We start from the raw sequence: 57,671 nt of genomic DNA, 5'->3' as shown, positions 1-57,671 counted from the left end.
GTTACCACCATATCTTCAGAGCGATCGAACACGAGCATCACCGATTTCTTGACGGCATTTGCCGCAACCGCGACATGACACGCCATCATCGAAGGAAATTCTTCTTTGCCGCCAAAACCTCCGCCGGTAGGGCTTTGAACCACTCTGACTTCATCATCCCCGCAGGCTAAAGCGCTTATCAACGCATTTTTTATATAATAAAGGCATTGCATCGAGCCTTGGACGATAATTTCATCTTCCTTATAGATACCTAGCATTCCTTGCGGCTCAAGGTAGACATGCTCCTGATAACCCGTTGAATATTCTTCTTCAATGATTTTGTGGGCTCCCTGCTCGATCGTTCTAATCGCCTCTAAGTTTTCTCCAAATTCATAGCTTGCCATTGTAACCCCGGGTGCTGATTTTTGTTGGATGGCATCATCCAAAGTGTAAATTGCCTGATGTTCTTCAAATTCAATCTTCACTTCATTTAGCAAACGGTATAGGATATCCAGCTCTTTTCCAACGAGCATAAGAATCGGTTCCCCAATATAATTAACCCACTCATTGGCAAAAATGGGCTGATCTTCTTGGATGATTTTCACAACATTTGGACCAGGGATCTGCTCTGCCCCAACTGCTTCATACCCTTCAGGAAAGTTTGGCAATTGAATGGATTTGATTTTTCCATAAGCAATGGGAGAACGAACCAAAACGCCATAAACCATGTTTTCCACTTTCACATCACTAATATAAGCCAACTGGCCCGACACTTTACCACTATGGTCCTTTTTGGGCACTGCGGTGCTTATGTCTTTGAGACTCATTACATACAACAACACCCTTCGACTCATTATTTATTAATAGAAACCTCTTCCTACAATTTTATAAATAAGAATGATATTTTATGATTCATTTTTGCCCCCATTACGTTGTATAAGCCATTTTAGTTTTAAAATAATCCATGGCTGCTTGGTAATCCTCCGGCGTATCGACATCCATTAAAACACCCGGATCATCTACATTCAGATAATTCTTATCGAAATTGGAGAGGACCATCCGTAAATTGCTTGTTGGATCGGTTTCAAGAATTTTCTGTTTCACATCACTTGATAATTTAATAGGGTGACCACCTTTATAATTAAAGCTGGGAATAACTACATCCCCTTTGTGTTTTGCAATTAGCTGAACGGTCTCTTTTTTAACAAGCGGACAATCTCCCGGAGTTAGTAAGACGGTTTGGGCATTTACTTCAGAGCAGCCCTTTTGGATGGAACTAAACATTCCTTGGTTAAAGTTTTCATTATAAACAAACTTCATCTCGAATGAATAGGTATTTCTACTGCTGATTTTTGCTATTTCCGCTTGGATGATTTCCGCCTGAAACCCCGCAACGATGATAGCCCTGCTGATTAATCCTTCAAATTTAGAAATCGTTTGCTCCAATACGGTCATATGCCCTAGTGGCAGAGTCATTTTATAGGCATTCGCCCGGCTGGAATATCCAGCTGCTAGGATGATAGCTTCTATATTGGTCACCTCCTTCGAGAAATTTTAGAGTACTTTCAGATTTTTTTTGCGATATTTGCGATTTTTAATAGTATATTTGCGATTTTAAGCGATTTATTTGCGAAACTCCCCTTTTATTTGCGAACCCAAATCAGTTGAACGAGTCCCCCAAATTTATTTGCGATTTTTAAAAATATATTTGCGATTTTGAGTGATTTATTTGCGAAACTTCCCTTTTTATTTGCGAATCTAAATCTGGATAACGAGTCCCCAAATTTATTTGCGATTTTTAATAATATATTTGCGATTTTAAGTGATTTATTTGCGAAACTCCCCTTTTTATTTGCGAATCTTTAAAAGGATCACTTAAAGTAAACAGTGATCCTTCGAATCGATGTATGATTAAATACTTGCGTCTGCCGAATGATCCGATTTGAGATCTTCTAATATATCATTATTCATTTGTTCTTCCCTCTTATTTAAAAATAGGTTAAGCACAATAGCGGTAAAACTCCCTATTACTATCCCGTTTTGGAAAAGTAAACGCAATCCCTCGGGCAATTTAGCAAATGCATCAGGGATAACAGCGGCTCCCAACCCAATTCCTACCGAAATCGCTATAATCAGCAGATTTTCATTTCTTTGGAAATCAACACGGGAAAGCATTTTGATACCAGAAGAAATAACCATACCAAACATCGCAATCATTGCTCCCCCAAGAACAGGATTTGGGATGATCATTGTAAGCGCTGCCACTTTTGGCACCAATCCTAATATCATCAGAATCACACCAGCGGCAATGACGACATTGCGTGTTTTTATTCTCGTAAGGGCAACCAACCCCACATTTTGGGAAAATGTCGTATATGGAAAAGCGTTAAAGATTCCTCCTATAAAACTAGCCAAACCTTCTGCCCGCAATCCTTTTTTGATGTCAGACGATTCCAGTTTCTTCTCGCAGACATCCCCCAATGCCAAAAATACACCTGTTGACTCAATCATGCTTACGATGGCGACGAGAATCATCGTTAAGATAGCGGTTATATGGAAAGTGGGAATCCCGAAGTAAAACGGCTGCACCATATGAAACCAGGAAGCCTGGCTAACTGATGATAAATTCACCATTCCCATCCCCATCGCAACCAGAGTGCCTAAGATCATGGAAATTAGAACAGAAACAGCTCTCATGTAGCCTGAAAGGTAGCGGTTAATAACGATAATGAGGACTAGTGTCAATGCCGCCAGTAATAAATTTCTTATGTTCCCAAAATCCGGTGCCCCTACTCCTCCTGCAACGTTGTTCATCGCTACAGGAATGAGTGATATCCCAATGATTGTTACAACAGATCCTGTTACGACAGGCGGAAAATACCTCATTACTCTACTCATGAATTGAGCAAGTATCATGACAATGATTCCGGAGACGATGATAGCACCATAAATAGCTGTTATGCCCTGAAGTTTTCCAATCGCAATCATCGGTCCAACTGCCGTAAAAGTACACCCTAATATAACTGGAAGCTTAATTCCAAAGTACTTTCCTCCGACTACTTGAAGTAATGAGGCAATTCCGCAGGTGAACAAATCGATGGAAATAAGGAAAGACAATTGCTCCGGTGTCATGCCTACCGCAGGTCCAACAATAAGGGGAACGATAACGGCCCCAGCATACATGGCCAAAACATGCTGAAGACCTAAAGTCCCTATTTTCCATGAAGCTAACTTTTCCATTATTATGCCTCCCTTGGTAAAGACTTTTTGAGCAGAAACAATTTTCAGGACATATGGTCATACTCTTAAAATCTTTCCTATTGCTGTGCCCCCCTTTCAAAAGATTTTCTAATAATTATTTCTTTAAATTATATTTCTGATAATAATAGTTATACCGTTCTACAACATTAAGATTAACAATGAGCATTTAACTAAAATAAGGAACCTATCAAATATTTGTTACTCAACTACACCGTGTCCAATCAAATGAACATCTGCGGAAACCTTAAATTTGGCATTTTTATATTCCGTATTCCACCTTTTAAAATCAAAACTTCGTGTCCTAGACTTTGCAAAGTGGCCAAAGCCGACTGGGTCAATGCCCTTTCTTTGAAAATCCTCAATTAACATTTTGCATTCCCGAGCGATTTGTTTCGCTAATTGCTTCTCAACTTTTCGTATCTCGCCTTCCTTAAGCATCCTTTCCTGGTGTTCGGTGAGATCTCCCTTCAATTTAATCTTGATCGAGAATGTATAGGGGTCCCTTCTTATCAGCCTCATTTTTTTCTTTAACCCAATACTTTTGACAGTAGATTCACCATGAGCCTCCTTTACTTTAACTACCCCCAATATGTGATTGTCAACAAGGAGTTTGAAGTAAAACATTTTATTCTCATGGAGAATATCGACAACCTTTTCATCTTTAAAAAGGGCTAATCCAGTTATAGTCACTAAATTATGATTACTCTTCTTAAGCATTGGTAAATATGGATCCTGCCCTCTTTTGTAAAAATTTGCCAAAAAACGATGGAGATTGGTTATAGGCAAATTTTGTTGATTCATATTATGTTCTAGTAACTGTGTCAGGTATTGGGAGTTCCCGCGGTCACCATATCTTCCTTTAAAAATATCAATCGCTTTCCCATCTACTACAGCCAACTGAACCCTTGCTCCCACACTTGGATCCCGTAAAAAGACGTCTAGAGTTTTAATTAGTCCCTCACGTGCGACATCCTCGCCAAAAAGGGCAATATCAAGACTTCCACTGACAATTGGCTGTGATGCCTTTTTCTGCATTTCAGCTACCAAATCCCGGATAACATTTCCTTTGGAGACAAACGTAAAATTCCCAAATGACTTGTCTGGCTTAAACACGGGGATCATGATACTTCCAAGGAACTGGTTACCACTTTTATCAATCCCGATCCCTGTGGCAATATTTACATCATCAATCACTTTTCTATCCACGCATCCAGGCAGGATTGTCATGCAAAACAATAGCGTAACGATAAAGTGGCTCTTTTTCACTTCGCTTTCACCTTCTTTTTAATCAGTAGTGAAAAATATAGCAGCGGTGTGTAAACATAAGCTAAGGCAAAGCCAACAAGTGCCGTATAGTCAAAAAGAACGTTCAGTCTTTCTCTAGTAGAAATGAACACCACAATAATCAGACATGCCAACGCAATAAAAATAACCGATTTTTTTTGACTAATATGAAAAATGCGTTTAGTCACTCTGCTGGCTACCCATAAGGAAAGGGCAATATTGGGGAGTATAAGCAAGGCCCAATTGGCAATTCCCAAATACTCAAACCTTTCGAGAATCGGAAGCCGGACAATTTTCCACATTTCCAATGTTGCCCAAATCGATTTTTCAAGCAGACCAAGAGGAAAATAGGCAAAGGTAATAACTGCTAAGGCAGCATAAATAAAGGTGGTTGCCAAAAGCCCGATATGAACAAATTTTTTTGATTGCTCAGGTTTCTTAATGAAAGGATAAAAAAACAATAAAATGCCATACCCAAGGTAACTCAGTGACATATGGTAGCCGCTTTTTACTAGTTGAATAAAGGAATGATCAAATATTGGCAATAGATTGGTAAAATCCCCATACTGTAAGGCAAATCCGAAAGAAAAAAGTAAATAAAAAGGTATAACTAGTCCAAAAAAGGAGATTCCGGCTACTGTCCGAAAGCCTCCGTATACGATATAGATTCCTAAAAGTAAATATACAGCTGCGAACCAAAACGAGCTTAAACTTTGAAACATCCAAGTACGAATAATTTCAAACAGGCCGCCAAGAACCGCTGCACAAGTAACTGTATAATAAAAAATAAAGATGCTATTTATACTGTTGCCGATTATTTTTCCAAATAAGTAAACATTGGCATCCAACACATCCCCATTCACAGTCTCACAAATCTTATACATAATCCACACGATGATGTGGATGGTTAATCCTGCCCCAATAGCCGATATCCAGGCATCAGTGCCAGCATCTTTGGCAATAATGCGCTGAAAACCGAGAACTCCTATTCCAATCTGCATCGAAACGATGACATAGGCGGCCATAAATGGTGATATTTGGAGTCTCTCCTGGACGGGTCCCTGAATCATTACTCCTCTTCCTTCCTTATTCATCAATATCCTTCTTTTTATTGGCCTTCTCCTTGCTGAACCGGGTGGAGTCTTTGGTCCTTAGAAACTGCGGACGTTTCGCCTGACTTTTGAAAGGCAGACGGAATAAAGCATCTTTAAAATCCTTCACTCTTAGCGGAAAGACTGGCTCCATAAAGGGGAAACCCAGCGATGTAAGCCGCAGCAAATGTGTAAGCAAAAAACAAAAAGCAATCGTAATCCCTACTAACCCCCATATTTCAGCCATGATCAGAAACGGAAAACGCAGAATCCGGATGGTATTGCTCATTTGATAGACAGGTGTGGTAAAGGAAGCTAGTGCAGCAAGGGCAATTAAAATTAACAGAACATTACTTGTAAGCCCGGCTTCCACTGATGCTGTCCCCAAGACAATACCGCCTACGATACCGATTGTCTGGCCGACCTTGGTTGGAAGCCTTGCCCCTGCTTCCCTAAGAAGTTCAATCGTTACTTCTAAAAACAATACCTCAAGAATGGGCGGGAAAGGGACAACACGCCTTGAGGTAACTAACGTAATTAATAAGTCTTTTGGAATCATTTGATAATGGTAAGTCACCACTGCCACATAAAGAGGTGTAACCATAATCGAGAAGATAACGGAAAACAAACGTATTAATCGAATAAAGGTTGCAAGAATCCAGTTAAGAAAATAATCTTCGAAAGAGTTAAAGAACTCTGTCAAAGAGGTTGGCCCAATCAAAGCATGCGGCGAGCCATCAACTAAAATAATCACTTTCCCCTCAGCCAAACTGGAGGTCACTCGGTCAGGCCTTTCTGTATCAAGCAGCTGTGGGAAAGGGGAATTCCCATTATCTGAAATAATCTGAGTAAAATAGGAACTGTCAGCGATTTCATCCTTTTCAAGATCGCTAATCCGCTGTTTGACAGTATTGATGATTTCCTTATTCGTAATCCCTTTGATATACAGGACACATACCTTTGTTAACGATAATTTTCCAACTATAAATTGTTCCACGATGAGTTCCTTAATTGGCAAACGCTTTCGGATCATATTTATGTTTTGGTCAATGGCTTCTACAAAGGCTTCTTTAGGACCTACAACACTAAATTCAATCTCTGGTGCTGAAACCGACCGGACAACTTGTTTGGGGGAGGAGATGAAGGCAAACTCCTTTTCCCCTTCTAAGGTAAGCATGACAAAACCTTTCATCAACATTTTCGGGATATCATTAGAGCTGTTCGATAGTTCTACATCTGCTATAGGAAGGAGCTTTTTAACATCGGCAATTGTGTAAAACTCACCCTCGAGTAGAGGGGGAACAGCATTATTATCCATCACCTTTTCTTCAACAAGAGTAGAAAAGTACGTGAGCGTAAATTTCTTTCCCGACTTTTGATTAAAGTAATAGCTCTTTTGATAATCCTTTGAATTAGTAAGTTCCTTTTCCCAGTCTTCGGTTTGGTCCTTGCTATATTCACGTTTTTCCAGGCTGCTTTGGTGGTCTTTTTGGTTAGTTGGTGTATTTTTTTTGTTAATAATGTGTTTAATTGATTTAAAAAGATTAGCCATATTAGCACCATTTGGAAGGTTTTTCTCTTATATTTTCCGTAATTGGCTAGAATATCCTTTATTAACTGAAAAACAACATTTTATATTCCTTGTTTTTCACGGGTCGATTCCTCCAGGGTCATCCCTTCCAAAACAATCGGATTGAAACAGAAGTCTGTACGAAAACAAAAAAGATTTATTGTAAAAAAAATAGCTGTCAACATTGTCGACAGCCTAAACTAGCTAATACCCACTTTTTTATTAAAATTTAGATTGATAGTTTTCGATTTTACATATGCATGGCTTTACAATATTTTGTTTACTTTTTGTTTTTTCGGTTCTCAAACCGTTTGATGGCATCTTCGAATGTTCCACTTAAGACACACAACACCTGCGATCTGTTCTCGACTTGAAGACTAGCCTCCAGGTCGTGTTCAAGAGTTGTGTTTAATATTTCTTTTGTCATTTTCAAACCAAGTGCCGATTTTTCCAACATCAAATTAGCAATTTCAAAGGCGGCAGGAAGAACCTCACCCTCTCCAGTTAGCCGGGATACTAGACCGATTTGCAGTGCTTCTTCAGCTAAAACTTCTCGCCCTGTTAACAGCAGTTCTGAGGCCCGTGACATTCCAACCAAACGGGGTAAAAAATAGCTGGCACCCAATTCACCACCGGAAAGACCCACGTTCACGAAGGATGCGATAAACCTGGTATTTGGACCGGCTATTCTCACATCGGAAGCTAAAGCAAAGCACATCCCACCGCCTGCTGCCACCCCGTTTACCGCAGCTATAACCGGTTGCGGAATTTGTCTAAACCTAACAATTAAATCGGACAACCTTTTTTGTGAATCAAAAATCTGAGGTGCTCTTTCTTTTATGTTACCTTCAAATTGCCGCTGTTCTTTTAAATCAGTCCCTGAACAAAATGCCTTCCCCGCACCCGTAAGCACCAAAACCCTATAGTCCGTGTCGTACTTTAAACTGTCCAACACAGTTGCCACTTCATCCATGAGCTGATACGAAATGGCATTGTATCTTTCGGGCCTGTTAAAGGTCAATAAACCTATTTCCCCCTTCTTCTCCCATGTAATCGTCTCAAAACGTGCTGTTTCATTTATCATTACCTGTACACCCCTTATTCTAATAGTATTACATATTCATATACTCTTTTACTTTTGAAACAATTTTTGGCATGTGTAACATTGTGATTCATCGGGCACATAATTACATAGAGTTAAAACCACCATCAATCCTTAAATCAATCCCATTATTTGAGTAAGGATATCAGAAAATTCATATCTAGTAGGATTGGGAGGTTTCAAAATACTTCAAGTAGAATATACATAATTTTCTGATAATAGGCAAGTAAAAGTTATTTACTGGTTCAGCTATGTCCAAATGCGGATTAAAAAATAGATGCTGAACTTGCTTGTCAAAAATAAGAATAATGGAACAGTCTGTTTATCATTTGGTATGGGGGTACCTTTTTCCTATAACAAAGATATAGGGGCTTTTCTGCCGATTATCTGCATAGAATGTAGACAAGTATAAGTGACCTTAACCAGGAGGGAGATACCTAATGAATTTTATTAAAGACATTAAGGACGTGAAATTTAGCTTTTTGGAAAAACCGCCGGCGTCGTCTATGTCTTATGCCTTTGTTTATGTTAATAACGACAATGAACACTTTGCAGTTAAAAATGGAGAGCGTTTGACACGCAGTGAATTACGGATTGGCAAATATAAAAGAGTTTATACCGTCAATATGCAGCAGCAAACCTTCACCTACAATGAGGAAGTTCCCTCGGCCACAAGAGGAAGAAGCTTTTCTGTCAATTTATCTATCGATATTGCCGTTGAACACCCCGAATTGTTAGTTCAACAAAATGCCGGGGAAATTGGCGACATTTTTCACAACAATCTGCCCTTCTGGGTGGAATCGGAAGCAAGATTTTATCCTATTGAAGAGGAACTGAGTTTTGCCCGGCATATTGAAGAATTTTTTCAAACATCAAGATTGGTGAAGGTGTTACGAGAGGCTGGGATTGTGGTGCGAAATGTTCGTGTTTTGACCCGGCAAGGTATTCGGGACCAGCACCATGATGAGGCGATTGCCGATTTAGACCGGAACGCAGAACTATCTGCCTATCAAGAGGCTCTCGACTTAGAGGAAGCTCGCCGGATTTCGGCCTCCATTAAAGAAGCCCTTCAAGCGGGTGATTTTATCACGGCAGGGAAGCTTGGAGAAAAAAATGAAATGGCAAAACGGTTAGTGGAATCTGAGTTTAGCCAAAATCGATCCTTTAAATATGAGGTAAACAAACAACTTTTAAACTTGATCAACGATCACTCTATTGACCAGTTTGAGGCAGAACAAAGATTGTCCAAGCTAAAAAAACTGTTCCCCTATCTCCCTGTTAATCTGGAAAACAGCAATAGAAAAAACCAGATTGATAGTCCAAGGAAAGAACTTCAATCCTATCTAAATAAAGGAGATTAGCGATTGTGGAATCCATTTTAAAACAGCTGTTTTGGATTTGGTCACCTATTTCTGCCCTGCCGGAATGGTTGCGTATTTTTTTGGTTCTCTTTGTTCTACTGCAGCTTGTAAGGCTGATGTTGTTGTACTTTGTTCCGCCTGTTTTAAACCTGTTGGCCCATTTGTTGAAAAAAATGCTGTATTTCATTTCTTATCCAATTATGACATTCGTCTGCACGATGCAAAGAAGACGGAGAGAAGCAGGAGAAGCTGGCATACCTGTTTGGATTGAGTTTATTGAAGGAATGTTTGCCTTGCTCGAAGGTTTTTTCAACAAAATCATTCAGCTTTTCATGAAACGGAAAAGGAATAGGACAAGGTTGAAAAGATGGACCTTCTACTCTGCCACCACATTAGTAATTTTGCTGACAGCAGCAATCATCAGCAATCCAAATAAGTGGTATACAGAAAAATGGAAGAAAGCTGAAGCTTGGTTAAACCAAGAACCTGTACACGTACAAACAACCGTGGCTTCCCCTGTTCAAAAAGAATTTATTTTAAATAAGCAATATAAAGACGGCGGAAATATTAGAGAAGCTCCCACACTAACCGCACCACGTCTTTACACGATTACAAACGGAGAAATCATCCACTTTTTGAATGAAGAACAAGTAGATTCAAAAGGAATTAAGTGGTTAAAGGTTGAAACCACAAACGGAGTCGAAGGCTGGATTTCGGCCTTGATTGTCAGGGAAAAATAGTAAATTCGATCCTTTGTCCAATTCATAAAACAACCCAAATAAGGAGAGTAGACTCCAATAGGAATACTTCGCTCTCCTTATTTAAAGCTCTCTCCAATTTTATCAATTATTTTTTGTACATAAGGAATAATGAAACTCCTAGTAAAATAGCAGCAACACCTCTTTGCCAATCAAAAGGAATTTGTTTTCCTCCAAAAAGACCGAAATGATCAATTACTCCACTTATTAATACTTGGCCTAATATTACAGATACAATTGTTGTAGCTACTCCAATTTTCGGTACAGCTAATACCATAATAAGCACATATATAGCTCCTAACAATCCGCCTGTTAATTGCCATTTTGGAACTGAGAAAACGTTTAATAGGTTCCCCTTACCTAGAAAAATAGTACACACTAATAAGATTAATGTACCAATAGCAAACGAAACAAACGCACCCTCAATTACCCCTATTTTCTTTCCTAAACCTCCATTAATTCCCGCTTGAGTACCTATAGATATACCTGCTATAACAGCGAGAAGGGTCATAATCCAATTCATAATGAGCCTCCATGTTTTTTAAATTATTCAAGAACTAAGAAAACACCTCATTTTATCTATTCGACTACAAGAAATTATAACAGAAAAAGGACGTGCAGCATTGGCCGCAAATCCACCTTTCCAAAAAAGTTATATAAGTGTTTTGGCCATTATAAAGTCCGTTTGTTCTTCATCCCCCATATAAAAAGAGTGCGCCCCCGTTTGAACAAACCCCATTTTTTTATAAAAAGCAATCGCATTTTCATTCTTTTCCCATACACCTAGCCAGATTTTCTTTTTATTACGTTCCATGGCAATTTCCAGCGCTTTATTTAGCAGGTCTTTACCAAGCCCATGTTTTTGGAATTCTTTCTTTATGTAAATCCTTTCAACTTCAAGCGATTCCTCACCCATTTCTTCGGACTGAGCATCATTGATATTGACCTTTAAATATCCTGCTACGTCATTATTAAAATAAATGAAAAAGAATTGCGATGAAAGATTAGATAATTCTATTTCTAATTGATTTAAATTAAATGCCCTTTCCAAATAGGCAATCATATTTTCGGGTGAATTCTGATTCTTAAATGTCTCATTAAATGTTTCATAACTAATTTCTTGAAGGGTGTGTAAATCTTCAAGGGTGCATTTTTTTATATTTATAGTCATTTTTATATTTCGCTCCTTTAATAAAATCTCTTGTTTCCCTTTTTGACAAATTCCCAGTCTTTTTCTACATTTTTTCTTACTCTTTGAAGAAGATTGAAAATGGTTTCTACGTCACTTTCGGAAAACCCCTCTAATGCAACGGTGTTGGAATAATCATTTTCACGTCTTATAAAAGGATAAACATTTTTCCCTTTCTCTGTTGGAAAGAGTTTTTTAACTTTTTTGTTATGTTGATCGTCTTTCTTTTCTATAAAACCATTCATCTCAAGTTTTTTTATCGCACGAGCTGCTGTTGTTCGATCTACTTTTATCATCTCAGATAACTTTTCTTGAATGATTCCTGGATTTTCACATATTCGGACCACGTACAAATATTGCCCTTTTGTAAGGTCATATTCTTTAAATTCGATATTACTTATCGAATCTAACGCCCTTGCAATCATACCGATTTCACGAAGAATTTCCTTCATTATTAACTCCTTTACACATATTTTTGTTGCAAATGCAATAAAAATGATATAGATTAAATTTAACTTATCTTTGTTGCATTTGCAACAAAATTTCTTTGTAAAAGGACTGAAAAAAATGTATACAAAAAGAATAACGGTTGATGAAGATTTAAGGGCAGCTTTTGCTATTCGGAAACAAGTATTTGTAAAAGAACAAGGCGTTCCATTAGAAGATGAATTTGATCAATTTGATACACTTGAGGGAACTTGCGAACACGTATTAGTTCATTACAATGAACAACCCGTCGGAACGGGAAGGATAAGGTTTATTAATGGAGTAGGTAAAATGGAGAGAATCTGCATCCTGGAACCTTACCGTAAATTTGGCCTTGGAAAAATCATAATAAAAGCGTTAGAAGAAATCGCTGAAGAACGGGGAGCCTCACAGGTTAAATTACATGGACAAACGCAGGCCGAAGGATTTTATAAAAAACTAGGGTTCAGGACTTCATCAGAAATCTTTATGGAAGATGGAATCCCACATATTCTTATGCTCAAAGAATTATTTACTACAAAATGATAATGAGCCCGAATAAAGTGAGATATGTTTTTTATGTATTAGGAATTTTAATCTTAACCCTTGGTATTTCTTTCACAATACAATCAGACCTTGGAACTTCACCATTTGATGCACTTTTGGTAGGACTGTCCAAAAATGTGGGGCTTACTGTAGGAAGTTGGGAAATCATAATAGCTTTCATATTGATAGGTTGCAATTCTTTTTTAACAAGACAAAGACCAGAGGTTTTGGGGTTGATAACAGCATTGATAACGGGTATTGGTATTGATATGTGGCTTTTTCTATTGCACAATTTGTTAACACCTGAACTATGGTACAGCAAAGTGGTTTGTTTTGGACTTGGCTTAGTGGTGATTGGATTAGGAACAGCAACCTATTTACACACAAATTTTGCCCCGATTCCAGTTGACCGGTTAACCTTAATCATCCAAGAATTAACTAGAACAAATCTATTTTTTTCGAGAACATTGATTTACCTTGTATTCTTGATCATGGCAGTGATTTTTAATGGACCCATTGGCGTTGGAACTTTATTAACCGTTAGTTTTGGGGGACTAATCCTTAATTACTTTATGCCAATTACTGAAAAAGTATTGAACCGCATATTGACACGTGCTAGTACATCACCAAATTATGATAAAGATTGTAAAATGAGGGTCAGTCCCCCGCCAGATTAACGGATAAAAGTAACTAGGGACTGACCCACTAGCCCTATCCTCTTACCTCACACCGTATTCTTCCCCCGCTATTTCAGAAGCAAGGTATTTCTCCACAAACCGCAAAAAAATCTTCGCGCACGGTGATAGATATCGTCCCTCACAGTAAAAGACAGAAACCCAGCGTGAAAGAGGAGGTTCCAAAGGTAAAATAGAAATGGATGGTCCCGGGGACTCCGCCATTAAACGCGGGAGAACGGAAACTCCTAGTCCCTCAGCCACCAGAGTTCGTGGAGAAGCGCACTCGTATGCAATTAGTGGCTCAAAACCCTCTCTAAGGCAAGCCGCAATTAGTTGTGAACGGATTCCGGACCCCTCTTTAAAGGATACAAATGATTCTTCTCTAAGCTCATTAATGGAAATGGTTTTTTTCTTTTCGAGCGGATGTCCGTTGGCGACTGCCAAAACCAATTCATCTTGATATAGTGGTTTGGAGCAAATCCCCTTTAGCGTAACTAAATTTAGTAAATGCGGTGAGTATGTAACATCCAAGCCGTGGGCCAAGGCGAGCTCTAATTCTCCCTTTTTCAGAGCATCTAGCAGCGGTTCAGTTGTATTCTCCCTGATAAACACTTTAATCCCAGGGTACTCTTTCCCAAACTCTACGAGCAACTTTGGCAGCCTAGTTTGTACAAGGGATTCTAGCGCTCCTACCATAATGGTGCCGTGCGGGTCGTTAATAACCTCTTTAACTAAGTCTTTTGCCTTTTGCGCTTCAGCTAAAGTCTTTTCAGCACCAATAAAGAATTGCTCCCCTGCCTCTGTTAATGCTACTCCACGCCCAGTTCGTTTAAAGAGCTTCACGCCCAGTTCTTGTTCCAAATTACCTATCTGTTGTGAAAGAGCCGGTTGAGCGATTTTTAGTCGTTCGGCTGCTCTTGTAAAATTATTTAGTCTCGCCACTTCGATGAAGTAAGTTAACTGTCTTAGCTCCATTAATCCCAAAACCACCTTATGATATAAGAAATTCTTATACCTACAATAATACAAATATATTTTTCTTATCAATTATACCGTATTATAATTTTTTCTATAGAGAAGGGGAAACAGGAGGGTATGGGATTGGCTAGAAAACAAACATTACTCGCTTCCTTTAGCGAAAAACAAAGAAGTATTGAACATGAATAACAACAAACAACCTTATTATGGTTGGTATATTGTTTTATCTGCGACCATTATTGTTTTGCTTTCGAATGGAATGCGGATGGGAATTGGCCCTTTTATTAAACCAGTTATGGATGATTTAGATCTGTCTCGAACGGAGCTTTCGATCATTGTTGCAATTGGGATGATTGTTTATGGGATCGGAATGCCAATCGCGGGACTTCTTTTGAAAACTTTAAGTACGCGTTTTATGATTTTATCGGGATTAACGATTGTTTGTTTATCAATCGTGTGGACGGTCAACAGCAAAGAGCTTGTTTCTTTTCTGCTTTCATTTGGTGTCTTTCTATCACTTGGGCTTTCCTTTTTAAGCAATGTCTCATTATCCCCTATTGTCAGTAAATGGTTTGTTAGGCAAAGAGGAAAAGCACTTTTTTATCTCGCAACAGGTGGAATGGCCGGTATTGCCGTTATGACCCCTCTAGAAACGTGGCTAATCCACCTTGTAGGGTGGCAGGACACTCTTCTTATATTTGCAGGCGTATTCATCTGTATCACTGTTCCTTCTGCCATTTTTATTATGCGAGAGAATGTACCAGAAGGGGCTGACATGGTAGGACCTGTCGGCAGTCTAGAAAAACAAGAACTACCAGAAATTAATGTGAGAGATGCTGTAAAGACAAATGTTTATTGGAAAATCGTTCTTGGCTTATTCGCTTGTGGGTTTGGAATGAATCTATTAGGTTCTCATGGGGTACCTATGTTAATGGATCATCATTTTGAGCCAATGGTTGCTTCTTTTGGTGTTGGATTAATTGGGATTGTTGCCATGTTCAGTACATTTGTCTTAGGTCACATCGCAGATCGTTTCCCTAGAAAAAACATTTTATTTTTAGTTTATTTTGTCCGCGGCCTTGGGTTTTTAGGTTTAGTTTTGGCAGCAACGAATTGGCAACTCTTTATTGTAGCATTTAGCGGCGGATTAGTGTGGTCGGGGTCTGTTGCTATGTCTACAGCTATTTTAGGTGATCTTTATGGAACACGTTTACTAGGCATCTTAAATGGATGGGCATACTTCGGACATCAAATAGGAGCTGCCTTGGGTTCGTTTCTTGGCGGCTGGTTGTATGATGCTTTTGGCACTCATTTATATTCCTTTATTACTGCTGCCGCACTTGCGATTATTGCTAGCTTAACGTCCCTTACATTGCCAAAACAACTATCATTCAAGAAGCAAATAAAGCTAATTGAACAGCATACTCTCGTAAAATAATATAATTGGGCGAACAATTGCCCATAATTGCTAAGTACAGTAGAAAGGAAGCAGAAAACCATTCTTCTGCTTCCTCCATGCTTATCCCCGTAAAACGTGTTTCAGGACTTTTCCACTCGCATTGCGTGGTAATGTATCGAGAAAGTCTAGTTCCACGGGCAGTTTGTATTTAGCCAGTTTTGTTTTGCAATAGGTGAGGACGTCTTCTTCTGTAAGTGTCCTTCCTTCTTTAGGGACCACAAACGCTTTTGGGACTTCACCGTATATAGGATGCGGGACGCCGACTACCGCAGCCTCCAAGATTTCCGGTATTTGATATAGGACTTCTTCGACTTCAACGGGATAGACGTTTTCGCCGCCCCGGTTAATCATATCCTTTTTCCGGTCGACGATATATAACAGGCCATCCTGGTCAAATCGGCCTAAATCTCCGCTGTATAACCAGCCATTTTTTAATGCCTGCCGAGTAGCTTCTTCATTCTTCAAGTAACCCTTCATCACAAGCGGCCCTTTAACAACGATTTCCCCTACTTCTCCGGTTGGTACTGGCTCGCCAAACTCATCAACCACCTGTACCTCAAGCCCTGGCAAAGGTTCACCGACAGAACCGACTTTGTCCAGTGCATAATGGTCCTTTAAGGTTGTAGCTCCAGGTGAATTTTCTGTCTGGCCATATAAGTTTTGTACTTTTACATCAGGATAGCGTTCCTTTACCGTACGGACCAGCTCATATGGCATAGGAGCCGCCCCGTACGTGAACAAACGGAGCCTAGATAAATCAGTTTCTGCCATTTTAGGAGTATTTAATAGAATACTATAGATGGCCGGGACTCCAAAGAAAATGGTCACCTTTTCTTTTTCCATTGTCCTCAAGGTTTGTTCCGGTGAAAAAGCCTCCTCAATTACCACTGTACCGCCCTTATAAATAGTAGGAACAGTAAAACAATGACTCGCAGCACAGTGGAACAGCGGGGTCACGATATGCATGCGGTCAGCTGCGGTTATTTCCATTACATCTGACCAAATTTGAGCAGCCGCACGGACATTTCCGGCTGATAACATAACCCCTTTGGGCTTGCCAGTCGTTCCGGATGTGTAAAAAACAACCGCTGTATCATCCTCATCAACCTTCACAGGCTGAAAAGGGATTTTGTCGTCTGCTAATACTGCTAGTAATGAATCCTCGCCGCCAACTGCTAAACGGTCTTCAAACTGCTCTAAGGAAATCTGATTCAGTTGGGCTTCATACCTTACATCATAAATGATCGCTTTCGCTTCAGAATGGCTGAAAATATACTCCACTTCCGGTGCAGTTAATTTGGTATTGACGGGCATGACCGAAAATCCGCCCAGCTGGCAGGCATAATAACAGATTACAAAATAATCAGAGTTGGGCAGATAGACCGCAATGATGTCATCCTTTTGGTAGCCCTTCTCCTGGAAATACCCTGCTAAATTTTTCGCCTGCTGGTATAATTGGCCGTAGGTCATCTCCCTGCCCTGATAAGCAGTAATCACCTTCTCCGGCTGCAGCTTTACATGTTCTTCTAATTGTTCTGAGACAAACATTTAATACAACCCCACTTCTCTATTAAGAATTTTCGGAATAAACTAAATAATTCTCTATACTTTCTAAAATTCCTCTAAATTCTACAAATTCCCGCACTTTTCTGCTGAATCTCAGAACCCACTCCGTTCCTGTCACATTAGAATAAGAATAAAAAGCTGTTTTCGTAAATTAACGGGTTCACTTTTAGATTCAAAAAGGGTAAAAACAGGTCAATTAACTGACCCCTTCGCAATATTATCTCCCCCTAAATTCCCAAGGCAATTCATGTATGAGTTTGACGTCTGAAATTAGTTTAATAGAGCATTTTTGCGTAACCAATGGAAGCTATTGCCGACCGTAATTGGGGAACAAGCGGCAAAACCACCCCAAAAAGGTCCCTTTTCAATTACCTTTTTGGGCTGATTACCATATATTTGGATATACTTTCCGATTTGGAGTGGTTACTTTCCATTTGGTGCAGTTACTTTCCATTTTTACAATTTTACTTACACTTTCTGGCCAAATACTTTCCAAAATAACTGAATTACTTTCCAAACTATTTTACAGGCGGGAATTCACACCAAAAAGCCAGGCGGAGAGCCTGGCTTAGGTAACATAAAGATCTTAATAATACCTTTTTAAAAATTTACTCGCTGAATTTGGGGTTTTACTCGTCAACTTTTCACTTTTACTCGCCTAATTTCATGATTTACTCGCCCAAATCAAGATTTTACTCGCCAACCCTCAACTCAAGAGCAGTTTTTAAATTCGAAAAGCAACATTCATTTAGAAAAGAGCCAAATAAAAAGCTGACCCAAAAGTGTCGTTATTCAACGACCCTTTGAGTCAGCCTCTTTACCTATATGATGAAAGATAAGAATCGCAGTAATTTATCCGCGTCTTCCACCTCTACCACCCTGTTTTGCAGTACTGTTACGTTTTAGGGTAGACAAATTTTCTTCACTAGTCTTTAAAAATTTAGCCATTTTATCTTCAAAACTTTCCTTTGGTTTGAAATTACCTTTTGAACGAAAGTCTTTGGAACGATTATCCCCTCTACCACCCGGACGTGATGGGCGTTGAGAATAAGAAGAGCTTTGTCCTTCGGGTCTATCAACCGCCTTTTTAATGGACAAGGAAGTTTTCCCGTCTTTCATACTAATTACTTTTACTTCAACTTGGTCGCCTATTTTAAGATGGTCATTTACATCTTTAACATAGCTATCCGCTACTTCACTGATATGCACAAGACCTGTTGATCCATCCGGTAATTCCACAAAAGCTCCGAAATTAGTAATGCCTGTTACTTTACCTTGTACTTTGCTGCCAATTTCTACTGACATATTAATGGTTTTCCCCCTCAAGAATGTTAAAAACACTTAATTATAACAAATTAAACGAAATGAAACAATTGATATTGATTTCTTGGTTAATATTCTACTAATTATAAATGGTTTAAAAGTATTTTTCAATATCTCATCTTACCTAGCTGCTTCAGTTCCCTGATAAATTCGATATGCTGGAACAATTGTGTCGGAAACAATTTCTTTTCCTTTTTCACGAATGAAGTCCAATTTATAATAGGCATCGAATCTTCGGCTGATTTCCGTTTTCACCAGTTCTGGCGGAGTGACGACGATGAATTGGAACTTCAGTTTTTCGGCGACTGAGAAAATCGGGTCGAGGACATGTGCTGACGCGGCTTGTCCGAACGGATTATCACAGACTAACGGAACCCAGCTTTGGTCTGACTCATTTTTAACTGACAATAACATCATCATCATAACCATTCGGGCAGACAGCTTTTGTCCTCCACTGCCATCTGATTTCGTCTTTGATCCCTGATTAATCGTCTGCCATGTTGAATAATGCTCTCTTTGCGGTTTTCCGTACATAAAGGCATTATCTGTTCGCATGTTATAGACGAGAAGCTCCGGGTATCGATTTCGTAGTGATACAAACAATATCTGCTCATCACTAATGAGTTGTTTGATTTCTTGGTCTACAGCAAGATTATTGTGATCAATCGTATCAAATTGTTTGGTAATTTTGTTGATGGCGGCGACAAAATGCTGCTTCAGCAGCGGCTCGATATCTTCGGGCTTTTTAGGTAAAATGTCTTCTTTCAGCTGCACTAGCGGGAAGGATCCTCGTTCATTTTTCAGCTTCATTTTTGCAATCATCGAACGAATCGCCTCTGAAATACTCATCACCTTCATGCTGGCCCGGCTGGCCCAGAAGTTTTGAGCCTTTTCTGCCCGTTCTTTGTCACGTTCTAATTGTTCCAAACCACCTTGTGAGAAGCGCTTCATATTTTTAACAATGCTTTGTATATGCGAATAATGCCTTGTATCCATATGGTCTAATGTTGTTAATACTTCATTTTTAAAACGAATCTCCCAATCCTTTCCTTCAATCGTCTGCTTTACATTACGTAAGGATTGTTCGATTTTCGCATGCTTCTCTTTGCCTTCTTCCTGAATTGCTTGATGTTTTTCACACCAGGATATGATACATGCTTTCCCTTGACTCCTGACTTTTTCTATATCTATATCAGTAAAGGCTGCCGCTTCCTCCTTAAGGACCACGGATAATGTTAACAAATCCCCTTCATAACCCGCAATGTTGGAGTCTATTTCTTTTTGGCGCTTTTCAGCCTGCTTTACTTCCTCTAGCGTTTGTTTCATTTGGTCTTGTATTTCTACACCCTTTACTTCTAAATCAAGCTCTTCCCATTCTTCAGGCGGCTTTTCATGTTTGGCCACTTTCTTTCCTGACTTATCACGCTGAACAATTGCATGCTTTAAAGAAGTTTCTGCGACGGTTACAGCCGTTCCTTGTTCCCGTTCTTCTTTTTCCGCCGTCTTCGCTTCCTTTTGGGCTGTTTGCAGCATATTTTCTAATATGCTTATAGGTTCATCTGGTTCCGGAGCGTCTTTCCACTCCTTATTATAGGTATCCAGTTTTTTCTCTAATTTATTTTGCTGCTTTTGTTCTGTTTCTTTTTTTGCTTGAATAACCAGCAATTCTCTTGCTTGTTCTTCTTTTGATTTTTGGAGCTGTTTTAACTCTTCAATACTGCCATTTAGCTCCTCTAATAAATGAGCTGACAACCGGGGGATGTCTTCACACTGCTCTACTTTTTCATCAGGAGGAAATAAAGCTGTTTCAATAAAGACGCCGATCTCTTTAATCGTTTGCTCGGTTGTAACCTTCCATTCTAAATACGTTTGATGCCACTTGGTTTGCAGGTCAATGATGTGTTGGTGCTCTTTTCCTATTTCCTGCTGCGCTAAACTCGTGGCTTCCTTTTGTTTCTCTTTCTCTAACTTCAAACGTTTATTTTCTTGATGAATTAGCTTTTCATGATCATATTCCGCTAATGTTTCTACATCTTTTGTCAGCTTTTCGATTTTTTCTTTTGCCGTCTCAATCTGTTCTTTTAGCTGGAGCTGTAATTCTTTTTCTTTTTGCTGCTGTGTTGTGATTTCCTGTAATTTCGTCTTCATAGAATGAACAGTATACTGTTCCTGATTAAGCTCTCTCTCGATATCCACTGCAAGCTCGTGTGATAAAAATCGATCCATTTCTTTTAAAATACGGCGCAAAGAAGTTTCTGTTTTTTCAATTTCTATAAGTGTTTCTTTCTTTTCTTCTATTTGCTTAGCAATACTAATTTTCCAGTTGGTAAATTGATTTTTATCCGTTAATAGCTCTTTCTCTGTTCCGTTAATTATCACAAAGGTTGGCTGGTGATTTTCACTGTTCATTTCCTCACGCAAAAATATCGGAACTGGACTTTTGAACATTCTTCCGGAAAGAATCTGCTGATTAATTTTTTGCCATTGCTGCCCGCTAACGACTAACCCATATGGAAGGAGCGGATAAGTTTCAAGGTAATTCGCAAGCTCTTCTTTACTTAAGGATTGGAGAAATTGCGTTCCATAAAACACATCGATGCCAGTTTTTTCATCAATCCATTCTTTTAATTCTTTCACATCTTTATTCGGAATCCAGAAGTGCTCATCATTTAAGGAATGGTCGAGTTGAATTTCCCAAAGATCTTTTTTTATGTGTTCACCTTGTTCCCTATTATTGCCGAGTTTGTCTTCAATCTGGATGACATATTTCGAAAGAAGCGCATGAGTTAGTGGTGCCGCGACATCATCTAACAATCCACGAAGACGATCCAACAGTTTTACTTCTTTTTGTGTTTGCTCTTCATTTGCTTGCTTTAGTTTTTCACATTTTTCTTCCGAAAACTGAATCGATTGGACAAGCGTACCATGTATAGTGGCTAATTCGTTTTGCGCTTCACTAGATTCTTTATCTTTTGCTTGCAGCTCTTCTATCGAAACCTTTTTGTTGTCAATTTGTTTAGAAAGAAACTCGATAAAGCCCTTTAAATCATAGGTTATCCGGTCACCAAATTCTTTAATGAGGTTTTCTTCCTTAGACTCAAATGTATGCATCTGCGTATATAAGAGATCAATTTCCGTACTAAGCCGGGCAATCTCACTAGTCTTTAGTTTCTCTTGCTGCGACAGATCGTTCCCTTTTTTCTGCAAGAACTTTTGATAGCCCAGATACTCCCTAACAGCTTCTTTAATGGATAGATAGGACTGATCCCATTGCTTTCCTGCTTCTTTTTTGATTTCATCCATTCTTTGATTGACTTGCTCTAGGCCGCTATTTTGTTCTAATGTCGCAATCTGCTGTGAAAGAGCGCGTATACTTTGCTCATTTTCACTCCATTCCTTTAATAATACCTGAAAGGCTAGCTGTTCTTTTCGTTCTTGTTTCTCCTGAACCATTGCTTGTAAGGAAGTATGTTTATTTCTTTCTTCTCCTAATTTCTTCTCCCAATCCAGTACCTCTCGGTGAGCTTTTGCATATTCTAGATTGTCTTTTTGATAGCGTAAATCAGCTTGCCTTATCGTTAATTTTTCAATGTTTTCCTTTAAAACAAGCAGCATTTTCTCTTCCGAATGCTTTAAATGTTCTAAAGCACCTAACAGTTGTCTTCCTTCTTTTATACTTGCTTGCACAATGTCTTTATGTTCGGCACCTTTAGCCAAGTTCTCTTCAAAAGGGACAATGTCTTCTAAAAATTCCTTATGTGCTTGCTCTCTTTTTAGAAGAATAGGCAAATCCTTCGCGATACTTGCCTGACTCTTGAAAATTTCAACAAGATCGTTCTTTTGCTCTTCTGTCCGGTGCAACACTTGACTAACCGTAGGAATGATTCGTTTTTGGAATAGGGAATGATCATCCTCGGCCCCCTCAAAGTATTTGCCGACGCCGCCTTCATCCTTGTTAATGTCCTTCATAATATCCCAATCTTTACGGTTAATTCCGTAGGTATCAAGAATGCGATAGTGTTTCTTTATATCCCGGTAAACATCATAGCCATTCCATTTTAAATAGTCCTTCAGGCTTTCGGTTTCAGCAACCTCATCATTTTCAAATAATGGAATATGCTCTAGCGATACCTCTTCCTTCCGTTCAAATTCTCTTGTGTAAAACGTAATATTAGGGACGATCTTCGCTTCCTGTTCCAAGGTTTTACGATCAATGCCACTTTCTTCATTCATCGAAATCCGCTGTTCGGCTGAGAACATTCCTCCCGTTACCAGATGCCTGCGGTCTGAGCCGTCCAATTCCCATTGGATGAGAACATGAAAGGTATAAGGAATAAATTGCTCTTTATTATTAAAAAAGAACTGCTGATAATAACGATTGTTTTGTTTTCCCCAAGAGGTTCCGGGTTTAAGAATTTGGAAGATGGTTTGCAGAAATACCCCTTTCCCGCCACCATTCATCATGGCAATAAGGCCATTTGTGGATGTCTCGCCATTATGAAAGTGAAAGGTGGTATCTTTGTATTGCTTTTGCATGCCATCATACTTCAGGCCTACAATTCTAATTCGATGGATTTTCGGCATGCTCCCCCTCCTCCGTAGTCATTAAATTTTTGAATAATTCATACCGATCATAATCGTGATAAAGGTATTCAATTCGCTCAAACAGCTCTTGTTTCGGGATTGCCTTTGGAATATCATCCCGGTCCAGAATGACGATCAGTCCCTCCGTCTCTAATAAACGCATGCTGCTTGCAATTAAACCGATTCTAGTTCGTCTATTGCCTTTTTTAGCCCCATAATCATCCGTTTCAACCTCCATGTATTTCCAGGTTGTCACAACATCCTTCATATCAATTCTTTCCTCTTCTCCGAAGGCAGGTTTCGCTTTAAGAATGCTATCCCATTTCATGATCAGATCGTTGACAAGACGCTCTAATGCGTAATAGCTGATTCCTTCCCGCTTCGTACGGATTTTAGCAGCCTGATTGCTGTCAATCGCCGCCAAAAAAGCCATGATGACAATACTAACAAGATGAAAGTGCTTTTTCGATTCGATTTGCTTATGCTTGTCCTTCAAATGCGTAAAATTCGTAGCAAAGATTGAGCCAGTGGGCTGGGCAACCAAATGGATCCGTTTCGGCGATTCAATAATATATGTACCTGATTCGTCTGCTAATAAAAGAACGGTCTGTCTCACTTCAGGATCAAAATACGTCTCGAAATGTTCGCTATTTTCGTCAATTACTTTTTCTTTTAATAGAGTAAAATAGACAGCTGATGCTTTTTTAATGGATTCTGCATTCATCTTTTTTCCTCCAGTACACATATCTTAAACGGGGTAATTTTCGTTTGATACCAAAGAAAAGACTCCGCTCGATGATCAAACATGGTAAAGATTTTTAAGCCCTCAAACACTTGAAATTGTGGATATTCCTGCATTAATTTATAAAGAAGAATTTCCCGCTCGTCACTTAATGTTTCTTCTTTCCGATGCAGCACTTGAACCTTCAACGGCTTTTTATCAAACATCATCCATAAATCAATCGATTCCGATTCTTCAAACCATAAATCCTGTACTTCTAATGGAAGCGTGGATAAGTCAGCTAATGAAAACTCTCCGTATGTTTGTAAATGCTGAAAAACATAACTCCATGCCTTAACAACGGACTCCCAGTTCGTCACTCGCAATCGAGTAATGCTTTCTTCTGACTCCTCTTCGATTACAGCATCCGTTAGTTGTTTTTCATCAAATTCTTGTTCACCCCAGATCCAATCAAGCGGCAGAATAAATTCATTCTTCGGTGAAAATAAGGGAGAAAGGACTCTTTCGATAGTCTCGAAACTTTTGATTCCTTCCTTCATTAACCAATTTTCATAAAACTGTTCGCGAAATGAAACCAGACTTGTTTCCCAAAACAAGGAAGGGTTCTCCGCCTTTAATTTCATTTCATAAGAGATATTTTGAATGACTAGCTTGGCAAACCGGTCATGTAACTGCCTTGTATGGCCAATTTTTTCTTGGAGGAGAAACAATTCTTTTTGGATAGGATGGTCCTCTTCATTTCTTCGTTTCGATTTCTCTATCATCCTAGTAATGGTCCGGAAGTGATTTTTTTCTTCCTCAAATTGCTTTTCAATTTCAACCCGATTGTCGGCCCTTTGCCATTCCTCTTCCATAAGCAAGATTTTAGGATTATTGATCATTTCCTTTTGAAAAGTGAATTCCTTTGCCATTAAGCGATTTACGCGTGAAATGAGGTGATCGAGGTTTCGGGTAGCTTTTCGAAAATTACCGTTCTTAATTAGCTGCATACTATAGAGTTGTTCGATCGTGATGGAGAATTCTTCAGCCATTTCCCTGCTCATAAAAATCATTTCCTGAGAGACATCAGTAAGTTTATAAACAATCGATCCGCCCAACTCTAAATTCGTATATATTTCATCCATCGTGACATAACGGAAGACCTGTGTTTCCCATGATTGTTTTATTTCATCGTAATATAAAGCTTCAAACGGTTGGCTATACTCTTCTTTTCCCTGATATAATAGCCCGCTTGTAATCCGGTCAATTTGCTTATCGTCTGCCAGCAGCATCATTTGCTTAATAGAATCCTCTACCATATACTTGATATCTGATTTGCGTCTATGATCATCATCATTTAATTCCCGGTAAAAGATGGTCAGGAGCACTTGCATGAGAATCGTTTGGACATAAGGCTTCAGTTCCCCTACTTCCATTCCCCTGCCAAGCTCAAACAGTGGATTTAATCGTTGCATTCGCTGGGCAAAACCTTCCCATGATTCGTTCAAGTCCATCTCCTCCATGTTTCAATCGTTAATACTTCTTGTGGAATTCGCTTATTTTCCTGCCATAATTGCTGTAATAATGCTTGCTCCTCATCTGTAAACCATTGAAAAAATAAATCTCGGTATTTGAGGTTTTGCGTTTGCCCTATTTTCTGGTCATTTTTTTGTTCTAGACATTCTAGCATTTTTCGATAAATTTTTAAGGCAGGCTGAATGCTGTAATCCGGGTATTTTTCGATCAGCCTGATGAGGATACCATACCCTGCCGCATCAAGATCGCCTGCGTAGTAGAAAAGATAGGATTTTGGCGGAAACATTCGAAAGAAAAAGGAAAAACTCTGTTCAATTTTCGTGCCTTCCCCGTAAATAATGAGCTCTGGCTCATAATCGAGTTGATTCGCTTCCAATAATTTAATAGAAGTATGAAAGAACGATAGATTTTCGACGATGAGTACTCTCTGAATATCTTTTATTTCTTTCCCTTGTTTCATCCAAAATACAAAAGGCTCCCCATACTTCACCATTTTAAGTTGGTCCTCAGATATTCCGATTCTCGTTAAAAAGCCTTTTCCATCAGGAAATTGATCACTATCCAATAAGAATTTTTCATGGCCAAAGAGCTCCAGGCTTCTTTCTTCGAATGATACGATTTCCCGTTCCTGGCTGGACCTTAGAAAACTATATACATTCTTGATTCGCTGCCACTCTTCTTTCGTCTGCCATTCGGGATGACGCTCATAATAGGAAAAATCAAACCGATCACTCAATTTCATCATCTCGAGACGATCCCATTTGTCGGCTTGAACTTTTATATTGACCCAGTAATATAAGGCAAGAGCAGGTGTTTTACCATTGTATTGATTATTTTGAATCGGGATTAGCTGTCCCTCCGCCTGCAATGTTTCGATTGCGCGATAGAACAGCGAATAGCCGTCCATTTCAAAATAATCATCCACTAGCTTGCGCAACTGAAATTCTAAATCGTTACTATTGATTTTCTTTTTTTGCTTAGGGTGTTGGATATCGCTAATAAAACCTCTTACCCTTGTTTCAATAATGTCGATTGTACTCACCTACTTACATCTTCTTGGGGTCATGAAGAGACTCCGATTACTTTTTTGGACATCCTTTAATTATAAACTAGTTGCGTGATTGTTCGTAAATGAAATTTTTCTAAAATAATAGATTGAATAAACAAAAAAACGCATCAGTGAAAAATTTACCGAAAAATAGTGCCTGCCCCCCGGCGCTGTAATGCTTTAAATGTCGGGGGTCAGGCACTAGAATTCAGTGTATAATTATTTTAGGGCTTTACTAACTTTTAGCTTCTTCCCTTTTATGGTTGTATTCTCCATGGCTTGTAAAACGAGAGAGCCTTTTCCATTCAGAATATCAACATAGGACATTTGATCCTGGATTGTAATAATCCCAATATCATCAGCAGTTACTCCAGGGATTTTCGCAATCGTACCAACAAAATCTACCGCACGAAGCTTCTTCTTTTTTCCACCGCTAAAATATAGTTTCATGATATCTTGGTTAATTCTGGCGGTTTTATTATTTCTTACGACTCGTCGGCCGCTGATTTTTTCCTCGAAAGCAGCTTTTTTATCAGCAACTTCGTGTGGCTTAGGTGCATCCATTATTGGAATTTCAAAGCCAATATACCGTTCAATAGCTTTAACATATTTTTCTTCATAAGGTGTCACAAACGTAATCGCTTTTCCTTCATTTCCTGCGCGGCCGGTTCGGCCAGTCCGGTGGACATAACTCTCTTTTTCCATTGGAACATCATAGTTGATAACAAGTGTCACATTATCAATATCAATCCCTCGTGCTGCTACGTCGGTGGCAACCAAATAACGGAAATTCCCCATTTTGAAACCATCCATTACAGCAAACCGATCTTGTTGTTCTAATCCGCCATGGAGTCTTTCACAAGAATAATTGGATCCTTCCAATTCAGTATAGACCATATCCACATGTTCTTTAGTTCGGCAAAAAATAAGACAGCTATCTGGATTTTCAACGACAGTGACGGCCTTTAGGAGTGGAATTTTTTCATTTTCCGTCACTTCAATTAAACGATGTTCTATTGTATCTGCCGTGACACCGGTAGCCTCAATCTCGATACTAATAGGATTTTCCATATACTTATGGCAGAGGTTTTCAACATCCTTAGGTAATGTTGCCGAAAATACCATTGTTACTCTGTTTAAAGGGAGTTCATTGATAATTGATTCTACTTCATCGATAAAACCCATATTAAGCATTTCATCAGCTTCATCAATAATTAGATACTTTATTTTATCAAGAATCAGAGTTTCTCTTTCAATATGATCGATAACACGACCTGGAGTACCAACAACTACATGGTTTTTTTGTTTCAATTCTTCTTTTTGTTTCGTAAAAGGTTCTTTTCCGTAAACAGCCATTGCTTTGATCCGTTTAAACCTTCCAATATTCGTAATGTCATCGCGAACTTGAACAGCCAGTTCTCTGGTTGGTGTAAGGATTAAGACCTGTGGCATTTTTTCTTCCCATTCAATCAGTTCGCAAATAGGAATTCCAAAGGACGCAGTCTTACCGCTTCCTGTTTGAGATTTTACAACAAGATCTTGATTTGCCAATGCTAACGGAATGACTTTACTCTGAACCTCTGTCGGAGCTTCATATTTTAATACCTCTAAAGATCTTCTTATTTCATCGCTTAAATTATAATCCTCAAATCTTGTTTCACTCATTTACTAACCTCGTTTTTATGTATTATCCGGCTTATCTATAGGATTCTCTCGAACAAAAATCATATGCATAATCTGAATAATAGTCATTATACTTGAAAGCTATGTGTAATTAAAGCAGGGATTTCTCGGATTCCTTAGTAAAGACTCTTACTCTTACTCTTACTCTTACTCTTACTCCTGCTCTTCCCCACCAAATCGAAGCTTCAATAGAAAACCATACATAAGGAGGAAAATCATAATTCCCAAAGTTTGAAAGGTTCCAACCATGGTCTTAATCGAGAAACTTCCTCTTAATTTATCCCTATATGTAACAATATAATTTCCATCGGCGGAGTTCGCCACGACTAAAAGGATCCAGCTGAGGACTATTAAGATAGCACCCAGTCCAATAAAAACAGGATGTAATTTACTTTTATCCAAATAGATTAAGAGATTAGCTATTAGGAATCCGAGGACTGCTGCAGCAACATAAAACCACCATAAGGATTCAGCACCAACTTTAACTAACAAAACCATATACTGAATCGTAAATCCTAAACTCATTAAAAAAATAGGAACACTATAGAAACAGGATATCATGAATTCCTTTTTGTTCCCTTTTACTATTGATATTAAAGCGACAATGACGCTAGGAATTCCTATGACCCAATGTATCAATGCCATACCATATACTGGGTTCGCATAGCTTTCCTTTAAGGGGAGCTCCACGACTCCATGAAAAGTTTCCCCATCTAAATGACCCACCATCATATACCATCCTAAACACAATAAGACGAAAAAACAGCCTAATAGCTTTAGTGCTGTGCCGAACGTACTCGGTTCCTTCTTCCTTGCTTTACGTTTTTGTTTCTTTCTACTCAATCGTACACCAACTTTTTTCTGAATATCTTTTAAACAAAAGATAACATAAAAAACGAGACCAAAATAAGCTATTTTTATCTATCAAAGCCCACGCTTGCGCTTGACTCGGTTGAATGTAAAAAAACGAGAATGACACTGTTTGGGCAACGGCAATAAAAAAAGACCGAGTACCCTCTGGTCTATGTACAACAGGAATTCTTCAGAATCCTTGGTATTATTGAGTTGGCGGGACTGCGTGGGAATCGAACCCACCAGACCTGGCACGCAGGTCTCAAGCAGTTTTGAAGTTTGCTGTCACCTGTTTTTCTAGTAACCTGTTGTTTCAGGAAATGTTGTTATATCAAGCTTTTTTACCTTCTGATGTTTTCTAGTGATTCCTAATTTTAAAATTATGGGCACCAAGCTCGGCACCTATAAATTTAAAAAGGCTAATTTTGTATTAGCCTTTTCTTTATTATTACTTAATCTTTTTAAGAGGAAATTTTGCTCCCCAATTTTTGTATTTCAATCCAACTATACTATTCCATCGATTCTCTTTATTATAGGAAGGCGAATATCTTTTAATCAACGCATATTCTAGCAATTTAGTTTCTCTTTCATTTTTTCCAGGATAAATAGTAATAGATTCAATTAAGTCTTTAAACACACTAGCACTTAAATGAACTGATAAACGGTTTAAAATTTGTCCACTCCCAACATAGAGGCATTCACTCTCTTTACCCCATAGTACATAAACACCTTTTTGCTTCCGAGTAATTTTTTTATACCCACATAATCATTGATCACAGCCATATTATCTTCCTCCTTCTTTTGTTTGTAATATTATACTAGTATTCTTAGGAAAATTTGAAATTAATAAAAAATTGGATTTACCACCCTAAATTAAATGAATTCCTACCATATCTATTAATGGTATAATTATCCTATTAGAGGTGTTTGAATTTATGGAAAGGGGAAAAAAATAAGGAAAAGAATACCCCCAAAACCGGAATGGAGAGGTGGGACTACAGAAGATAATCTTGAATGGTTAGATTGGCTTGCTTACAGAGCCGAGGAATATATAATTGAAAAGCAAAGACACAGTGGTAAAGGGAAAATCTTCTTGAAATTAATGATAACAGAAATAATTTATTCAACTGCCGATGAAACATATTATGTTACTCAACGTCGATCTAAATACTTTTCCATATATAATTCTGAGTCTGTAGAAGAAACCAGAAAATTATTAACAAGAGATGGATGGAATTATGCTGGGAAATTAGAAAAATGGGATTTTTCATTATTCGATACCTGGGAACGTGAGAATGAGCTAATTGCACTTTGGGAAGAGAAATTAAATAGTAGATACTATGAATAACTTACTGTTTAAGAGAAAATATATTAATTTAATAGACAAAATGGAATATTGTATATTTTTTATTCAAAAAACAATTCTTTTTTCTTATTCATATTGGAAAGTATAATGTTATCAATTTTTAAATTATGGAGAAAGAGAGCGTGAAATATATGGAGTTGAGAAAGAAAAATCCTGAGATTGGTAAATCTTTATTACCTTTTATTAAACCGTCTTCTAGCTACTATGTCTGGGAATTGGATAGGATAGAAGAATGGTATACATCCCGGCCTGGAGTTTATGTGTTTTGGGATTGGGAAACTGCACAGAGAAATGATTTCAATGATAGGTTTAAAGTGGATTACCTACAATTACCCTTATATATTGGCAAGACTGATAATCTAGCGAATCGTATCATTAAACATATTAAAGGCGAAACTCATACTAAGGCATTTGCTCCCTATTTTTATTATGTAGATATTTATGATTTCCAAGAGATTGTTGATAATTGCGATGCTGGTGTTAAGGAACGTGGAATAGAATATGCTAGGCTTAATACTACAATAAAAAATAATCAATTAACACCTATAGCATTAACTGACCTTTACGAAATTTATTATATAATGAGAAGAATTCCTATATTTAATAAGGATGCAAATCGGTTTGCTTCCGAGAATTTACACGAAATCCTTCTTAAAAAAAATCGTCAACTTTATTTGCACAGAAGGTTTTGGTCACAATATGAAGCTACTAATGTTCAAAAAAAAATCAGAATAAACATTGGTTCACCTGATTCAGTTGAAAACTTTTTTATAAATAACAAAATTAATTTAGAATTTTGGTCAAAACCAAATGATTTTGCTAAAAAACTTTCAGCAAAATGGTCTATAAAAGACAAGTCTAAGAGGAAGTATTTAATTAGCTACATAAAACAATATAAAAAAGAAAAACAATTTCCTAAACAACTAATAACAAAAGGAAAAGGAAATACTTTTAGTATTTCATTGGAATCTATATTATTTTATGATTTTATTGAGCCGAAGGACAAATTCGAAAATGAGTATAAGTTATACATAAGTAAGTAATAGAACCTTATCTACATACGACTTAGAAAAAAATGAAGTATATCCAAACATTATGCAGCTACAACGTCGAACTTCCCTTACGCAAGAAAAAGAGGATTTCCGTTCAGAAGAAGAATATATTGCTCAAATCATCCAATGGTTGAAGAAACAAAAACAGGCTTAAACGTCTGTTTTTTTTAATATTTTTCAAAAAAGTTATTAGATGTATTATATAATTTGGCCAGTACTGTATAACTTCGCAAAACTTGTAAGCGATTTAATCAACTTTAGTAGAAAAGGTTGGTATCAGTTCTTTAAATTTAAAACAAAATTGGATTATCCAAGTCTAATATTTCGGATTATCTGATAAGGAAAGTCAATTTAAGGAAGGAAGAAAGGAATCTCAAGGCTCTGTGACAGACAATGAGGTATATAAACTATAAAAATTAAGGAGTATGACCTTCATAAACAAATCGCAACACAATTCAAATTACAGAAAGGAATTTAAATATACTTTAAAACGTAATATAACAAAGTTTCATTAAGGTCCAAAAACGGTACACTGAATACGGAACACAAGTAGAAACAACTTATAACTTTAAGGGAGTGATGTGTAGATAAATTTAAGTAACAAACTGCTGGCAGCGTATAAAAAAAGTTCCTCAAGAAATCCCGGAAGAGGTACGAGGACACGGTAAAAAGCAGCAAGCAATACAGATAAAAAAACTCATTGGAGGAGTATTAATGTTAATTTTATCATTTAAGCAAATGTAGGGTGTCTAAATAGTCGTCTATAGTCGTAGTGTTGATTTTTTGGGTTAACAGCCCGCTGTACCGAGGCTTAACTCCGGAGGTTGGAGAAAGCGATACACAAGGTCTCTAAATAATAGTGTAGCGGTCTAACGTTGCTTATGAGCGATGTGAACTTGGGAAACCAAGAGATGGGCAAGGTGTAATGGAGGCACTGGCTCGCGTGGGTATAACCTGCGTCCGTAACTATGTGAATGCCGATGAAAGGGAATGTTCTAATGAGATATGGATTACGATCTATATTTGATTAGAGCGTATCTGAACATTTGTAAGATACGTTCGCTTAGTCAAAGCACTAGACTTTGGGTTATACGCTTAGGCCACGGATGTTCTGGAACTTATTATTTTTTGAGATTGGTTTCGGCTGAATGCTGAAAGCATCGAGAAAAATGATGAATGGAAGAGCAGCTGTGCTGTGTGCAGTTTCTCTCAAGGGATTGATTGAGGAAATTGAATCAACGATGCGATGTATCGCAGAGATGATGAAATTTACGAAAACAAGACCTTAGAGGGAAACTGCACAAAATACATTGATTTTTGCTGCAAAAATTTCTACCACTAACCCAGATCTCCATCGCTTACTGACTGTTAATGCAGGATCGGAAGACGAAAGCGAAACATTTCGTCCTTCCGGACGGCATTTACAGTCAGTTAGCGTACCGCGATTTTGGATTTCGGCCCATTTTTAAGGAAAGGATGTGAAAAAAATGGGAAGAGGAAAAAGAAACATAAAGCAACCCCCTCTATTAAAAAACAAAATTCAAAACCAAAAGTGAAAAAGACAATTTTGGATATTGCATTAGAAAATGTAGAATCTGTATTTCGTGAAGCTGAGAAAGCTGGACTTGCTGTAAAAAAGGCAAAAATGCGTAAAAGCACATATGACTCGTATCAAAAATCAATGATTACAATGCTGGATGATCTGGCCAAAATGAAAGGTCCGGATTTCAAAAGATTATTACCAAGATATATGAACGGGAAACCTGGAATAAATACTTTGAACACTTAATTGATCGCTACGAACGTGGAACGCTCTCGGCAGGACAAATCCAACGCAGGGTGCACGCATTGGAAGCTTTTCGGCATTTCATCAATAACACCGATGTTTGTGGAAAAAGAATAAAGACTTACGTAGATGGAAAAGAAGTATGGATAAAAGAAAAGAAAATAAGAGTTGGAAATAAAGAAGGAAGATTGGAATACTTGAAGTTTAATGGTGTGGTTCGTAGTAAAGATGAAATTACAGCTGCTAAACCCACTCAATCAGAGATTGATTTAGTTCAGTTTCATATGAATACTTCAACAAAAAATGGCCAAATTTCATTAATCATCAGTCAATTACAAAATGAGTGTGGTGGAAGAATCAAATCGTTATTCAAATTAGAGGTTAGAGACGTTAATTTCGATAAAAAAACCATCACATTTCGTAATTACAAAAATAATTTCACTCGGACGGTTCCAATGACGAAAGAAGCTGAGAGAATCCTTTCTAATGCCTGTGCCGGTAAAAAGTCGGGCTCCCCTGTTTTTACTCTTCAATATAAAAATGGTGACGATATGACCATCAAAGATTCCGTCAAAACAGTACAACGATACACAATCAATGCAGCTAAAGCAGCTGGAATCAACAGAGAAGACCGCCGTTTCACTACTCACTCCAACAGAAAATTCTACGCCCAAGAACTTTATAATCAAACTCGTTATATGAGTAAATCTCAGTTAAAAAAAGCTATTGGTGATTATGTAAGACTCCAAGGATCAAATCAAGATATCATTGTTGAACGAATGAAGAAAGAATTGGACCGGATCAACACCTATAGGAAGATGAATGGATTAAAAAAAAAGCCGTTTTCTCACGAACAAATTAGAAGACTATATGTTTCTCTTAACCTCGGGCATTCCCGCATAGATGTAGTAGGTCGACACTATATAATCGTTGATAAACCACGTCCAACAAATAAAAAATAGGCTTATTTCGAACATATTTATAGAGGAGATAAACTCTCAAAATTTACAACCTTTCAGAACAATCAGTTGGAGCGACTTAATAGATGGTGTCCACAGAACAAAAAGCATATGCGTTTTGTTGTTGTATTCCCGTTATTACAGGAGGATTGTATCCACTAACATTTTTTGAGTCTTGTTTAATAAAATAGGTTACAATGATTGATGACTAAAAAACAACCAGAAGCATTCTGGTTGTTTTTAAGCAAAATACATTTGTTTTTCAGTTCAATTTACAAATCCAACTTAAAATAATTGATAATCTTTGCAAAATTGGACAGTTCTCACACTATATTCTCCATATACATTTACAAAACGTTTTGCATTATTTAAGTTCACATCTGTTAAATTTATATTACGCTTTTCTATTTTTGAAATTAGTAATTCTAAAAAATATTTTAAAGTATCACTGCTACTATAACCATTTCGTATTTCATAAAATACCGGTAAGAAAGGTTCTAAATTCAAATTATCTTGTAATATATTTAAGACTTTGAAAGTACCTTGTATTTTATAAACACATTCATCTATATTTCTAAAATTTTCAATACAAATGTTAATATAGTCAGGATTTTCTATTAAAAACTCCACAATGTACCCTGTTAATTGATGCATTAGAATCAGTTCTTGATCAACTGAAAATTTATCAGACTCAAATGAATCTAATAATCCGATGAAATTAGACTTGTTCTTATCAGATTTAACTTTATGATAAACTAAATTTAATAAGTCCTTTCGGATAATATTTAGAAATGCTAATGGGGAATTGTACTTTATGCCGAAGTCAAAGGGATGTAACAGGTTTGATGTTATCATTAATATTTTATTTAATTCCTCTATATTGAAAATTGAAGCATCCATATTTACATATAAGTCTTTAATAATATCAACCCAGAATATATATTCATCATCATATAATGTTGTTTCTGATAACAATGTATATAAATTCCTTAAATCTATATCAGAAGTAATATGCAATACTGTTGTTGACCTTTGGAAAAGAGGTATCCAATTTTTATTTATTTGATTGGAAAAAGCAGAAGACCAAATTATTGGTAAAGTATTATTGGGTACATTGTAAAAGAATACAATTGTTTCCCCAATATCCCCAAAACCCAAATGTTTACTCTCTCCCCTAAACTTGTATAGGTTTCTCCCATATTTTTCATTGAAATTTATAAACTCATCATCATCATCGAAATAGCTTCTTTCTCTTACTTGAGGAGAAATAAATAAAATATTCCCACAACTATTATTTATATTCTCTCTAGCCTCCATAGTTGAAACAAGTGAAACAAAAGATAAAATAGGTGCTGCTTCTTTTGAGTCCTTAATATCCTCTATATACTCAAGAATGTTTTGAACAGTAATATTAGTTAAAAACTGATTGCCAGTACCAGTAAAGTCATCTAAAAATACAATATTTTTGTATCGTATAATATCTTCTTTTGAAATAAAATCTTGATACTTAATAAGTTTTGGTGGAATTCCATTTGCAGTTCGAAATAGATACCCTATCATCTGCCCACTCTTACCTGATGTTCCGAGAGGAATAAAAAGTGTTTCATTAATCTTAGCTTTAGTTTTCACCTGCCATTCTAAAAAGGCAATTTTACATAAATTTTTAACAGTTTCATTATCATAATATTGAATTTTTGAAAAGATATTGCTTGCTACATCAAGGTCTTCAGGGTCAAATTGGTTAAACCACTCCCGTACCTTTTCCTTTCCTAATAATCCTATTAAATCACTAGGAAAAGTTAAGTTAAACGTAAATTTAAAAAAATTACTATGATCTCTTTTAGCTTTATTATCTTCTAAATTTAGAAGAGGCTCAATGTCCTTATAATTAAACAAACACCATTCAACTCCATATAATTTATTACTTATACATCTAATAAAAGTCCTAAGATTTTTCCTCGTAACTTAAGGACATTTCTTCACATTTTTACCGTTTAAAGTAGATTTATTTTATTAATTAAAATCTTGTTTACTTGGATTTGTGTATAACAAAGTTGTATGTATGTTACTTTGACCGGCTTGATTAGCAACTTCGTGAACGGATAAACCACTCATTATATCGAGCGAACAAAATGCCCGTATGTTCTAATAACAAAAAGCCACCAGGATGGTAGCTAAAATACTTTTGTGTAATTACAATTGATACACTATGATGTATATCTAAAACCAAAGAATCTTTCCTTATTATCCTCAGATCGCATTAATTTCGCTATTACACATTCATTTTTATAGAGTTCTGTAATTGCAGCATCTTCCAACTCGTCAACGTTTACTGTGATGAAGTACTGCCCCTTAGACATTTGTTTTAGCACTTTATCAACGTATTTTAAAAGACGATATTTTGCAAATCTATCCGGCTTTGAGTATGAGCCATCGTGGATTAAAAAGGTAATGTTTTCTCTGTTATTAAGCCCACCAATAAACCAAGTCAAATCAAACATATTAATTTTCATATGTAATCTTCCGTGAGATTTTTCATCATCAATTCTACAATTTATTTTGATTCGGCCTGTTGTATCATTTATTCCCGTATTGTTGTTTAATTCAATATCTAGAATACCATTTTCGTCATAAACCTCTAACACTAGACTGTTAAATAAATCTTTAAGTTCCGTTACGGAATTCTCATATGTCTTAAATATATCAAGCTTTATGTCTATTTGCTTTAAAATCTCCTGCTTAACTCTGTTAATATCAGCCGTCACATTTGTTTTTTCCTGGTACATATTGATTTTTACTCTAATCTGGGCTAACTCTTCAAATTTTAAACTTTTATCATTTGTTACCTTCGTTAAATCTGTAATAAGATCTGTGTTTTTTAATGATTCGGTGTAGTTTTGAAGTTTTATAGTTAATTCATCAAGTTTCTTCTGCTTTTGTTTGATTTCATAATCAACTTCATTAATTTTATGATTAAAATACTTTCCCCTACTATCAACCATAAAGTAATAAAATTGAAAGATATCATCTTGATTCTTTTTAACCTTATCAGGAAAGAAACCAATTAACTGCTCATAAAAAGGTTGAATATCATTTATTTGCTTAATTTCCTTTAATTTAGCTTCAAGGTCATTAATATTGTTTTGGTATTGGTTTTTTACGTGCTTTAATTCAAATATAGAATTCCGTAACTCATTGTATTGAGCCTTATAGATCTGATATTCTTCTGCATCCTTTTCAAATTTCTTTGAAATTTTTATTTGTTTAATAATATCATCTAATTCTTTTATTTCCTTGTTCAATTTCTTCTCTCGTAACTTTAAATCACTAATTTCATTTTTTAAGGACTTTATGATACTTAACTTTTGATTATACTCTTTCTGCTGCTTTTTATATTTTGCAATTTCCTTTTCGAAATCATAAGGTAAATTGAATAAGAAAGCCAAATACATAGCTTCATTCATCGCATTCCTGTTTGGAAGCCCAATATTAGTAAAGCCCTCCTTTTCATCTCTAATAATGTACTCACGAAGAGCTGAAAAAGATGGCTCATCAGAGGTTAATCCGAGTAATACTTCATTTATATATTTTTTAAAATCACCGTCTTCCTTATCTATCCAATCTCTCAAATCATACGAGACGGTTGTTGCATTCAAATAGTATCCTTTGTCAGGTTGATTAATAAGCCTGCCAAGGAAAATATTTTGATTATCAGAAAATACTTCAAGAACTAATAAAATATCTTTTTCTGTTAGACTGGGTTTACCAATAAAATCATCAGGGCAAGCCCCCCCTAACAAAAAGTTCATTGCTTCAACCATTGTGGACTTACCAACACCATTAGCCTCTTTACCTTCTTCCTTTTTTTCACCCAAAATAACATTTAGACCACATTGATTAAAAATATATTCCTTTAATATCTCTTTTGATTGATAGCTATAAATAAGCAACCTTTTAAGAATCATTTTTCTTCTTCCTCATAACTAAATTGTTTTGTATAGAAATTACATCGAGCGAATATAAAAATGTTAATGAAAGGTAAAGTACTCGCTCAATATTTAAATTCAGGACCAGGTTTTGTTTTTGTGCAAATTCTAAAAACAACTGATCTACGTGCTTTTTCTTGTTTAGGAGCTCATATAATATCTTAGAAGTGACTAATACATTCTCCTCGATTGTCTGATGCTTTGATAAAAGAAAAAAATTCATTGATTAATAACAGTCCTTTGCCTTTTATCTTCATTAAAAATATCACACTCACATATACTCCAAAAAATCAATATTCGAATATACGATTTCAGCCTTTCTTCCGAGTAATTGACCTGGCCCCTGTATTTATTAAATAGATTATTAATCATATGATGGAGAATTAAATCTCCATTTTCGTAAATATAAAGCACGTTTAGATACTCAGATACAATCAAATCCGGAATAATAAAGCGTTTATCAAAACTAAAAAAGGAAGTTGTACCTAAAATTTTATTTATTATTGGAAAGTATACTGAACATCTGTCAAATTGACGTCCCAATGTAGAAGAGCAAAGCATATTAACAAACTTTTCGGTAATATCTTTTGGAATAAATTCTTCGTTGATGCCTGTTTCTTTATTAACAATTGTATGAAATTCAATCAAAAACATTCTGAACTCATCTTCATCAATGGCTAGTGGAGAATCTTCAATTATTATTTCAGTCTTTTTTTTTAACCGATGAATATCAAATTTATAACTTCCATCAACAACTAATCTTCCTACGGAGTTATTCTGATGCCAGTATTCACCACGCTTATTCCAGCTATGGTAAATAACTTCTCCGCTTGCTGCGTCGGTATCAATTGTTCCAGTAATGAAAATTGGATCCGCATAGTCATCAACAAACATTGAACCAGAAGTAAACATATAGGTATTATTATAATTATCATTCTCATTGTGATATGCAGCTTTATGAACGTGACCATTTAAATATAAATCAATATTGCTATCAGAAAACCTATTTAGCAAGCTATCTTTTTCGTCCTTATGAATACAATTAATGGTATGATGCCCAATTGCAATATTTACAGAATTGTCATTCGGGAGTTGTTTTAATGCATCGTACAATTTATTTAACCCAACGAGAATCTTCCCTTCTACCCCCGAAGTTCCCGCAATCAAGCAAGTATTTATATGAACAACATTAAACCCCTCACGCTTTTTCACAAAATGTAAAGCATCCATTGGGTAATCTTCACCCATATATTTTTTATAAAAGTTAAAAAAAGGCTCCTGACCCGAAAGTAAAGATTGATATGTATCAACGTCCAAGCCGTTAACTTCATCTTTTGCATTTGTGGCACTCAAAATTTGATTAGTCAATCTGTCATTCATTGAACTTCTTCTTATATCGTGATTACCAGGAATGATAAATATGTTTTTTTTATTAATTTCTATAGTTGTTACAACGGAATTTAGAAACGACTCAACCTCTTCCCCATAACTACTTCCTTGGTGGGCTATATCTCCTGTTATAAACAATATGTCAATATCATTTTTCTTTTCATTGAGGTACTTTAGTAATTGATCTCTCATTACGTTTGTTTCATAACTACTATATAAATAATGGATATCCGATATATGTGCCCATTTAAGTTTCATTCTTTATCCCTCATTATATCTTTTTTCACTCGTTATAATTCGACAAATATCCCAATAATTCCTTTATTTAGGAACAAGAATCTAACTTGAATATGAAAAACTATTTCCTTTTTTCCTCAAAGTTGTATTTAGCAAATAAAAATGGCTTTTATTGCAGTATGTTTTTTGAATGTAAAAAGCAGAGAATATGCAAGATACGAATAATAAGTTGCATATTTTCTGCTTATTTAAAAATCAGGGATATTGAACACATAAAGCTATTGTTATTGCACTTCTGTCGTTCAAATGTAAATGTTCTCTTTATCAAAAATGAGTTCGATTGGCTGATTATATAGTTTGTTGACTGTATTAATTTTTTCAACAAAAGGTCGGCGTAATCGTTCTGCTTGTCTTTAAATTGTTCCATAGTCCGCTCTGTTCTCTCTGAAACTTTCTTTTCTAGTTTTTTGTTAATAAAAATAAAGGGCACGCCCCATAATACTTTGCTAATGTCTCGTTCCTTTATTAAATTATCGCCTAGATCTCCGCTCAAGCTTGTCAATCCCTTTAACCCTTTGGACTGTATTGAGGATTGAGAATAACCTTCAACTTTGTCATAGCACATAGTGAAGAGTTCTAAAAAAATAGAAGGTTATTCACTTAAAAGGGATTTCCAACAATTAGTACAAGTATCTTTCATTTTATTCTCCTCCATAAAAATAATAGAACATTTGTTCCAAATATACATTCCATTATATAAATCCAAAATGCTCCAGTAAAGATTGTTTAAGAGATTAATACAGGATATTCTTTAAGTAGGGATTATTATTCTCTTCCTCGTGAAGCGTATAGAACTTCTTGTGGGTGCTACAAGAAGTTTTTTTGCTGTAACCCATAGAATAGTTTTGAAATCAAAGAAAGGTGATTTTATCTAGAGATACAATAAAAAAGGGACCACCCTTTTCTCTCACTCCCATAATATGTCCATTTTATTTTTTAGTTTGTCTATTATCCCTGCTTTCGCGTTTGTTAAGGCATCGGGTCCTTGTAGTTTTATAACCCTATCATCATATATAAGGGCTGCTTTAAGTAAATTTGCAAATGTTCCTATAGGAACCCGTTTTTTTATTTTTGGATCATACACAAATACTCTATATCTTGTATCCCCATTCTTTAAAACGTAATCCCAAGCTCCAATAGCACCCGTTTTATTTCTAATCGCGGCTTTATTAGCCGCGGCACGGCTATTACAAGTTTTATGGCTAAACGCTATATTTTCCGGATCAAAAAATGCTTGGTAAGGATTAAGGGCTTCTCGCCAATCTTCAATATGATCAAGGCTGAACTCTTCCCTAGAAACAATCTCTTTGTTGCAACGATAGCAATTCAAAGTACCCCCATTTAATAAACGGGCTAAATAAAAAATAAAATTTCTACGAATAAGTATTCTAGAATAAGAATCGCTTACTCCTAACTGTGGAAACACCCGATCACTACGTTTTGGGAATTTTTTTAGCAAATCAACATTAAACATTGAATTGTCCCTTAACATTCTATGAGTAACAGCACGCTTGCCATATACAATAATCGCATTTGCATCTTGGGCTTCTCTCGCATCTTCCTCACTATAGAAATCAGCAATAAACTTCCAGTTTCCATCGATGCTGATTCGAGCACGAAATGGTTTTGTTTTGTTTGTTGTTGTAATAACTCCTTTTCTTTCAACTGCGTATCTAGTACGGCTACTTCTGGAATTACACCCTGGATGACTTAAGAAAACATTATCTAAATCAAAGAAAAGTTCTTTTGCGTTTATTCTACCATCCCAATCCTCTATATGATCTAATTCAAGGTCTTTGTGTGAATGGATTCTTGCTTCTTCTACTGATTTCCCATTTTCTAAGCATCTAAAGCAATAATCAATCATACTGTCCTGAACTAATCTAAATAAAACAATAGGTTCTAACCTATAGTGTGCAGTAGACTTTTTCATTCCTAATTTCTCCAAATACTTCTTATCATTGTTAGTCATTACATTCAAACTCCTTTTATTTTATTCGTCCAAAGTTTAAGTACTTCTTTCCCTTACGTTTATATAACATCTCCATCTAAACTCTTATTATTCAAGATTATTTTTTTATGATTTTTTCAATATATTTTTTTTCATAGAAAAATATAAAGAGGGATATTTTTTTAGGAAAAAAAAATAAAAAGGAATACTGATTTTCATATAAGTCAAAAAACTTTTAGGTATAACTCCTAAAAAAATTCACCTGTAATGTTAGGTACCCCTAAGTTTTTCTTGAAAATATAAAAAAGGAGTTGCTAAACGGATAAACAACTCCTCAATTTGCTTCAATAAATTTTTAAACCTTTTCGATAAATCCGTAGCATTCAAAAGTTTTTTATGTACATTCACAACCTTTTTACCGTTTGTTATTTGAATTGCTGTTTTTTCCTATACTAATTTGACCTACCAATATCCGTTTCGTTCCATTTCATCCCTAATAGTTGATCACGCTTTTCCAACATATTCTAGGACGTATACATATAATCCTTAATGGATACTATATAACTTCCAAATAAGTACCTTCATTGCAGGTCGTGCATACTCCCAACTTACATCTAAGCAAAAGGATATGTTCTTTTCCAACCCTTCTTTATCCCTTCGTTATATATGCCGCGTATAAAAAAGATTTATTTCCGCCTCTTTTCGTATTTGTTCTCTTTAAAGAGTATTTTAGAGGTTGTTTATCTTTTATATAATCCTCGCTAATATCCTCTATATCTTCCAACAAGATTAATTCATCATATAATGTTATCCAGCATTTCCTCCAATTTATTATGGAAACCTTGGAGTTCAGTTTAGATTATTTTCGGAGACAGTTATTTTTAAAGTATAAAATCCTTCAAAATAAAGAAGCACCCCACCCCTTTTTCAGTTAGTTAAGGAGGTAGATTTAGAATAAGCTTTTTATCCGTAAAACTTTCACTACTATTACACCTTTAATTTTCTGAATAATTTTAATAGGGGAAAATATCTCTACCTATTGAAAATATGAAAATCTAAAAAATATAATGTGTGCGAATTAAATAAGTTAATCAAATAAATTACATTAAAGTAAAAAGAAAAAAGGTGAAAAAACAATGTATAAAAATTTTGAAGAATATCCCCTAGTGCTTACAGCAAGCGACATATCTGAAATTTTAAGGGTATCAAAGCCTACAGCCTATGAATTAATGGAACAAGAGTCCTTTCCGTTAATTAAAATAGGGCGAAGCAAGCGAGTATTAAAAGATGAGTTTATTGAATGGATGACAACTCGGCAAAATAGTTAAATTAGTTTAAAGAGTATTAATGATTTTTTTATAAACAGTTTTAAAATGATCAATCATTTTTTTAACAAGACTTCAAAGAGATTAGGGGAAAAATAATATGAAAAAAATTGTAGAATTACCGGAGGTATTAGAAGTAAAGGATATCCAAGGATTTCTTGGAATAGGCAGGAGCCAAGCTTATAAATTGGTAAAATCTGATTCTTTCCACGTTGTTAAAGTTGGAAAAAGAATTCTTATTCCAAAGAAATCATTCTTATGCTGGTTTGAAGGGAATTTACCGGCTTAGATTTAACTTAATTTTATAACTACTATAGGTGCATAACTGAAACACAAAGGTTATGACTTACCAAACAAAGAAAATTTAATTAACTTTTAGAGTTACCTAAACGATATTAAATTGAAAAAAGGCATCAGCATTTTATTACCAAAACATTAAAATTCGTATTAGAATATGGATAGGTGCAAAAATTGCTTGGTGTCCAGCTAATCAATGGAGGAGAAAAAAATGGCTGGCTACCCTAAAAAAGATGATAAAAGTGGAACATATTATTTTGTTTTAGAAAATGGAAAAGGAGTGGACGGGAAACGAAAGAGAATAGTAAGAAAAGGATTTAAAAAGCTTGGAGAAGCAAAGGAAGCGATGAAAAAGCTAATGCTTGAAATTAGTAATAGCGAAAACTTTGAAGAAAGTAATATGTCTTTAAGTGAGTACTTAATTTACTGGCTTGAAAACTATGCAGAAACCAACACAAAACCAAAAACGTTTGCAGAGTATGAAAAGATCATCAAAAAACATCTTCAACCATCTTTGGGCCACATTTTGCTATATAAATTAAAAAGCACTCAACTTCAATCCTATTATAAAGAAAAACTCGAGGGCTTATCAGCACAATCTGTATTACATCACCATCGACTCTTATCGAAAGCCTTAAATGATGCAGTTGATTGGGAGTTCATAAATAAAAACGTTGCAAAAGGGGCAAAACCCCCTAAACCGGTAAAATCTGAAATGAAAACTCTTAATGTTGAGCAACTTAACCTATTATTCAAGACAGCAAAAGGAAAATCACCAACTTATTTTCCAGTCATTTATGGTGCTGCCCACACCGGAATGCGTAAGAGTGAACTAATGGGGTTGAACTGGCAAAACGTTGATTTTACTTCTAATAAGCTTTATATTACCCAGACTATTACGGAAGCAAACGGAAAATACTTTTTCAATCCTATTCCAAAAGGGAAGAAACCAAGAGGTTTAAAATTAACAGCGGAACTTTCAAAGTTACTGAAAGAACTCAAAGATGAGTACGTTAATCTAAAAAAAGATCTTGGAAAAACATACAATCCTCATAATTTGGTCTTTTGCAACTCGAAAGGAAACATAATGGCTCCATCAGAAATTACCAGGGCACTTAAAAGAGTGTTAAAGGCAGCAGGCCTTCCGGATATTAGGTTTCACGATCTACGTCATTCTCACGCAAGCGTTTTGCTTTCGGCAAATATCCATCCAAAGATTGTTAGCGACCGCTTAGGACACTCCAAAATTGGGATAACACTGGATACCTATTCTCACCTAACAGATTCACTAGAAGGATTAGCAGTCGAATCGTTAGATGAATTGCTTGATTAAAGTGGGTGGCACCAAATATGTTATGGCACCTTTTGGGCACCCGACAATAAAAAAAGGCCGAGTGCCCACTGGTCTATGTACAAGAAAAATTCACCAGAACCCTTGGTATAATTAGTTTGGCGGGAATGCGTGGGAATCGAACCCACCAGACCTGGCACGCAGGTCTCAAGCAGTTTTGAAGACTGTGGAGGACACCAGTACCCCATCCATCCCCGTATTATAAGTAATCTTGTTTAATTACCTTGTTCGTAACACTATATTACATTGAAATATAGTATTAATCAATAAATTGAACCTCTTTGTCATTTTTTCGACAACTTTTTTAATAGAAGGAACTTTAACAAATACCTTATCAAATAGACTTTTCCATTATCGGCGTTTTAAGATAACTTGTCAATTCCCTTAAAAACCGACTATAATGAAGGTTGAATATAACGTTTATGTAGGTGAAATAACATGTTTCAACTTCAAGGTTGGTTTTTGTGGTTTATCCTTTTTTGGACATTTTTTTTAATAGGGTCATTTTCTATTGGTGGATATTTTATGTTTCGAAAGTTCTTAAAAAAGATGCCAAAAGAAGATGGGAAATCAGTTATGGATTGGGAGGAGCATTACGTTAATGAATCCCGACATTTATGGGGACCTGATGAAAAAGCTTTGCTTGAGGATTTAGTCAGCCCTGTTCCGGAATTATTCCGTGATGTAGCACGGCACAAAATTGCGGGGAAAATCGGCGAGATTGCCCTTAATGAAAAGGCTCCAAGGATAACTGAAGAATTGGTCATCCGCGGCTATATCCAAGCTACTCCTAAACGGGATCACAAGTTTTTACGGAAAAAGTTATTTGAGAATAAAATCGATGTTGCTCCATATGAGCATTTATTTTAGGCCGTTCTTAGGAACGGTTTTTTTGTTTTTATACGTAACCATTTCCGACCACATTTACCTTTTCAGACATGAAGAACCCTTCTACGAGGCCTTTTCTTCACACAATCATCCATTTCGGGTACGTAGAACTTTCCTACGTGACCTTTCCTTGGCTCCTTTACCCTTTTCGGGCACGTAGAACCTTTCTACGTAACCGTTCCTTCACACATTCATCCTTTTCAGGTGCCTAGAACTTTCCTAGGTGGCCCTTCCTTAGCACTTTCATCTTTTTAGGCCCGAAGACCGCTATTAAAATAGAAAAACACCGGCCCATAAAAGCCAGTGTTCCATAAACTACAACAATTTTATCCCATGCAACTCTTTATAAAGCTTCTTATAAGACCGATACATCGCAACACGCCACGGCACAATCATGCTAAATGCCAGCAGGAAGAACATGCCGCTTAATTGGCCGACATCAATCGTGCTGCTTAAGATGGATTTCAATACGATCCGAATCAATAACAGCCCGACTAATATAAATACAAACGCTTTTGACCTCTTCAAATATATATCATTGTCACGAATCTCGAACTTCGATGTTTTAATGAGGAATATTGAGAAAAACATCCCCACCACCACAGCTTCGAGTATTTCCATTGGCGTTAATCTGAATTGCGGAACTACATACATTAATGCCCCACTCGACATAAATACTGGCGGTAAGATAATCTTTTTTACACTGGTTGGCTTTGCGGCTGCTTTCATCCGTACAAAAAATGCTAAAGTGCCCATAAAAACGGCACCGATTGTTGAAATAAGAACGTAATTCATTGGATTCATTCCTTACCCTATAATTTACTTACCCATTATACTTCATATTTATGAAAATGGATAAAGATTTTTACTGTTATCCTCGTGGAAAAATTGAATGCACAAGGAAACCAATACAAAAAAAGGAAACCATTTTTCGAATAAACGAAAATGGTTTTAAAAAGTCTTAGAATCCAGTAAATCCGCCAAACAATGGAGAAAGAAATTGAATAATTTTTGTCATCCAGTCAAAGAACAGCATAATTCCCATGACAATCATGATATAGCCGCCTATTTTCATAATTTTAACGCTGTGTTTCTTGATCCAATTCATCCGGCCGACAAAGAATGATAAAATGAAGAACGGAATCGCAAAGCCAAGCGAATAGGCTGTCATGTATAAAACGCCTGAGCCTGGATTGGACGCGGCAAGCAGAATAACCGATGAGAGAATCGGACCAGTACAAGGAGTCCACCCTGCTGCGAACGCCATCCCAATTAAAATCGAGCCAATATAACCGGATGGACGGTTTTTAAATTCAAACCGGCGGTCCCTCATCAAAAATTCGGGATTTAAAATGCCGACAATGACTAATCCGAAGAAAACGATAAATATGGCGCCTAGCTGCCGGATTAAATCCTTGTATTCCTGAAAGAAGCTGCCAACGAATGATGTACCAAAACCAATCGCAATAAAAATAACGGAAAAACCAATCAGGAAAAACAATGTATGTAAAAGGCTCCGTTTCGTCAGCATCGCATTTTCGCTTTTTAATTCACCCACTGACATCCCCGTAATATACGATAAGAACGCAGGATAAAGCGGTAAGCAGCATGGAGAAATAAAGCTTAAAAAACCTGCCCCCAGCGCTAAAAGTAAATTTACATCTGCCATATTAACACTCCTACCATAGTCGATACCCTTTCATTCTAACAAAACTTAAGGCTAAAAGATAATGATTATCATGAATATTTTGTGTCTATCATTGAACTAAGCAAATATCGCCATTATAGATGGATATTTATTTACAAATTATCTTTGAAATAATTTACAACTTAGGTTATACTAGTAAAACAGTTTCCATTTAATAGATTAGATGTCAGACCTTTAAGTAAAATTTTGGGATCTTTCCAGAAAGGAAATCAGCCGTGGTTAAACAAGATATTGTTACTTTAATTGAAAAAAAACGTGCTGAACTTTATAAAGTTGCGACCAAAAACGGCTTAACCTCCTCCATTGCCATTCGCTACAGTCAGGAGCTTGACCTTTTAATAAATGAATACAATAGAGCATATATAACAAAAATCTCGTCATCGTTCGTTGCTCAATAACCATACAAACAAAGAAGCCTGGCAGCCCAGGCTTCTTTTATTTGTATCACTTCTAGTTGATGACATCCTCCATTTTTTCTTCCAACCCGTTTTGCAGCAGGAACATTTTATGATAGAGTCCCCTTTGCGCCAGAAGCTCCTGATGGTTCCCGCGCTCTACAATTTCGCCTTGATGCAGAACTAGGATTAAATCGGCATCCTGAATCGTTGAAAGACGGTGAGCAATCGCGATGGTAGTCCGGCCTTTACGCATTTTTGCAAGGGCCGTCTGGATCGCTTCCTCCGTCTCTGTATCAATATTGGCAGTCGCTTCGTCAAGAACCAAAACTTTCGGATTCGCCGCAATCGTTCTTGCAAAGGCAATTAACTGCCGCTGTCCACTTGAGAAAGTGGCGCCTCGCTCGACCACCTTATGCTGATAGCCATCCTCAAGCTTTTCAATAAACGTATTGGCCTGAACAAACCGGGCAGCTTCTTCAATTTGCTCGTCAGTCAAGTCGGTATTATGAAGACGAATATTATCCTTTACCGTCCCGTAAAACAAGAACGGATCCTGAAGGACAAGGCCTAGCTTCTTGCGTATCTCAACCTTTGAATAGTTGCGGATGGATTCCCCGTCGACTAAGATCTCGCCGCGGTCAAATTCGTAAAACCGCATCATTAGATTGATGATAGAGCTTTTCCCGCTTCCCGTATGCCCCACTAACGCAACCGTCTCACCTGGATTAGCAGCAAAGGAAATATTTTTTAAGACATCGCGTTTTCCGTCATAGGAAAAACTCACATTCTTAAATTCTACTTTTCCTTTTTCAATCTGGCTTGCACCTTCCTCTTTCTGGGCAGGTGCCAAACTGTCTTCATCGAGCAATTTAAATACCCGTGAGCCGGCCACTATCGCCTGCTGATATAATGACAGGCGCATCATCATCTGATTCACCGGTTCAAAGAAACGATCCAGATAATTGATAAAGGCGTATATGACACCAATTTTCACACTAGTATCTAAGGAAGTAATCCCAAAGTAACTTAACACGATGATTAAGGCAAAAATATAAATTAAATCAATAGCAGGCCTTAACAGCAGGCCGTCTATTTTAATATTTTTCATTCCCGCGTTATAGTGCTTTTCATTGATTTCTCCAAATTCATTTCGCAGGCGCTTCTCTTGCCGAAAGACCTGTATAATAGCCATACCCTGAAGTGATTCGCTCAATTTGGCATTCAACTGGCTGAGCCGCTCCCGCATATCCAAATAAAATCGCGAGCTCATCTTTCTGTATAGAGCCATGACAAAAATAAGAATCGGAATAATAATCACACACATCAAGGCTAGCTTCACGTTTAGGATGAACATCGCGATGAAAATACCCAAAAGCAAAAACCCGCTCTGAATAAAAGTTGCCAGCACCGTGACAAACATCTCTTTAATCGCTTCCGTATCATTGGTAACCCGTGAGACAATACTCCCCGCCGGTGTTTTATCAAAATACTTCAATCCCAATGCTTGCACTTTTGAAAAAACATCGATTCTGAGCTGCTGAATGATATATAACGCTATCTCCTGAAATTTTACCAATTGAAAAAATAAGAGAATCGCTTTCACGATCTGGATTCCCATATACAAAGAGCCAAGCAGCAATAATGGCTTAAACTCCAGATTCCCCGGTGTCAAATAATCGTCCAGGAAGATTTTGACGAGAATCGGCAGAACAATATCCCCCACTGTTGTTAACAGCAGCAGGACAAAGGCGAGCGTTATCGTCTTTTTATGTGGTTTTGTATAGGAAAGGAGACGGAATAAGACTGTTCTTTGTTCGCGTTCCGATAATTGAACTTTTTCTTCCATATTAATGTCCCCCATGCTCAACCAGCTCTTCTAGCTGCTGGTGTAAATACATTTCCTTATACCAGCCGTTCTGCTCCATCAATTCCTCATGTGTGCCTCGTTCAATGACTTTTCCATCTTCTAAAACCAGGATAAGGTTGGCGTGCTGAATGGCGCTTAATCGGTGGGAGGTAATGATGGTTGTCTTCCCTTCACGATTTTCCTTAAGCGCTGAAAGGATTGCTTCCTCCGTTTTCGCATCAACGGCCGATAAGGAATCATCAAGCACCAGCAGTTCCGGATTCATCAGGAGTGCCCGGGCAATCGAAATTCTCTGTTTTTGCCCGCCTGATAACGATACTCCCCTCTCACCGACAATTGTCCTATATCCGTCCGTAAACTGGAGAATATCTTCATGGATATTGGCTAATTTAGCTGCCATTTCAATTTCTTCACGGTGCGCTGATGGATTCGTGAAGGCAATGTTCTCACCAACTGTAGCAGAGAACAAGAAGTGATCCTGCGGTACATAACCAATCGCTTCTCTTAATTTTTCCAGTTTATAATCCTGTAGAGCCGCACCGCCAAAGAGGATTTCCCCTTTGTATCCTTCAAACTCGCGAATCAGCAGTTTTAATAGAGTTGTTTTACCCGCGCCAGTTTTTCCAACAATCCCTAAAGTTTCCCCTTTGTTTAATCTAAACTGTATATCTTTAAGAATGGGCTGCAATTCACCTGGATACGTAAATTCATGGATTCGATACTCTACATCATCACATGGTACCATCTCCGTTGCTTGTTCATGATCGGTAATTTCGACCTTTTCGCCAAGGAGCTTTGCAACACGGTCATAGGAAGCCCGGCCCCGCTCCACAATGTTAAATAGCCATCCGAATGCCAGCATCGGCCAGATTAATAAACCTAAATAGGTAGTAAAAGATATTAATTCACCAATCGTCAACTCGCCATTCAGCACATACTTGGCACCGAATACAATGGATAGGAAAAAGGAAATTCCGACGATGATGGAAATAGTCGGATCATAGAGGGAATCAATTTTGGCGACGACGATATTTTTCTGAACGACATCATCTGATTGTTTTCTGAAGTCTTCAATATCCTCTTGTTCCTGGCCGAATGTCTTGATGACCTTTATTCCAGTAATGCTTTCCTGCGTTTTATCATTTAAGGATGAAAAAGCTTCCTGGGCTTTATGAAAGCTTCTGTGCAGCATAGTCCCAAACCAGCTTGTCAGCATTGCCATAATCGGCAGCGGGATTAAACAAATGAGCGTTAATTTCCAGCTGATTGTTAAGGCCATTGTCAGAATAACAAAACCGCCGGTTGACAATGAATCTACTAAAGTCAAAACCCCCGCCCCTGCTGTCTGCTGAATAGCCTGAAGGTCATTGGTCGCATGTGCCATTAAATCCCCTATCCTGCTTTTTTGATAAAAGGCAGGGGACATTTTTGTAAAATGATGATATAAACGATTTCTTAAAATTTTGCTTAGCTTTACTGAGGATCCGAAAATCATGATCCGCCAATAGTATCTAAGGATGTAGGTAGCAAGTCCGACAGCAACAAGTACAAAAACCCACTCCGTAAGTTGTCCTTTCGTCATCGTCCCTTCATTTATATGGTCAGCCACAATTCCAATGACTTTAGGCGGAACCAGCTGCAGCAAAGCCACCACTAGTAAAAAGAAAACCCCTGATATGTATGCTTTTTTCTCTTGTTTAAAAAACCAGCCCAGCTCTAAAAAAACCTTCATATGACCTCCCCCAAACGGATTAAAATCATGTACCGTTCATTACTGGTAAAAAATATTTAGCTTGACGAAGATTTATTTTATCAAATTTTTCTAAAATAAGGAAGATTAAGAAATTAACGCTTTAACGCAATAAAAAAGACACTCAACGCTATGATGAGTGTACTTATTAACAAATTTCCGAAAAAACTAGGTAATTTCAAGATTATATGTTACACTTGGTTTACCATTTGATTTACTGTTTTCATGACCCTATTCATTCGTGAATAGGGGTTTTTTTTATGCATAAAAAAAACAGACCCTTTACAGAGCCTGTTTTGTTTTTGGTTTAATTAAGCTTTACGAACGTTAGCTGCTTGAGGTCCGCGTTGTCCTTGCTCAACATCGAAAGTTACTGCTTGACCTTCTTCTAAAGTTTTGAAACCTTCGCCTTGGATAGCTGAGAAATGAACGAATACATCGTCTCCACCTTCGCGCTCGATGAATCCGAAACCTTTTTCGCTGTTAAACCATTTTACTTTACCGTTTTCCATTTTTGTTGCCTCCTGAAATGTGTAAACACACAATGTAATACTATCCTTGCTCTCAGTGATCATCAAGACGAAAAGTTTTCCTTATACTATCCTTTACACCGAACAAAAATAATTCTTTACTAGTGTAACACGCTTCGATAACAAAAGCAAGCATCTAAAAAGTAAAATAAAAAGCCAGTTTGTAAAAAAAACCATTTAAATATTAAGAACCTTCTTAACTTGTTTCGAAGACTTTAATTACATCCTCTAATAACAAAAAAACCACCTTCCATTGGTTAAGCTTCCAAATAGAAAAGTGGTTTTGTGTTGAAATATTGAAGGATTAAGCATTTTTAAAAGAATTTGTGATGAAGGATTAAGTCGTTAACTTATCCTATTCTTAAAAATGCTCTCAACCATCTGACAAACCTTGATATATCAACGTGTTATTTGCCAGTTTGCTTATTCATGGCTTGCATCATTTGGTTGATCTTCTTTTGTGAAGGCTTCATACCCATTTGCATCATCATGGTTTTAAGCATTTGCTCATTGATTGGCGGATTTTTCTTTAAATAGCTCATCATATAACGGCGAGCAATGAAAAATCCTAGTGCTACACCAGCGACAAGTGCTAGTATACCAACTAGAACGTACATCATATAATAATTTCCTCCTTCATGTTGTCTACCATACAACAGTGTACTAAATAAAACGAAATTAGACAATATTCGATTTTAATTAGACATATTTTCTTTCTTTAATTGGCTTTAACCAGCCAAACCGCTCATGTTCTAGGTCAATTGCCAAAAAGGAGGATTCACACTTTCTCAGCACTTCAAAAAACGCTGTCTCCGCTTCATAGCTTCCATGTGCCTCCAGCGAGATTAAATCCTGGTAGACTTCCAATTTTGCCCTACTTATTTTTCCACTAAGATCGATTGTATATGCACCATGGTCTGCTTTAAAGCCTTTTATTTTTCCAAGCTGTCTTTGAATCAGCTGGTGGATTTTTAATACTTCTATTTTCTTTGTTATATAGGCAACTTGTTTTTTTGTAATAAATTGAAGCTCGCCCCGTGCGTGCTGATGTTCTTGGAATAGTTGAAAAAACAACCGTTCTCGTCCGAAGTAATGGGTGGCAAATTCATCTTCTATTAAATAAAGCTGATATTTCCTCATTCCAACCTCTCCTCCGCTGACAATCCTTTTATCTATTATAAAGAATCGCTCAGGAAACATTTGTCTTATCGCGGCAAAAACTTTCACTAATTTTGTCGATTTGCAATTTGAGTGCTATATCAGTTATTTATTTCGATAGAAGCTGACGGATTTCCTACATATAAAAAAGAGAGAGCGAAATTTCCGCTCTCCCTCGTCATTTGATTATTTTTGTAAAAGTGCTTTCACACGAGCAACGACGTTTGGCACACTAAATCCGAACTCTTCCATGATTTTTTCACCTGGCGCAGATGCTCCAAAATGATCAATGGCTAATACGTCACCTTCATCACCAGCATATTTGTGCCAGCCGAAAGATGCTCCCACTTCCAGAGCAAGACGCTTCTTCACGCTCTTTGGAAGAACAGACTCTTTGTATTCTTGAGATTGCTGTTCGAAGCGATCCCATGAAGGCATGCTGACAACAGAAACCTGGATTCCTTCTCCAGCAAGTGCTTTCTGTGCTTCCACTGCAAGGCTTACTTCGGATCCAGCGGCTAGCAATAGGGCATCTGGAGTATTATTTCCTGCTGGGGAAACAACATATGCTCCTTTAGAAACTCCATCATATGCGTTTTTATCTGTGTCTTTTAATGTTGGTAAGTCCTGACGAGTTAATACTAGAGCTGTCGGCTTGTTTGTTGATTCAACTGCAAGCTTCCACGCTGCTGCTGTTTCATTGGCATCAGCAGGACGGATGAGTGATAGACCTGGCATTGCGCGTAATGCCGCAAGCTGCTCGATTGGTTCGTGAGTTGGTCCATCTTCCCCAACGGCGATACTGTCGTGTGTAAATACATAGGTAACAGGAAGACCCATTAATGCGGCAAGGCGAATTGCCGGACGAAGATAATCAGAGAATACAAAGAATGTTCCTCCAAAAACTTTAACCCCGCCATGCAGGGCAATACCATTCATGGCAGCGCCCATTGCAAATTCACGGACACCGAACCAGATGTTGCGGCCTTCATAAGCGCCTGGCATGAAGTCAGTTGTCCCTTTAAGCATTGTTTTGTTAGAACCAGCAAGGTCAGCAGAACCGCCAATTAAAATCGGCAGGTTCTTCGCAATGCCATTTAACGCTTCACCTGAAGAAGCACGAGTTGCAAGCCCCTTGCCTTCAGTGTAAACCGGAACATCCTTATCCCAGCCTTCAGGAAGTTCATGATTTAATGCTTGTTCTAGCTGGCTTGCCAACTCTGGATATTCGTTTTTATACTGAGCGAACATGTCGTTCCACTCTTTTTCTTTTTTCTCACCATTTTCAACGATTAGCTTTTGGAAGTTGTCGTAAACTTCTTGTGGAACATGGAAGTCTTCCTCGAAAGTCCACTTATAAGCTTCTTTGGTAAGCTTTAACTCATTTGCACCCAGTGGTGAGCCATGAACACCAGATGTGCCGGCACGGTTAGGTGAACCGTAACCGATCACTGTTCTTACTTCAATCATGGTTGGTCTGTCTAAATCATTTCTTGCTTCTTCAAGTGCTTTAGCGATTTCTTCGAAATTGTTGCCGTCTTCAACGCGAATATATTGCCATCCGTAAGATTGGAAGCGGTCCTTCACACTTTCAGAGAAAGATTTATTCAAGTCTCCGTCCAAGGAAATATCATTTGAATCATATAATACGACTAAACGGCCTAACTTTAAGTGGCCGGCAAGTGATGCAGCCTCAGCAGATACGCCTTCCATTAAGTCGCCGTCTCCACAAACGCTGTATGTAAAATGATTCACAAGTTCATATTTGTCTTTGTTATAAACGCTAGCAACATGACGTTCTGCCATAGCCATTCCCACTGCCATTGCAATACCTTGACCAAGTGGACCAGTCGTTGCTTCTACTCCCTCAGTATGGCCATACTCAGGATGTCCTGGAGTTTTGCTTCCCCATTGACGGAATTGCTTTAAATCATCCATGGATAAATTATAGCCGGATAAATGAAGCATGCTGTATAGCAATGCAGAGCCATGACCTGCAGACAATACGAAACGGTCACGGTTGAACCAATGAGGATTTTTTGGGTTGTGGTTCATAAATCTTGTCCATAATGTATAGGTCATTGGAGCGGCACCCATCGGCATTCCAGGGTGTCCAGAGTTTGCTTTCTCAATAGCATCAATTGAAAGCGTACGAATCGTGGTGACAGATAAATCATCAATTGTGTTAAACATCTTTTTACAACCTTCCTTCTTCGGAAAATACAAACAACTTTAATATTATAGTGCTGTGGATTTTTATTCAACAAATTACTACTTATTTTGTAGCAAAATTCACTTTATTATTTATTTTGACACATGTAAGCGCAGTATATGTAAAAAGGAATACAAATAAATTGTATTCCCAGATGCATTAATGAAGATTATTTTTTTTCCTGATTTTTATTTTCTCAGGTGTAACGTCATTCCCAAGTGGATCAATTATTTTTGTATTTGTCAGGGTATCCAGCATTTGCGACCGAAAAGCAGATAAATATTCACTTCTAAGTGAAGACTGCTCTTTTGCTTCCTTTTCTGTTAAACCCGTCGCTTTCTTTTTCCTTGCCAATTCATTGATTCTGGCCATTTTTTCCTTGGATAGCATTCAAGTACATTCCTTTCCAAAAAACTGCTAACATTAAGACAAGATTGTACTAGAAAAGAAACCACCTGGCAAGGATGAAGGTTTAATCCTCCTGCTCTTCAATGAATTCCTGGTATCTTCTATGTACAGTGGCTTTCGAAATGTTATAACCAAAGCCTCTTAATGTTGCGGCAATTTCTGAAAAGGTCAGGCCATTCTTTCTCAACCTGACTATTTCTTGAACCGGAACTTCAATTTTATCCCGGCCCGAATGCTCGCCTAGATTCTTTAAATTTTTTTCCGGCTTGTAGCCTTGTTCAACTGCCCGCTTCATGCCTCGTTTTATTTTTACATTATGAAGCTTGCGCTGGTACTCTTCCACCATGCTGACGATTTTTAGAACCATTGAATCCGATTCGGAAAGCTGCAATTCACCATTATGCGAAATGCTGTATAGTTTAATTCCTTCTTTTAAAATGCAATGCAGGATGGCGATCTTGGCATTCCCTCGGCCGAGCCTTGTTTCATCCTGGATCAGGACAGCTTGGACTTGTTTATCTTTAATGCGTTCTAAAAGCTGCAGGATACCATCTCTGTCGAAATCATAGCCGCTCGCCTGCTCTTTAATAATTGAATCGATATGGAATTGATATCGATTGGCCAGCTGGACAAGCTCGTCTTCCTGGCGTCTCAATGATGTTTCCTGCGTTTCCTTATTCGTGCTTACGCGGCAGTATATGATTGCGTTCATTTTTTAGGTCCTTCCTATTTCTCTAATGCACTTGCTAATTCCCTTTCTGGGGGAGTTTCATTACTAACCGGAATTAAAATTTCTTCACCTGGAAAAATCTCATCACCAACATCCCGATTATGTTTTTTCACCCAGTTGACGAATTCCTTGTTCGATAATGAATGCTCGCCTGCATACTTTTGGGAAATTTCCCATAGTGTGTCTCCGTCTGTTACAGTCACTTTCAAATATTTATCCTGATTTTTCGGACTTTGCTGAAATGCTAATACAAATGCTAATGTGCAGCTTAATAATAGAAGAATAATAGCGTACGAGTATTGGTTCCATATTTTTTTCATTAAAAAACACCCCTGATTAGAATGTATGTTCGTTTTATTTGATTTGATTATAATCCGAACGTTTGTTTGTTGTCAAGCTTTATTCGAACTTATGTTTGTATAAATTATGCGAACATGTTATAATAAAGACAACATTAACCAGGCGAGGTGTAATTTATCATGGTAAAAGTATCAAAGCGGCAGCAGGATATCCTTGATTTCATAAAAGGAGAAGTGAAAACAAAGGGATATCCGCCATCTGTTCGGGAAATTGGCGAAGCAGTCGGACTGGCATCGAGTTCTACTGTACATGGGCATTTAGCCAGATTAGAAAGCAAGGGTTTAATTAGACGGGACCCAACAAAACCAAGGGCTATCGAAATCCTGGAAGCAGATGAAGCTTCTCATATCCCTCGAAACCATGTTGTAAATGTCCCAGTTGTCGGTAAAGTTACTGCCGGACTGCCGATTACGGCCATTGAAAATGTTGAGGAATATTTTCCTCTTCCTGAAAGACTTGCCCCTTCTAGCGAGAATGTCTTTATGCTTGAAATCATGGGAGAAAGTATGATTGAAGCAGGGATTCTTGACGGAGATTACGTTATTGTAAAGCAGCAGCCGTCTGCGAACAACGGGGATATCGTTGTTGCGATGACCGAAGAAGACGAGGCTACCTGTAAGAGATTCTTCAAGGAGAAAGACTACATCCGCCTGCAGCCGGAAAACTCTACGATGGATCCAATCATTTTAAACAATGTAACCATTTTGGGGAAAGTAATTGGGGTTTATCGACAGATTCATTAGTTGATAGATTTCCCGGAGTCCAATCTTTATTTTGATTGGGCTTTTTTTATTTAATTGGATTACCTTTTTAACTTTGAATGGATAGGCTCCTACCCCTCCCCCAAAAGTTAAGATTAAACGCTCTCAC

At 37.2% G+C, this 57,671-nt stretch carries 51 protein-coding genes, 1 tRNA gene and 1 pseudogene (1 of these 53 only partly in view); 16 read left to right on the top strand and 37 right to left on the bottom strand.

Annotated elements, in window-relative coordinates:
* The 7 genes from V5M37_RS10390 to V5M37_RS10360 all read right to left on the bottom strand — a co-directional run.
* Positions 1-806, bottom strand: partial view of a xanthine dehydrogenase family protein molybdopterin-binding subunit gene (locus V5M37_RS10390; RefSeq protein WP_423801844.1) — the beginning only. 1,333 nt of this gene lie to the left of the window's left edge; only the first 806 of its 2,139 coding nucleotides appear in the window; its start codon is at positions 804-806; its stop codon lies beyond the left edge, outside the window.
* 100 nt (positions 807-906) lie between these two features.
* On the bottom strand, positions 907-1,518 hold the full coding sequence (locus V5M37_RS10385; protein WP_423801843.1) for a nucleotidyltransferase family protein: 612 nt from the start codon (positions 1,516-1,518) through the stop codon (positions 907-909).
* Positions 1,519-1,890: 372 nt separating this feature from the next.
* Positions 1,891-3,219 carry a nucleobase:cation symporter-2 family protein gene (locus V5M37_RS10380; protein WP_423801842.1) on the bottom strand — a complete coding sequence of 443 codons (1,329 nt, stop codon included), beginning with the start codon at positions 3,217-3,219 and terminating at the stop codon, positions 1,891-1,893.
* A 219-nt stretch (positions 3,220-3,438) separates the two neighbouring features.
* Positions 3,439-4,506, bottom strand: coding sequence for a Ger(x)C family spore germination protein (locus V5M37_RS10375; RefSeq protein ID WP_423801841.1), 1,068 nt, complete (start codon positions 4,504-4,506; stop codon positions 3,439-3,441).
* Positions 4,503-5,618, bottom strand: coding sequence for a GerAB/ArcD/ProY family transporter (locus V5M37_RS10370; protein ID WP_423801840.1), 1,116 nt, complete (start codon positions 5,616-5,618; stop codon positions 4,503-4,505). The genes V5M37_RS10375 and V5M37_RS10370 overlap by 4 nt, the downstream gene beginning before the upstream one ends.
* Entirely contained in the window at positions 5,611-7,167 is a 1,557-nt protein-coding gene (locus V5M37_RS10365; RefSeq protein ID WP_423801839.1) for a spore germination protein, read from the bottom strand. The genes V5M37_RS10370 and V5M37_RS10365 overlap by 8 nt, the downstream gene beginning before the upstream one ends.
* Positions 7,168-7,465: 298 nt before the next feature.
* Positions 7,466-8,269 (bottom strand): enoyl-CoA hydratase/isomerase family protein, encoded by an 804-nt coding sequence (locus V5M37_RS10360; protein WP_423801838.1) that lies wholly within the window; start codon positions 8,267-8,269, stop codon positions 7,466-7,468.
* 458 nt (positions 8,270-8,727) lie between these two features.
* Between V5M37_RS10360 and V5M37_RS10355 the strand changes: the two genes are divergently transcribed.
* Positions 8,728-9,648, top strand: a complete 921-nt coding sequence (locus V5M37_RS10355; protein WP_423801837.1) for a hypothetical protein — start codon at positions 8,728-8,730, stop codon at positions 9,646-9,648.
* A 5-nt stretch (positions 9,649-9,653) separates the two neighbouring features.
* Positions 9,654-10,388, top strand: coding sequence for an SH3 domain-containing protein (locus tag V5M37_RS10350; protein ID WP_423801836.1), 735 nt, complete (start codon positions 9,654-9,656; stop codon positions 10,386-10,388).
* A 106-nt stretch (positions 10,389-10,494) separates the two neighbouring features.
* Here V5M37_RS10350 and V5M37_RS10345 read toward each other — a convergent pair whose 3' ends face one another.
* From V5M37_RS10345 to V5M37_RS10335, 3 genes are all read right to left on the bottom strand, one after another.
* Positions 10,495-10,929 carry a DMT family transporter gene (locus tag V5M37_RS10345; RefSeq protein ID WP_423801835.1) on the bottom strand — a complete coding sequence of 145 codons (435 nt, stop codon included), beginning with the start codon at positions 10,927-10,929 and terminating at the stop codon, positions 10,495-10,497.
* Positions 10,930-11,058: 129 nt separating this feature from the next.
* Positions 11,059-11,577: a GNAT family N-acetyltransferase gene (locus V5M37_RS10340; protein ID WP_423801834.1), complete on the bottom strand. Its 519-nt coding sequence runs from the start codon at positions 11,575-11,577 to the stop codon at positions 11,059-11,061.
* A 17-nt stretch (positions 11,578-11,594) separates the two neighbouring features.
* Positions 11,595-12,047 carry a MarR family winged helix-turn-helix transcriptional regulator gene (locus V5M37_RS10335; protein ID WP_423801833.1) on the bottom strand — a complete coding sequence of 151 codons (453 nt, stop codon included), beginning with the start codon at positions 12,045-12,047 and terminating at the stop codon, positions 11,595-11,597.
* Positions 12,048-12,162: 115 nt separating this feature from the next.
* Between V5M37_RS10335 and V5M37_RS10330 the strand changes: the two genes are divergently transcribed.
* Complete coding sequence (locus V5M37_RS10330) at positions 12,163-12,606, top strand: GNAT family N-acetyltransferase (RefSeq protein ID WP_423801832.1); 444 nt, start codon at positions 12,163-12,165, stop codon at positions 12,604-12,606.
* Between the two features lie 17 nt (positions 12,607-12,623).
* Positions 12,624-13,283: a YczE/YyaS/YitT family protein gene (locus V5M37_RS10325; RefSeq protein WP_423801831.1), complete on the top strand. Its 660-nt coding sequence runs from the start codon at positions 12,624-12,626 to the stop codon at positions 13,281-13,283.
* 42 nt (positions 13,284-13,325) lie between these two features.
* Here the strand turns inward: V5M37_RS10325 and V5M37_RS10320 are convergent, their stop codons facing one another.
* The gene (locus tag V5M37_RS10320; RefSeq protein ID WP_423801830.1) at positions 13,326-14,258 is read right to left on the bottom strand and encodes a LysR family transcriptional regulator; all 933 of its coding nucleotides are present in this window, start codon (positions 14,256-14,258) and stop codon (positions 13,326-13,328) included.
* A gap of 184 nt (positions 14,259-14,442) precedes the next feature.
* On the opposite strand from V5M37_RS10320, the gene V5M37_RS10315 reads away from it, so the two are divergent.
* On the top strand, positions 14,443-15,699 hold the full coding sequence (locus V5M37_RS10315) for an MFS transporter (RefSeq protein WP_423801829.1): 1,257 nt from the start codon (positions 14,443-14,445) through the stop codon (positions 15,697-15,699).
* Between the two features lie 81 nt (positions 15,700-15,780).
* Here V5M37_RS10315 and V5M37_RS10310 read toward each other — a convergent pair whose 3' ends face one another.
* The 8 genes from V5M37_RS10310 to V5M37_RS10275 form a co-directional block, all read right to left on the bottom strand.
* Positions 15,781-17,268 (bottom strand): class I adenylate-forming enzyme family protein, encoded by a 1,488-nt coding sequence (locus V5M37_RS10310; protein ID WP_423801828.1) that lies wholly within the window; start codon positions 17,266-17,268, stop codon positions 15,781-15,783.
* Between the two features lie 870 nt (positions 17,269-18,138).
* Positions 18,139-18,591: a S1 domain-containing RNA-binding protein gene (locus tag V5M37_RS10305; protein ID WP_213116193.1), complete on the bottom strand. Its 453-nt coding sequence runs from the start codon at positions 18,589-18,591 to the stop codon at positions 18,139-18,141.
* A gap of 138 nt (positions 18,592-18,729) precedes the next feature.
* Entirely contained in the window at positions 18,730-23,193 is a 4,464-nt protein-coding gene (locus tag V5M37_RS10300) for a hypothetical protein (RefSeq protein WP_423801827.1), read from the bottom strand.
* Positions 23,171-23,917 carry a DUF6063 family protein gene (locus V5M37_RS10295; RefSeq protein WP_423801826.1) on the bottom strand — a complete coding sequence of 249 codons (747 nt, stop codon included), beginning with the start codon at positions 23,915-23,917 and terminating at the stop codon, positions 23,171-23,173. Before V5M37_RS10295 ends, V5M37_RS10300 begins: the two co-directional genes overlap by 23 nt.
* Positions 23,914-25,428: a hypothetical protein gene (locus tag V5M37_RS10290; protein WP_423801825.1), complete on the bottom strand. Its 1,515-nt coding sequence runs from the start codon at positions 25,426-25,428 to the stop codon at positions 23,914-23,916. The genes V5M37_RS10295 and V5M37_RS10290 overlap by 4 nt, the downstream gene beginning before the upstream one ends.
* Entirely contained in the window at positions 25,419-26,492 is a 1,074-nt protein-coding gene (locus V5M37_RS10285) for a Wadjet anti-phage system protein JetD domain-containing protein (protein ID WP_423801824.1), read from the bottom strand. The genes V5M37_RS10290 and V5M37_RS10285 overlap by 10 nt, the downstream gene beginning before the upstream one ends.
* Before the next feature lie 225 nt (positions 26,493-26,717).
* Positions 26,718-28,163, bottom strand: a complete 1,446-nt coding sequence (locus V5M37_RS10280) for a DEAD/DEAH box helicase (protein ID WP_423801823.1) — start codon at positions 28,161-28,163, stop codon at positions 26,718-26,720.
* A gap of 171 nt (positions 28,164-28,334) precedes the next feature.
* Positions 28,335-29,024 carry a hypothetical protein gene (locus V5M37_RS10275; protein WP_423801822.1) on the bottom strand — a complete coding sequence of 230 codons (690 nt, stop codon included), beginning with the start codon at positions 29,022-29,024 and terminating at the stop codon, positions 28,335-28,337.
* A 1,102-nt stretch (positions 29,025-30,126) separates the two neighbouring features.
* On the opposite strand from V5M37_RS10275, the gene V5M37_RS10270 reads away from it, so the two are divergent.
* The 5 genes from V5M37_RS10270 to V5M37_RS10250 all read left to right on the top strand — a co-directional run bounded on the left by V5M37_RS10270 (position 30,127) and on the right by V5M37_RS10250 (position 34,199).
* Positions 30,127-30,381 carry a hypothetical protein gene (locus tag V5M37_RS10270; protein WP_423801821.1) on the top strand — a complete coding sequence of 85 codons (255 nt, stop codon included), beginning with the start codon at positions 30,127-30,129 and terminating at the stop codon, positions 30,379-30,381.
* A 140-nt stretch (positions 30,382-30,521) separates the two neighbouring features.
* Positions 30,522-31,442 (top strand): hypothetical protein, encoded by a 921-nt coding sequence (locus tag V5M37_RS10265; protein ID WP_423801820.1) that lies wholly within the window; start codon positions 30,522-30,524, stop codon positions 31,440-31,442.
* 1,157 nt (positions 31,443-32,599) lie between these two features.
* Positions 32,600-32,740, top strand: a complete 141-nt coding sequence (locus V5M37_RS10260) for a hypothetical protein (protein WP_423801819.1) — start codon at positions 32,600-32,602, stop codon at positions 32,738-32,740.
* Between the two features lie 158 nt (positions 32,741-32,898).
* On the top strand, positions 32,899-33,240 hold the full coding sequence (locus tag V5M37_RS10255; RefSeq protein WP_423801818.1) for a hypothetical protein: 342 nt from the start codon (positions 32,899-32,901) through the stop codon (positions 33,238-33,240).
* A 59-nt stretch (positions 33,241-33,299) separates the two neighbouring features.
* Entirely contained in the window at positions 33,300-34,199 is a 900-nt protein-coding gene (locus V5M37_RS10250; protein WP_423801817.1) for a tyrosine-type recombinase/integrase, read from the top strand.
* Between the two features lie 282 nt (positions 34,200-34,481).
* Here V5M37_RS10250 and V5M37_RS10245 read toward each other — a convergent pair whose 3' ends face one another.
* From V5M37_RS10245 to V5M37_RS10220, 6 genes and pseudogenes are all read right to left on the bottom strand, one after another.
* A complete protein-coding gene (locus tag V5M37_RS10245; protein ID WP_423801816.1) occupies positions 34,482-36,092 on the bottom strand; it encodes a phosphoribosyltransferase-like protein in 1,611 nt (536 codons plus the stop codon).
* A gap of 98 nt (positions 36,093-36,190) precedes the next feature.
* Positions 36,191-36,329 (bottom strand): annotated as a pseudogene (locus V5M37_RS10240) (transposase); the annotation flags it as partial.
* A gap of 74 nt (positions 36,330-36,403) precedes the next feature.
* Entirely contained in the window at positions 36,404-38,161 is a 1,758-nt protein-coding gene (locus tag V5M37_RS10235) for a DUF2326 domain-containing protein (protein ID WP_423801815.1), read from the bottom strand.
* The gene (locus tag V5M37_RS10230; RefSeq protein WP_423801814.1) at positions 38,151-38,405 is read right to left on the bottom strand and encodes an ABC-three component system middle component 6; all 255 of its coding nucleotides are present in this window, start codon (positions 38,403-38,405) and stop codon (positions 38,151-38,153) included. The genes V5M37_RS10235 and V5M37_RS10230 overlap by 11 nt, the downstream gene beginning before the upstream one ends.
* Positions 38,402-39,829, bottom strand: a complete 1,428-nt coding sequence (locus V5M37_RS10225) for a metallophosphoesterase family protein (RefSeq protein WP_423801813.1) — start codon at positions 39,827-39,829, stop codon at positions 38,402-38,404. The genes V5M37_RS10230 and V5M37_RS10225 overlap by 4 nt, the downstream gene beginning before the upstream one ends.
* Positions 39,830-40,775: 946 nt before the next feature.
* On the bottom strand, positions 40,776-41,840 hold the full coding sequence (locus V5M37_RS10220; RefSeq protein WP_423801812.1) for a hypothetical protein: 1,065 nt from the start codon (positions 41,838-41,840) through the stop codon (positions 40,776-40,778).
* Between the two features lie 1,115 nt (positions 41,841-42,955).
* Between V5M37_RS10220 and V5M37_RS10215 the strand changes: the two genes are divergently transcribed.
* From V5M37_RS10215 to V5M37_RS10205, 3 genes are all read left to right on the top strand, one after another.
* On the top strand, positions 42,956-43,147 hold the full coding sequence (locus V5M37_RS10215) for a helix-turn-helix domain-containing protein (RefSeq protein WP_423801811.1): 192 nt from the start codon (positions 42,956-42,958) through the stop codon (positions 43,145-43,147).
* Positions 43,148-43,244: 97 nt separating this feature from the next.
* Positions 43,245-43,433, top strand: coding sequence for a helix-turn-helix domain-containing protein (locus tag V5M37_RS10210; protein ID WP_423801810.1), 189 nt, complete (start codon positions 43,245-43,247; stop codon positions 43,431-43,433).
* Between the two features lie 204 nt (positions 43,434-43,637).
* The gene (locus V5M37_RS10205) at positions 43,638-44,774 is read left to right on the top strand and encodes a tyrosine-type recombinase/integrase (protein WP_423801809.1); all 1,137 of its coding nucleotides are present in this window, start codon (positions 43,638-43,640) and stop codon (positions 44,772-44,774) included.
* Positions 44,775-44,891: 117 nt separating this feature from the next.
* On the opposite strand, the gene V5M37_RS10200 is transcribed toward V5M37_RS10205, so the two are convergent.
* Positions 44,892-44,988: transfer RNA gene (locus tag V5M37_RS10200), tRNA-Sec, on the bottom strand.
* Between the two features lie 242 nt (positions 44,989-45,230).
* Here V5M37_RS10200 and V5M37_RS10195 point away from each other — a divergent pair.
* Positions 45,231-45,662, top strand: a complete 432-nt coding sequence (locus tag V5M37_RS10195) for a DUF2621 domain-containing protein (RefSeq protein WP_213140657.1) — start codon at positions 45,231-45,233, stop codon at positions 45,660-45,662.
* A gap of 333 nt (positions 45,663-45,995) precedes the next feature.
* Here the strand turns inward: V5M37_RS10195 and V5M37_RS10190 are convergent, their stop codons facing one another.
* Both V5M37_RS10190 and V5M37_RS10185 read right to left on the bottom strand, forming a co-directional pair.
* A complete protein-coding gene (locus V5M37_RS10190; RefSeq protein WP_423801808.1) occupies positions 45,996-46,475 on the bottom strand; it encodes a CcdC family protein in 480 nt (159 codons plus the stop codon).
* Positions 46,476-46,641: 166 nt separating this feature from the next.
* Positions 46,642-47,349 (bottom strand): cytochrome c biogenesis CcdA family protein, encoded by a 708-nt coding sequence (locus tag V5M37_RS10185; protein WP_423801807.1) that lies wholly within the window; start codon positions 47,347-47,349, stop codon positions 46,642-46,644.
* Between the two features lie 254 nt (positions 47,350-47,603).
* On the opposite strand from V5M37_RS10185, the gene V5M37_RS10180 reads away from it, so the two are divergent.
* Positions 47,604-47,786, top strand: coding sequence for a Spo0E family sporulation regulatory protein-aspartic acid phosphatase (locus V5M37_RS10180; RefSeq protein WP_423801806.1), 183 nt, complete (start codon positions 47,604-47,606; stop codon positions 47,784-47,786).
* Positions 47,787-47,838: 52 nt separating this feature from the next.
* Here the strand turns inward: V5M37_RS10180 and V5M37_RS10175 are convergent, their stop codons facing one another.
* The 9 genes from V5M37_RS10175 to yneA form a co-directional block, all read right to left on the bottom strand.
* A complete protein-coding gene (locus tag V5M37_RS10175; RefSeq protein ID WP_423801805.1) occupies positions 47,839-49,632 on the bottom strand; it encodes an ABC transporter ATP-binding protein in 1,794 nt (597 codons plus the stop codon).
* A gap of 1 nt (position 49,633) precedes the next feature.
* Positions 49,634-51,385 carry an ABC transporter transmembrane domain-containing protein gene (locus tag V5M37_RS10170; RefSeq protein WP_423801804.1) on the bottom strand — a complete coding sequence of 584 codons (1,752 nt, stop codon included), beginning with the start codon at positions 51,383-51,385 and terminating at the stop codon, positions 49,634-49,636.
* 329 nt (positions 51,386-51,714) lie between these two features.
* A complete protein-coding gene (locus tag V5M37_RS10165; protein ID WP_213116216.1) occupies positions 51,715-51,915 on the bottom strand; it encodes a cold-shock protein in 201 nt (66 codons plus the stop codon).
* Between the two features lie 425 nt (positions 51,916-52,340).
* Positions 52,341-52,553, bottom strand: coding sequence for a YneF family protein (locus tag V5M37_RS10160; RefSeq protein WP_213116217.1), 213 nt, complete (start codon positions 52,551-52,553; stop codon positions 52,341-52,343).
* A gap of 79 nt (positions 52,554-52,632) precedes the next feature.
* Complete coding sequence (gene sirA / locus V5M37_RS10155; protein ID WP_423801803.1) at positions 52,633-53,073, bottom strand: sporulation inhibitor of replication protein SirA; 441 nt, start codon at positions 53,071-53,073, stop codon at positions 52,633-52,635.
* Between the two features lie 204 nt (positions 53,074-53,277).
* Entirely contained in the window at positions 53,278-55,284 is a 2,007-nt protein-coding gene (tkt, locus tag V5M37_RS10150) for a transketolase (protein WP_423801802.1), read from the bottom strand.
* A 178-nt stretch (positions 55,285-55,462) separates the two neighbouring features.
* Entirely contained in the window at positions 55,463-55,693 is a 231-nt protein-coding gene (locus V5M37_RS10145) for a DUF896 domain-containing protein (RefSeq protein ID WP_423801801.1), read from the bottom strand.
* Between the two features lie 82 nt (positions 55,694-55,775).
* Positions 55,776-56,423 (bottom strand): YneB family resolvase-like protein, encoded by a 648-nt coding sequence (locus V5M37_RS10140; protein WP_423801800.1) that lies wholly within the window; start codon positions 56,421-56,423, stop codon positions 55,776-55,778.
* 14 nt (positions 56,424-56,437) lie between these two features.
* Positions 56,438-56,761: a cell division suppressor protein YneA gene (gene yneA / locus V5M37_RS10135; protein ID WP_423801799.1), complete on the bottom strand. Its 324-nt coding sequence runs from the start codon at positions 56,759-56,761 to the stop codon at positions 56,438-56,440.
* A 159-nt stretch (positions 56,762-56,920) separates the two neighbouring features.
* Between yneA and lexA the strand changes: the two genes are divergently transcribed.
* Complete coding sequence (gene lexA, locus V5M37_RS10130; RefSeq protein WP_423801798.1) at positions 56,921-57,544, top strand: transcriptional repressor LexA; 624 nt, start codon at positions 56,921-56,923, stop codon at positions 57,542-57,544.
* Positions 57,545-57,671 lie beyond the last annotated feature (127 nt).

Origin of the sequence: Neobacillus sp. SAB-20_R2A (assembly GCF_049568635.1) — a bacterium.
GTDB lineage: Bacteria > Bacillota > Bacilli > Bacillales > Cytobacillaceae > Neobacillus > Neobacillus citreus.
This window is presented reverse-complemented; position numbering and strand designations above follow the sequence as displayed.

Coding starts and splice junctions, on each gene's coding strand:
- V5M37_RS10380 (WP_423801842.1), bottom strand. CDS start 3,219: ATGGAAAAGTTAGCTTCATGGAAAATAGGGACTTTAGGTCTTCAGCAT.
- V5M37_RS10370 (WP_423801840.1), bottom strand. CDS start 5,618: ATGAATAAGGAAGGAAGAGGAGTAATGATTCAGGGACCCGTCCAGGAG.
- V5M37_RS10365 (WP_423801839.1), bottom strand. CDS start 7,167: ATGGCTAATCTTTTTAAATCAATTAAACACATTATTAACAAAAAAAAT.
- V5M37_RS10360 (WP_423801838.1), bottom strand. CDS start 8,269: ATGATAAATGAAACAGCACGTTTTGAGACGATTACATGGGAGAAGAAG.
- V5M37_RS10355 (WP_423801837.1), top strand. CDS start 8,728: ATGAATTTTATTAAAGACATTAAGGACGTGAAATTTAGCTTTTTGGAA.
- V5M37_RS10345 (WP_423801835.1), bottom strand. CDS start 10,929: ATGAATTGGATTATGACCCTTCTCGCTGTTATAGCAGGTATATCTATA.
- V5M37_RS10340 (WP_423801834.1), bottom strand. CDS start 11,577: ATGACTATAAATATAAAAAAATGCACCCTTGAAGATTTACACACCCTT.
- V5M37_RS10335 (WP_423801833.1), bottom strand. CDS start 12,047: ATGAAGGAAATTCTTCGTGAAATCGGTATGATTGCAAGGGCGTTAGAT.
- V5M37_RS10330 (WP_423801832.1), top strand. CDS start 12,163: ATGTATACAAAAAGAATAACGGTTGATGAAGATTTAAGGGCAGCTTTT.
- V5M37_RS10320 (WP_423801830.1), bottom strand. CDS start 14,258: ATGGAGCTAAGACAGTTAACTTACTTCATCGAAGTGGCGAGACTAAAT.
- V5M37_RS10315 (WP_423801829.1), top strand. CDS start 14,443: ATGAATAACAACAAACAACCTTATTATGGTTGGTATATTGTTTTATCT.
- V5M37_RS10310 (WP_423801828.1), bottom strand. CDS start 17,268: ATGTTTGTCTCAGAACAATTAGAAGAACATGTAAAGCTGCAGCCGGAG.
- V5M37_RS10305 (WP_213116193.1), bottom strand. CDS start 18,591: ATGTCAGTAGAAATTGGCAGCAAAGTACAAGGTAAAGTAACAGGCATT.
- V5M37_RS10300 (WP_423801827.1), bottom strand. CDS start 23,193: ATGCCGAAAATCCATCGAATTAGAATTGTAGGCCTGAAGTATGATGGC.
- V5M37_RS10295 (WP_423801826.1), bottom strand. CDS start 23,917: ATGAATGCAGAATCCATTAAAAAAGCATCAGCTGTCTATTTTACTCTA.
- V5M37_RS10290 (WP_423801825.1), bottom strand. CDS start 25,428: ATGGACTTGAACGAATCATGGGAAGGTTTTGCCCAGCGAATGCAACGA.
- V5M37_RS10280 (WP_423801823.1), bottom strand. CDS start 28,163: ATGAGTGAAACAAGATTTGAGGATTATAATTTAAGCGATGAAATAAGA.
- V5M37_RS10260 (WP_423801819.1), top strand. CDS start 32,600: ATGCTGAAAGCATCGAGAAAAATGATGAATGGAAGAGCAGCTGTGCTG.
- V5M37_RS10235 (WP_423801815.1), bottom strand. CDS start 38,161: ATGATTCTTAAAAGGTTGCTTATTTATAGCTATCAATCAAAAGAGATA.
- V5M37_RS10230 (WP_423801814.1), bottom strand. CDS start 38,405: ATGAATTTTTTTCTTTTATCAAAGCATCAGACAATCGAGGAGAATGTA.
- V5M37_RS10225 (WP_423801813.1), bottom strand. CDS start 39,829: ATGAAACTTAAATGGGCACATATATCGGATATCCATTATTTATATAGT.
- V5M37_RS10220 (WP_423801812.1), bottom strand. CDS start 41,840: ATGACTAACAATGATAAGAAGTATTTGGAGAAATTAGGAATGAAAAAG.
- V5M37_RS10215 (WP_423801811.1), top strand. CDS start 42,956: ATGTATAAAAATTTTGAAGAATATCCCCTAGTGCTTACAGCAAGCGAC.
- V5M37_RS10210 (WP_423801810.1), top strand. CDS start 43,245: ATGAAAAAAATTGTAGAATTACCGGAGGTATTAGAAGTAAAGGATATC.
- V5M37_RS10205 (WP_423801809.1), top strand. CDS start 43,638: ATGGAGGAGAAAAAAATGGCTGGCTACCCTAAAAAAGATGATAAAAGT.
- V5M37_RS10195 (WP_213140657.1), top strand. CDS start 45,231: ATGTTTCAACTTCAAGGTTGGTTTTTGTGGTTTATCCTTTTTTGGACA.
- V5M37_RS10190 (WP_423801808.1), bottom strand. CDS start 46,475: ATGAATTACGTTCTTATTTCAACAATCGGTGCCGTTTTTATGGGCACT.
- V5M37_RS10185 (WP_423801807.1), bottom strand. CDS start 47,349: ATGGCAGATGTAAATTTACTTTTAGCGCTGGGGGCAGGTTTTTTAAGC.
- V5M37_RS10175 (WP_423801805.1), bottom strand. CDS start 49,632: ATGGAAGAAAAAGTTCAATTATCGGAACGCGAACAAAGAACAGTCTTA.
- V5M37_RS10170 (WP_423801804.1), bottom strand. CDS start 51,385: ATGAAGGTTTTTTTAGAGCTGGGCTGGTTTTTTAAACAAGAGAAAAAA.
- V5M37_RS10165 (WP_213116216.1), bottom strand. CDS start 51,915: ATGGAAAACGGTAAAGTAAAATGGTTTAACAGCGAAAAAGGTTTCGGA.
- V5M37_RS10160 (WP_213116217.1), bottom strand. CDS start 52,553: ATGATGTACGTTCTAGTTGGTATACTAGCACTTGTCGCTGGTGTAGCA.
- sirA (WP_423801803.1), bottom strand. CDS start 53,073: ATGAGGAAATATCAGCTTTATTTAATAGAAGATGAATTTGCCACCCAT.
- tkt (WP_423801802.1), bottom strand. CDS start 55,284: ATGTTTAACACAATTGATGATTTATCTGTCACCACGATTCGTACGCTT.
- V5M37_RS10145 (WP_423801801.1), bottom strand. CDS start 55,693: ATGCTATCCAAGGAAAAAATGGCCAGAATCAATGAATTGGCAAGGAAA.
- V5M37_RS10140 (WP_423801800.1), bottom strand. CDS start 56,423: ATGAACGCAATCATATACTGCCGCGTAAGCACGAATAAGGAAACGCAG.
- yneA (WP_423801799.1), bottom strand. CDS start 56,761: ATGAAAAAAATATGGAACCAATACTCGTACGCTATTATTCTTCTATTA.
- lexA (WP_423801798.1), top strand. CDS start 56,921: ATGGTAAAAGTATCAAAGCGGCAGCAGGATATCCTTGATTTCATAAAA.